The following is a 50,223-nucleotide window of genomic DNA, read 5'->3' on the forward strand; positions in this document are numbered from 1 at the left end:
CCCGCACCCGCACCAGCTGCCCCACCGGGCGCGAGGGCGTCACCCACCTGGCGGCCGAGCGCCACCCCCACCCCGAGTCCCACGCCGCTGTTGCCGCCCGCCGGATTGTTCGCGGCGTCCTCGATCGCATTGGCGGCCTGGAACTTCGTGTATTGGTCTAGATTGCCGACGACGTTCATGGACGTGCGCTTGTCCAGCACCTCTTCGACCTCGGGCGGCAACGAGATGTTCTGGATGACCAGCCGCGGCACGCTGATGCCCATGTCGGCCAGGTTCGTGGTCAGCGTGCCGGCGAGCGTCGCGGCGATGGTCTGCTGGTTCGCGGCGAGGTCGAGCATGGGCAGGTTCGAGTTGGCCAGCGCGGCACCGACCTGCCCGACGATCGTGTCGCGCAGGAAGTCCGAGACCTCCTCGGTGCGGAACTGCGGGTCGGTGCCGACGAGCTGGCGCAGCAGCTTGGCGGGATCGACGACCTGGATGGCGTACGCGCCGAAGGCCCGCAGGCGCACCACCCCGAACTCGGGGTCGCGCAGCGTCACCGGATGCTGCGTGCCCCACTTGAGATCGGTGAACAGCCGGGTGCTGACGAAGTACACCTCGGCCTTGAACGGGGAATTGAACCCGTACTTCCAACCCTTGAGGTCGGACAGGATCGGCAGGTTGCGGGTCTCCAGGGTGTACGTGCCGGGCGTGAAGACGTCGGCGAGGGTGCCTTCGTTGACGAAGACGGCGTTCTGCCCCTCGCGCACGACGAGCTGCGCGCCCATCTTGATCTCGTTGCCCTGCCGCGGGAACCGCCAGACGATCGTGTCACGGCTGTCGTCGAGGAACTCGACGATGTCGATGAACTGGCCACGGACGCGATCCATCAGCCCCATGAACGCCACTCCGTCCGCTCGGCAGCGGCGACCCGTCGGTACGCCGTGCGCAGCCTACCGGCGCCCAGCCGTCCGGGGACACGTCCAGACGGCGACGTTGCTGCAATCGCCCGGCGGTCCGGCGTCAGCGGACGATGAGCGTCGCTGTCCTGCTGGCGCCGGTGAGCAACGTCCTCGTTGGCGAGACGTATGTCCGCAAGTGCTGCGTCCCCTTCGACGCAGGCCGATAGGTGATTCGGTAGGCGCCGTTGCTACCCGAGCGCGCAGATGCGACGTTGACCCAACGCCGGCTGCGGTAGCTCTGCAGGTAGACGGTCGACGCCCGGTACGGGTTCAGCCGCCCGGTGACGGACACCGCCCGCCTGTGGGTGGCGCGCGCCGGCGCGCTGATCGTGAGTGTTTGACCGACCAGCGTCGTCACCGCCGCACTCGAGAGCGTCTCGGCGGACAGCACGGACCTGGCCTCGTACTGGGTCGCGCCGGTCGGCACGGGCACCGTGAAGTTGACCGTGCCGGCCGCGGTGGAGGTGCCGCTGCCGGCCGGCGTCCAGGCCGCAGAGCCCACGGTCCGCCGGTACAGCGTCACCGGCTTACCGGCCAGTGCGGCGGAGCCGCCGGTCGGGGCGTGGCGCAGAAGCTTGACCTGCACCAACGGTCGGGAACCGGCAAGCACGCGCGACGTAGCGCTGACGGTCGCGGCGTCGCTGGAGGTACCGCCGGTGAGCACGAACTCGGTGCGTCGGTAACTGCCCAGGCTCTGGTCAACCCAGGTGAACAGCGAGACCGCCACCTTCGCTCCCGGCGCGACCGGAATGTCGGCGAAGTAGCCGGTCTGGTTCGGGTACAGGCCGCCCCCGTCGTACTGACCGGCCTCCGTGCCGTCGTTCGGTCCGGCCGGCGGGGTCGAGCCGGTGGCGTAGCGCACGTGTGCGGCCCAATCGGGCTGCCAGACGACGCGTTCGACGCCCGGCCGGGCAATCGCGTAGACCTGATTCACTGCATCCCCACTGACCAGACCCGCCGCTGATCTGGTTGCGCTGGCCGGTGCGGAGACATTGCCGGCGTCGTCCACTGCGAAAGCGGTGAACGTCGTCGCGACAGTGGGGTCGATGGTGGCGTAGATGGTCGACGGACGGGCGTCGAAGTACCTGACCTCGTCGATGTCGTCGCAGGTGCGCGGGTCGGCGGCAACCGCGACTCCCGACGTGCGGCAGACGACCACCCGGTCGAGATCCGGGTCGGTCGGCGCGCTGACCTGCATGGACATGAGCGTGGCGCCGCCACCCAGCTTGATGGTGGGCGTGGACGGCGGGGTGGAGTCCGGCAGCGGCGTGACGTCGTAGGTCTGCGGCGCATTCGTCACGGCGTCATGCGTGCTGTCACCGGGCTCGGTCGCGACAACTTGGATCTTGAAGGTCTTGGCAGCGTTGCTCCCAGCCGCCGCCGGCCAGGTCGAGAACAGGTGACGCAGCTGCACCGTCTGAGCGGTCCCGTCGCTCGTGTAGTCCTGACGCGCGACCGGCACCGTCGCGGACCCGTCCTCCGGGAACGCCGACACGTCGATCTGCTGGTGCGCCACGGTCGGCGTGATCTTGACCGAGACGCCTGCGGGGGACGCCGTCGTCTGGACGGTGGGCGCATCGACCGGTTGCGGTGCGGCCAGGGCACCGCTTTCCGCGAGCAGGCCGAGCGGGCTCGCACCCGGTGTGACGGCAAGCTCCCGACCGTCCGGCGTGACCGTCGACGCACCGTTGATGTCGGCGGCCAGCTCCTCGACCGTCCCGTCAGTGCCCAGCAGCGCCGGGCGCGTGTTGTTCGCCAAACCGGTGATCAACCCGTCGCCCAGCTGTTGCACCTGCGTGTCCGGGCACTCAGCCGCGCACAACAGCGAGCTCGATCCGTCCGGCCGCAAGCGGGCCAGCGACCCGTATCCGAACAGATCGACAAGGACGCTGTGATCGCCTGCGACGGCAAGCGCCCCGGCCTGGGTGATGGCTGGTCGCGCGTCTCCGAAGAGGCTGATCGCCTGCGCGCCGGGTGCGATCTCCCAGATCGAGGACGAATTTCCGTCGTCGAAGAATACGGCGCCGTTCTGCGCATCGACGGCGAACGACGACCCGTACGGCAGCTGCGCATCGGTGCCGTTCACTCCCGCCGCGGCCGGGGTGTTGCCACCGCCGACAACCGTCGTGACCGTGCCCGAGGGGGAGATCGCCACAACATGTCGGGTCGGGTCCGGCACCAGTGCGTAGAGGGTCCCGTCGTCCGCGTACTGCAGTGTCGTGGCGACGATCCCGGCCGCGAGGGTGTGCAGGGTCGAGTCGGGACTCAGCCCGGTCAGGGTGCGGACGCCGTCCCGCGCGGCAAGCGCGACCTCGCCTGATGTGGACACGGCAAGCGCGTTGACCCCGGTGAGGTAGGCCTGGTCGAGCCGGGTGCCGTCTGGTGACCTGACGCCGAGCGCGTCGTTGAGAACACCGGCGTAACGGTGATAGCGCGTCGGGTCCGAACCGTCGGCCGGCCAGCTGTCGATGCTGCCCACCGCCGAGACGACGCTCGTCGTGCCGCTCTCGTCGACCTCGGCGATGCTCGAGCCCAGACACCCCTGGGTACCCGAGTTGCAGGTGTCGATCGGACCGGCGACCGTCGTCGGCGCTGATCCGTCAAGAGGTATTGCGCGCACGACTGCCTTGATCGACTCGCGCTCGACGTAGACGGTGGCGCCGTCCGCGCTCGTCGTCAGTCCGTAGATCGAGTTGTCCGCGGGTGACGAGCTCGCTGCCGGGTCGGTGAGCTCACTGATGACGCCGGACGCGTCGACGTGCCGCAGGTGACTCTGCCACCCGCCGTCGGCGAAGAAGATGTCACCGGCGGAGCTGATCGCCACCGGGCCGGCGGGCACGATCGTGGCCGCGGTCGCCGGGCCACCGTCACCCGACATCCCGCCGGTGCTGCCGTACGTGCCGGCGACGACGGACCCCGTGCTGCTCGGGTCCGCCCCGGCGGAGATGCGGTTGATGACGTGGTCCTTGACGTCAACCGCGATCACATCACCGGCTGGGGCGACCGCGAATCCACTCCACCGGAAGCCGGTGCCGAACAGTTCCGGATTGGATACCGCGAGATGCCAGCGGCCGTCGGCGTGGTCGAGGCGGTACAGGTCGTGACCGCTCGCGCAGAGGCTCGCGAAGCACGTCCAGGCGAAGACGTCGCCTGCGGTGTCCGTCCACAAGCCGTCGACATCCGGCAGCGGTACTGAGGTGGCTGCAGCGGTGGTGTCCAACGGTCCGCGCACCGAGGTCGCTCCAGAACCCGCCAGCACCGAAACCGTCTTCGTGGTGCCGTCGACCTCGCGGATCTGATGCGCGCTGGAGTCGTAGTAGGCGAGCGAGCCGTTCGGCGTGGACGTCAGCACGTGGGAGTCGACGTACGCGAGATCTGCGGAGCCGCCGGCCGCGTTCGTACGCGCGGCGACCGGTGTCATGGTCGGCGCGGTCGGCGTCGACGCTTGAGCAGCGGACGGGGCGACCACGCTGCTGACCGTCGTTGCGAGCACCAGAGCGGTGACGCACGCGATGACTGCCGAACGGGTCTTCGCCTGGCATATGCGCACGAGCATCTCTTTACGTCCGTTTTACTTGACGAGAGAGACTAACACGGTCGTTGACCGGTTCGTTGCCGTAATAGCTGACAGACACGTCGCGGTTGCTAGTGCGGGTGTTGGGCGTCCCAGGCGGCGCTGTCGACTACGACCCATGAGCGATCCGCGGGATCGATGCGGACGGGCCATCTCGCTCGCCCACTCCGGCGTGGGCCCGTCCGGATTCGCACCCCCGTCGACGTGGATCTCGGGCGGCGCAGGCTTGATCATCGGCACCTGCGGGCACGCCAGTCCTTGAGCCCATGGGGCGTAGCTTCCCACCTACCGAACGGGTGCGGCCGACGCGGTGCGGCACAGTGGTCGGTGATGAGCACGTTGACGGTTGATCCGGACGGCGCGGCCGACGCCGACGCGCAGTACGCGGCGTTTGCGGCCTGGGTGGACGGCCAGGGGATAACCCTGTACCCGGCGCAGGACGAGGCGGTCCTGGAACTCGTGACGGGTACGAACGTCGTGCTGGCCACGCCGACCGGTTCCGGCAAGTCGCTGGTGGCCGTCTCGGCGCACTACTTCGCGCTGGCCCGTGGTGTGCGCAGCGTGTACACCGCGCCGATCAAGGCGCTGGTGAGCGAGAAGTTCTTCGCGTTGTGCGCTGTCTTCGGCTCCGAGAACGTCGGCATGCTGACCGGTGACGCGACGGTCAACGGCGACGCGCCGATCCTGTGCTGCACCGCGGAGATCCTCGCCAACATCGCGCTGCGTACCGGCGCCGCGAGCGATCTCGCCGTCGTGATCATGGACGAGTTCCACTTCTATGCCGACCCGGAGCGCGGGTGGGCGTGGCAGGTGCCGTTGCTGGAGCTGACGCGTGCGCAGTTCCTGCTGATGTCCGCGACGCTCGGCGACACCCGCGAAGTGGCTGACGATCTCGCGCGGCGCACCGGCCGCCCGACCGTGACGGTCGCCGGTGCCGAACGCCCGGTGCCGCTGCACCATTACTACGCGGTGACCAGCCTGCACGAGACGATCACCGACCTGCTGGCCGGCGGGCAGGCCCCTATCTACGTCGTGCACTTCACCCAGGCGGCGGCGCTCGAGCAGGCCCAGTCGCTGACCAGCATCAACGTGGCCTCGCGCGCCGAACGTGATGTGATCGCCGAGACGATCGGCGGGTTCCGCTTCACTGCCGGCTTCGGCAAGGTGCTGTCGCGGCTGGTTCGCCACGGGATCGGCGTGCACCACGCCGGCATGCTGCCGAAGTACCGGCGGCTGGTGGAACAACTCGCGCAGGCCGGATTGCTGAAGGTGATCTGCGGCACCGACACCCTCGGCGTCGGCATCAACGTGCCGATCCGCACCGTGGTGTTCGCCGCGCTGAGCAAGTACGACGGCACCCGACAGCGCCAGCTGCAGGCACGCGAGTTCCAGCAGATCAGTGGCCGTGCCGGGCGTGCCGGTTTCGACACCGCCGGCACCGTCGTCGTGCAGGCGCCCGAACACGAGGTGGAGAACGCGCGGCTGCTCGCCCGGGCCGGGGACGACGAGAAGAAGAAGCGCCGCATCGTGCGCAAGAAACCGCCCGACGGCTTCGTGTCGTGGGGCAGGTCGACGCACGACCGCTTGCAGAACGCTGCACCGGAGGCGCTCGTCGCGCAGTTCGCGGTGACGCCCGCGATGGTGCTCAACGTGATCGCCCGACCCGGCGACGCGTTCGCGACGATGCGCAACTTGATCATGGGTAACCACAGCACGCCGAGCGCCCGGCGCGCGCAGGTGCGCGCAGCCATCCGGGCCTACCGGGCGCTGCTCGCCGCGGGCGTGATCGAACGGCTGGACACCCCGGACGAGACGGGTCGCACAGTGCGGCTCACCGCCGACCTGCCCCTGAACTTCGCGCTCAACCAGCCGTTGTCGACGTTCGCCCTCGCTGCGCTCGACCTGCTCGACCGCGATTCGGACGAGTACGCGCTCGATGTCGTGTCGGTGTTCGAGGCGACGCTCGACGACCCGCGGCAGATCCTGCGCGCGCAGGAGTTCCGTGCCCGCGGTGAGGCCGTCGCGGCGATGAAGGCCGAAGGCGTCGAATACGAGGAGCGGCTGGAACTGCTCGACGGCGTCACGTGGCCGCGACCACTCGCCGACCTGCTGCACGGCGCGTTCGCGATCTACCGGCGCAGCCACCCGTGGCTGACCGAGGATCAGCTCGCCCCGAAGTCGGTCGTGCGGGACATGTGGGAACGCGCGATGACGTTCACCGAGTACGTCGCGTTCTACGGGCTGACCCGCAGCGAGGGGTTGGTGCTGCGCTACCTGTCCGATGCGTACCGCACGCTGCGCAGCTCGGTGCCCGACGCCGCGCGCACCGAGGGCCTCGACGACCTCACCGAGTGGCTGGGAGCGCTGGTGCGTCAGGTCGACTCGAGCCTGTTGGACGAGTGGGAGCAGCTCACCGCGCCCGATCCGATGGGCGAGGCCGCAGCGCCGGTGGCGGTTCCCGTCTCGCTCACCGGCAACGTCCGCGCATTCACCGTGCTCGTCCGCAACGCATTGTTCAGGCGGGTGGAGCTCGCCGCCCTGCGCCGCTACGCCGAGCTCGGCGAGCTCGACGCCGCCGGCGGGTGGGACGCGGATCGGTGGCGTGCGGCGATCGAGGCTTACTACGCCGAGTACGACCGGCTGCCTACAGACGCCGATGCGCGCAACCCGGCGCTGCTGCACATCGAGCGCGCGGCAGGCGAGTGGTTCGTACGCCAGGTGTTCGACGATCCCGCAGGCGACCACGACTGGGGCATCCGCGCCCGCATCGGCCTCGACGCGAGCGACGAGGCCGGCGAGCCGGCCGTCACGGTCCTTGCGGTAGGCCCGTACGACCAGACGTAAGACCCGACCCCGGACGTCGACGGTGCCGCACCTCAGCAGTGGGCCTTCGCTGCATTCCAGCCGCGGTGCGACGCCGACGCGGACGAAACCGGCTGGACATGCGCGCGGCCTAGCGTGATCGCATGACGCGCGAGGAGATCACTGCCGCCATCGTCGCGGCCCGGCTGAGCAAGGGCCTGAGCTGGCAGGAGTTGGCCGACGCGATCGGCCGGCCCGTGGTCTGGGCGACGGCGGCCCTGCTGGGCCAGCACCCGTTCACGCCGGAAGAGGCCAAGACCGTCGTCGAACTGCTCGACCTGCCGGCCGAGGCGCAGCCGGTGCTTGCCGCGGTTCCGTACCGCGGCGGCCTGCCCACCGCAGTGCCGACCGATCCCACGATCTACCGGATGTACGAGGCGTTGCAGGTGTACGGCCCGGCGCTGAAGGAGCTGATCCACGAGCAGTTCGGCGACGGCATCATGAGCGCGATCAACTTCCGGCTCGACCTCGACCACACCACCCACGACGGAGCCGAGCACGTCGTGATCACCTTCGACGGCAAGTTCCTGCCGTACGCATGGCCGGCGGAGTAACGGTCCGCGCTCGACGTGACACAGACCTAGTCAGGTCGTAACACGATCGTCGTCTGACCGCCGTTGACTCGGGATCGACCCCAACGCGGAAGGAACCCGGAGACGATGCCTGGCCTCTTCGATCCGTACACGCTCAAAGGCGTCACGTTGCGCAATCGCATCGCGATGTCGCCGATGACGATGTACTCCTCGGTCGACGGCAAGATGAACGACTACCACGTGATGTATCTCGGCGCGCGCGCAGCGGGCGGCTTCGGGCTGATCTTCCCCGAGCAGGTGGCAATCCTGCCGGAGGGGCGCACCAGCCGGAAGTGTGCGGGAATCTGGGACGACGACCAGATCGAGAGCCACGCCCGCGTCACGTCGATGGTCAAGGCGCACGGGGGTGTCTCGGGCATCCAGCTCGGCCACACCGGCCGCAACGGCAGCGAGCTCACTCCGTGGGAGGGCGGCACGCAGCTCGCGCCCGACGACCCGATGGGCTGGCAGGTGGTCGGGCCGTCGGCCATCCCGTACGGCTGCGGCAAGCGCCCGTACCCCGTACATGCGCTCACCCGCGACGAGATCAAGCAGGTGCACCAGGCGTACCGCGAGGCGGCGCGCCGCTCGTACGACGCCGGGTACGAGTGGATCGAGATGCACTTCGCGCACGGGTACCTCGGTGCCAGCTTCTGGTCACCGCTGGCCAACCAGCGTGACGACGAGTACGGCGGCAGCCCGGAGAACCGGGTGCGGTTCCACCTCGAGGCGCTGGACGCGGTGCGCGAGGTGTGGCCCGAACACCTGCCGCTGACCATGCGGCTCGGCTCGGACGACTTCCACCCGGACGGCGTCACCTTCGACGAGTCGGTGTGGGCGATCGCGCAGATGAAGGAACACGGCCTGGACATGGCCGACATCAGCATGGGCGGCAACACCGACGACATGGATCCGTCGTTCTTCCCGCAGCCGTCGGCATGGGTCGATCGCGCGCGCCGGGTGAAGGACGAGGTCGGCATCCCGATGACCTGCAGCTGGAACCTCGGGGTGCCGGCCAACGCCGACGCGGCGATCCGGTCCGGCGCGATCGAGCTGGTGCTGCTCGGGCGGCCGGCGTTGGCGAACCCGCACTGGCCGGTCTGGGCGGCCCGTGAGCTCGGTGTCGACGAGCCGTTCGATCTGGTCCCCGAGCAGTGGGGCTGGTGGCTGAAGAACTTCCGCGGCCACGCGCCGAGCATCGGCTGGCCCGACGTCGCCGACGATCCCGTACCCACTCCCGCGGAAGCGCCGGACGCCGCGGCCGCGGTGGCCGTCGAGCGGTCGGTGGCCTGATCGCGTCCGCGCACTCGGGGAAGGCCCGCATGCAACGTCTCGTCGTCGTCGGCAACGGCATGGTCGGGCAACGTCTCGTCGAGACGCTGCGCGAGCGCGATCACGCTCGGCAGTGGCAGATCACCGTGCTGGGCGACGAAGCGCGGCCGGCCTACGACCGCGTCAATCTGTCGGCGTGGTTCGAGGGCTTCGACGCCGACGCGCTGAACGTCGTGGCGCAGGGCACCTACGACGACCCGTCGTGCGTGCTGCACCTGTCGCAGCGGGTGCGCGACATCGACCGCGCCGCGCAGACCGTCACCACCGAGACCGGTCGGGTGCTCGAGTACGACGCCCTGGTGCTGGCCACCGGCTCGTCGCCATTCGTTCCCGACGTGCCCGGCCGCGATCTGCCCGGCTGCTTCGCCTACCGCACCCTCGACGATCTGGACGCGATCCGGCAGGCCGCCGAACGCGCAGGTGCCGGCCGCCCGGGTCTGGTCGTCGGCGGCGGCCTGCTGGGCCTCGAGGCGGCGCGGGCGCTGTCGTCGCTGGGCATGACGCCGCACATCGTCGAGCTCAGCCCACGACTGATGCCGCAGCAGGTCGACGACGGCGGCGCCGGCTTGCTGCGGCAGCTCGTGGAAGAGCTCGACGTGACCGTGCACCTGTCCACCTCGGTCGAGCGCATCACGCAGCTCGGCGACGGGCTGCGCGTGCACCTGACCGACGGCAGCGAGTTCGACGTCGGCGTCGTGGTGTTCTCCGCCGGCGTGCGGCCCCGTGACGAGTTGGCCGCGCGGGTAGGCCTTGAGGTCGGCGAGCGGGGCGGGATCGTCGTCGACCGCGGCTGCCGTACCGGCGACGAGCACGTCTGGGCCGTCGGCGAGTGCGCCGCCGTCGACGGCGTCGCCTACGGGCTCGTCGCGCCGGGCTACACGATGGCCGAGGTGGTGGCCGACCGGTTGCTCGGCGGCGAGCACGAGTTCACCGAAGCCGACACCGCCACCAAGCTGAAGCTGCTGGGCGTCGACGTCGCGAGCTTCGGCGATGCCTTGGGCCGGACCGAGGGTGCGCTCGAGGTCACCATCAACGATCCGGTCGCGCGCACATACGCCAAGCTCGTCGTGAGCGACGACGCGCGGACGCTGCTCGGCGGTGTTCTCGTCGGCGACGCGTCGCGCTACGCCGTCCTGCGACCGTTGGTCGGCCGTGGTCTGCCGGCCGATCCGCTGTCGATGATCAGTGTGGCGGGCGGCGCGCCACCGGCGGACGCGCTGCCCGACGACGCGCAAGTCTGTACGTGCAACGGGGTGACGAAAGGCGACATCGTCGCGGCCATCACGCAGGACGGCGCAAGCGACGTGCCGGCGATCAAGGCGTGCACCCGCGCGGGCACCAGCTGCGGCTCCTGCGTTCCGCTGCTGGGCACGCTGCTCAAGGAGAACGGCGCGAACGTCGCGACCGGATTGTGCGAGCACTTCGACCGCACCCGGGCGCAGTTGTACGACGTCATCGAAGCCGAAGGCATCACGACCTTCAGCGACCTCGTCGCCCGGCACGGCACCGGCCGCGGCTGCGACGTCTGCAAACCGGTCGTCGCCTCGATCCTCAACAGCCTCGGCCGGGTCAACCACCTGCTGGACGGCGAGCAGGCGACGTTGCAGGACACCAACGACCACTTCCTCGCCAACATGCAACGCAACGGCACCTACTCGGTGGTGCCGCGTATCGCCGGCGGCGAGATCACCGCCGAGAAGCTGATCGCCATCGGCGAGGTGGCCCGCGATTTCGACCTGTACACCAAGATCACCGGTGGGCAGCGCATCGACATGTTCGGCGCCCGTGTCGAGCAGCTGCCCGACATCTGGCGCCGCCTCGTTGACGCCGGTTTCGAATCCGGGCACGCGTACGGCAAGGCCATGCGCACGGTGAAGTCGTGCGTGGGCTCGACCTGGTGCCGTTACGGCGTGCAGGATTCGGTGGCGCTGGCCGTCGAACTCGAGCTGCGCTACCGCGGGCTGCGCACGCCGCACAAGTTCAAGTCCGGCGTCTCCGGGTGCGCGCGCGAATGCGCGGAGGCGCAGAGCAAGGACTTCGGCGTCATCGCCACCGAGCAGGGGTGGAACCTCTATGTGGGCGGCAACGGCGGGTTCCGGCCGCAGCACGGGAAATTGCTCCTGCGTGACGTCGACAAGGCGACACTGATCCGCACCACCGACCGGTTCCTGATGTTCTACATCCGCACTGCGGACCGGTTGCAGCGCACCGCGCCGTGGCTCGACTCGCTGGACGGCGGCCTGGACTACCTGCGTCGCGTACTGATCGACGACGAGCTCGGCATCGGCGCCGAACTGGACGACGCGATGGCCCGGCACGTCGAGAACTACTCCGACGAGTGGGCCGACGTGCTCGCTGACCCGCAGCGGTTGTCGCGGTTCGTCACGTTCGTCAATGCACCCGATGTCGCGGACGCGGAACTGGACTTCGTGCGCGAGCGCGGCCAACGGCACCCGTCGCTGCCGGTGCTCACATGACGACCGCGGAGTTCGTCGAGGTCTGTCCGCTCGACCGGCTGCAGCCCGAACGCGGCGTGGCAGCCCTGCTGGACGGTCGGCAGGTCGCGGTGTTCCGCACCTTCGACGATGCGCTGCACGCGGTGGACAACCGCGATCCGTTCACCGGGCAGAACGTGCTCTCCCGCGGCATCGTCGGCACGAACGGCGACGCGCCTGTCGTCGCGTCGCCGTTGCTCAAGCAGTGTTTCGACCTGCGCACCGGGATGTGCGTCACCGACGACACCAAGCGGGTGACCGTGCACGACGTGCGGGTGCGCGACGGCATGGTCGAGGTGCGGCTGCAGGCGCACGCGTAGCTTCGCCGGTCGCGAGGTGGGTGGATCCGCCGATCCGCAGCTGTCCGACGCGCGTCATCCGGGCGTAACGCGCGCGGCCTAGCGTCGGCTCGTCTGCTCACCCGACACCGCATCACGGGGACCGCCATGACGCTGACCGATGCCCACCGGGACGTCGCCGAAGAGCTGCACCTGCCCGCGCATCCGCTCGAACCGCTGGCGCCGCAGGAGATCACTGCCGCGTCCGCGATCATCCGCGCGGACGCGAGGTTCGCCGAGGGGACACGCTTCGTGTTCCTCGCCCTCGACGAGCCGGCCAAGGACGTCGTGCGGGGCTTCGCATCCGGGACCGGATGGGACCGGCGCGTCGCGGCCGTGCTGCGCAACCCGGCACTGCGGGCGACCTACGAGGCCACCGTCAGCCTCACCGACGGCACCGTCGTGACGTGGCGGGAGGTCGACGGCGTGCAGCCGCCGATGACCGAAGAGGAATTCATGTCCTGCGAGCAGGTCGTGCGCGCCGACGAGCGGTGGCGCGACGCGCTGCGAAAGCGGGGCGTGCACGACTTCGACCTGGTGATGCTCGACCCGTGGGCCAGCGGTTACACCGGCCCGGCCGACGACCCGGACGGCCGGCGGCTCGCGCGGCCGCTGAGCTTCGTCCGCTCGAAGCCGGACGACAACGGCTACGCCCGCCCGGTGGAGGGTGTCATCGCGACCGTCGACCTCGACACGATGACGGTGCTCGACGTCGCCGACCACGGCGTGGTGCCGCTGCCGCCGCAGCCGGGCAACTACTACCCCGAGTTCCTTGCCGAGCCGGGCAACGTGCCGTCCTTCGATGCGCAGCGCGCACCGCTGAAGCCGATCGCGATCACGCAGCCCGACGGCCCGAGCTTCACCGTCGACGGTCATCACGTGCAGTGGGCGAACTGGCGCTTCCGGATCGGGTACAGCCCGCGGGAAGGGCTGACGCTGCACGACATCGAATACCTCGACCGCGGCACGCTGCGTCCGGTGATCTACCGCGCATCAATGTGCGAGATGTACGTGCCCTACGGCGATCCGCGGCCCACACACTGGAACAAGAACGTCTTCGACGAGGGCGAGTACGGCCTCGGCTGGCTGGCGAACTCGCTGGAGCTGGGTTGCGACTGCCTCGGCGAGATCCGCTACTTCGACGGCTGGGTCAACGACCAGGACGGCCGGCCGGTGCAGATCAAGAACGCGATCTGCATGCACGAGGAGGACGCGTCGATCGGCTGGAAGCACACCGACTTCCGGACCGGCCGGGCCGAGGTGCGCCGCAACCGCAAGCTGATCGTGTCGATGATCGCCACCGTCGGGAACTACGAGTACGGCTTCTACTGGAATCTGTACCTGGACGGCAGCATCGAGTTCGAGATCAAACTCACCGGCATCCTGTCCACCGGCGCGGTCGAGGTCGGTGAGGATCCGGTGTACGGCACCACGCTCGCGCCCGGGCTGTTCGCGCCCAACCACGAGCACTACTTCAGCGTGCGGCTGGACATGCAGGTCGACGGCCTGCGCAACAACCTGTTCGAGGTCGAATCCGTCGCCGAAGCTCCCGGTCCGGCCAATCCGTACGGCAACGCGTGGCGCACGGTGCGCACCCACCTGGACCGCGAGTCGGCGGCGCAGCGGCTGCCCGACCAGCTGCGCGGACGCGCCTGGCTGGTCAGCAGCGCGGACACCGAGACTGCGCTCGGAGGCCGCCCGGCGTACCGCATCGAACCCGGCCCGTACACCGCGCCGCTGTGGCAGGACGGTTCGCAGCAGGCGTCGCGCGGTGGCTTCGCGACCCGTCAGCTGTGGGCCACGCCGTTCGCGCCGGACGAGCGGTTCGCCGCCGGCACGTACGTCGCGCAGAACCCGGGGCCGGACGGCGTGGTGGCCTACACCGCCGGCGACCGGCCGCTCGTCGACGCCGACCTGGTGCTCTGGTACACGATCGGCGCACACCATGTCGTCCGTCCCGAGGACTGGCCGGTGATGCCAGTGACGCGCGTGGGCATGCACCTGCGACCGTTCGGCTTCTTCGACGGCAACCCGATGCTGGACCTGCCCCCGGAGGGCGGGCACTGCGCGCCTGGCACGGCGGGTGGCTGCGGACCCGGCTGCACCTGCGCGCACTGCAGTTGAGCACGCGTCAGGCCAGTGCCTCGGGGAGCACCTGACCGCCGTCCACGACGATCGTCTGGCCGGTGATGAACCCGGCCTCGCGGCTGGCCAGGAACAGGCACGCGTGCCCGATGTCCGCGACGTCGCCGAGGCGGCCGAGCGGGATGGAGCGCGTCATCGCCGCCAGGTAGTCCTCGCCCATCCCGGCCAGCCCCTCGGTGAGCACGTTGCCGGGCAGCACCGCGTTCACCGTGATGGCGTGCGGGGCGAGTTCGACGGCGGCAGCGCGCACGAAGCCCAGCTGCCCGGCCTTGCTCGCGCCGTAGTGCGCCCAGCCGGGCACGCCGGTGATGGGCCCGGTGATCGACGACGTGACGACGACCCGACCGCGCCCGCTCGCGGTCAGCGCAGGCAGGCACGCCTGCGTAGCGAAGATCGTTCCCTTGAGGTTGACGCCGAGCGTCTGCTCGAGATCCTCCGGCGACATCGCGGCCAGTGGCTGCTCCGGGAACATGCCGGCGTTGGCGCACAGCACGTCGATGCCGCCGTACGCGTCGACGGCCGCCGACGCGAGCCGCGCGCAGTCGCCGGGATTCGCGACGTCGGCCACGCAGGTGACCACCTCGGCGCCCTCGGTGCGTAATTGCCCGGCGGTCGCCTCGAGCGCGACACCGTCGCGGCCGGCGAGCACGAGCCGCGCGCCGTCCGCCGCGAACACCGCGGCGATGCCCTTGCCGATGCCTTTGCTGCCGCCGGTGACGACGACGCTGCTGCCTGCCAACGAGGTGAACATGCGTCGGTGTCTAACACGCCCGCGACGCGGTCCGCGGCTGCGTAACACAATGAAAACCAGACGGTTACGCGGCACGTCTTGTTGCACTCGCGCCCGGCTGCGAGCGTGCCGTTATGGCGATCGAAGACCTGGCCCGCACCGGCGTCGACACTGCTGCACCGGCCGAGAGCACCGGTCGCCCGCCGGCACTCAAGGCCGGTTCGATCGGGCTGATCGCAGTGCTCTTCATGGCTGTCGCCAACGCCGCGCCGATCACCGCCATGACCGGCAATGTGCCGATCGCCGTCGCGTACGGCAACGGCACATTCGCGCCGGCCGGCTTCCTCGTCGCCACCGTGGTGCTGACGCTGTTCACCGTCGGGTTCGTGCAGATGGCCAAGCACATCACGACTGCGGGCGCGTTCTTCGGCTTCATCACGCACGGCCTCGGCACCGTGTGGGGCATGGCGTCCGGCGCGATCGCCACGATGGCCTACGTCGTGTTCGAGGGCTCGCTGGTCGGCATCTTCAGCTACTTCGCCGACGACGCGATGAACCAGTGGTTCGGCGTGCACTGGAACTGGCTGATCTACGCCGCGATCTGCATCGCTGCGTGCGCCGTGTTCGGGTACTACGACATCAGCATCGCGGCCGTCGTGCTCGGCGTGTTCCTGGTGTGCGAGGTCGTGCTGCTGGCCGCGCTCGCGTTGTCCGTGCTCGTCAAGGGCGGCGGCCCGCAGGGCCTGCATCCGTCGTCGATCAACCCGGTCAAGGCGTTCACCGGGTTGTCCGGCAACACCGGCGTGAAGGTCGGCGGTGCGCCGCTCGCCGCGGGCAGCGCCGCGATCGGGCTGTTCTTCGCGTTCTGGTCCTGGGTCGGCTTCGAGACCACGGCGGTGTACGGCGAGGAATCGCGCAACCCGCGGCGCATCGTGCCGCGGGCCACGCTGATCGCGGTCGTCGGACTCGGCCTGTTCTACACGTTCGTGTCCTGGATGGTGATCTCCGGCGACGGCCTGAAGGGCTCGGTCGACAAGGCCGCGAACAACGGCATCGGCATGTTCACCGATCTCGCCGCGCAGAACCTCGGCGGGCACTGGGTCGTCAACGTCTACCTGTTCCTGATCGTGTCCGGCTCGTTCGCGTGCGCCCTCGCGTTCCACAACGCGGCGAGCCGCTACCTGTTCAGCATCGGCCGTGAGCTGCCGTCCCTGCGCCGCCTCGGCGCGACCCACCACAAGCACGGGTCGCCGCACATCGCGTCGGCGGTGCAGACGGCCGTCACCATCGTGCTGACGCTCGCGTTCTACTTCGGCACCGTCGGCGGGGACAAGGTGTTGCAGGGTGCGTACACCTACGAGTACGGGCTGCTCGCAGTCATGGGCACGATGGCGATCCTCGTCGTGCAGGCCATCTGCTCCTTCTCGGTGATCTGGTACTTCCAGGTGAAGAAGGTCCATCCCGGCAACATCGTGACGACCGGAATCATCCCCGCGATCGGCGGCCTGGGCATGATCTACGTCGTCTACCTGCTGCTCGACAATCTCGACTTCGCCGGCGGCGGCGGCGCGAAATCGCCGTTCTTCCACGCGATGCCCTACATCGTGATCGCGGTGTTCGTACTCGCCGGGGCCGGTGTGCTGGTGCTACGCAAGACGAACCCGCAGCTGTACCGGTCACTGGGCCGCACGGTCCTGGCGGACAGTCACGAGCGGTGAGCGCCGGCGTCGCGGAGGGCGCGCGCTGCCGGAACCGGTGACGAGGCACGTCGCGCCGCGATGAGGACCTATCGCGCCCGGGTCGGCGGCCACGAGTACATGTTCGCGGGGCTGGTGGATCTGCTGGCCAAGGCCGGCCCACGGCGGTCCGGCGACGAGCTGGCCGGCTGCGCCGCGGAGTCGGCGGCCGAACGCGCGGCGGCGCAGTACGCGCTGGCCGATGTCGCGCTCACCGACTTCCTCGGCGACCCCGTCGTGCCGTACGAGAGCGACGAGGTCACCCGGCTGATCCTCGACACCCATGACCGCGCCGCGTTCGCGCCCGTCGCATCGCTCACCGTGGGGGAGCTGCGCGACGAACTGCTCGACGTGGCGACCCGGCCGGACGCGGCCGACGTGCTGCGCCGCCTTGCGCCCGGGCTCACGCCCGAGATGGTTGCCGCCGTCAGCAAGCTGATGCGCAACCAGGATCTGATCGCGGTCGCCCGCCGCATCGAGGTACGCACCGCGTTCCGCGACACGATCGGCGCACCCGGCACGCTGACCACCCGGCTGCAACCCAACCACCCGACAGACGACGTGCGCGGGGTCGCGGCCGCGGTGCTGGACGGCCTGCTGCTCGGCTGCGGCGACGCCGTCATCGGGATCAACCCGGCCACCGACTCACCGCACGCAGCCGGTGAACTGCTGCGGCTGCTCGACGACATCCGCGCGCGCTACGCCATCCCGACGCAGACCTGCGTGCTCGCACACGTGACCACCACACTCGAGCTGATCCGCGCCGGCGCGCCCGTCGACCTCGTGTTCCAGTCGATCGGCGGCACCGAGGCGATCAACTCCGCGTTCGGTGTCGACCTCGCGGTGCTGACCGAGGCGCGCGACGCGGCGCTGCAGCTGCACCGGGGCACGGTCGGGCAGCATGTCATGTACTTCGAGACGGGGCAGGGCTCGGCGCTGTCCGCCGGCGCGCATGTAGGCACCGGCGGGCGGCCGGTCGACCAGCAGACCCTGGAGTGCCGCGCGTACGCGGTGGCCCGCGCGTTCGATCCGCTGCTGGTCAACACCGTCGTCGGCTTCATCGGCCCGGAATACCTGTACGACGGCAAGCAGATCGTGCGCGCCGGGCTCGAGGACCACTTCTGCGGCAAACTGCTCGGCCTGCCGATGGGCGTGGACGTCTGCTACACCAATCACGCCGAGGCCGACCAGGACGACATGGACACCCTGCTGACGCTGCTCGCGGTCGCCGGCTGCGGTTACCTGATCACCGTCCCAGGGGCGGACGACGTGATGCTCGGCTACCAGAGCATGTCCTTCCACGACGCGCTGTACGCCCGCGCCGCGCTCGGGCTGCGGCCGGCGCCCGAGTTCGAGACGTGGCTGCGCGGGCTGGGCATGATCGACGACTCGGGCGCGATCCTGCCCGCCCCGGCCTCGCCGCTGCTCGCGATCGGGCGGTGAGGTGGACGAGCCGGCATCTGCCGACGATGAGCCCGTACCGGACCACTGGGCCGCGTTACGCCGCGCCACCCGCGCCCGGATCGGGCTGGGCCGCGCCGGCAACGCGCAGCCGATGGCGGCCGAGCTCGCGTTCCGCGCCGCACACGCCGCCGCGCGCGACGCCGTGCACGAGCCCCTCGACGTCGCGCTGGTGCAGGAGCAGCTGGCCGACGCCGGCCTCGACGCAGCGGTCCAGGTGGCCAGCCGGGCGCAGGACCGCGCCGAGTATCTGCGTCGCCCGGATCTCGGCCGGCTGCTGGACGACGACGCCGACGCAACACTGGACGCGGCACCGCGCGAGCGGGAGGTCGCCGTCGTGCTCGCCGACGGGCTCTCGCCGCGCGCGGTAACCAGCCACGCCGTTGCGCTGATCGTTGAGCTGCTGCCGGCACTCGCGCCGCGCACCGCGGCCCTGGTGATCGCGACCCAGGCCAGGGTCGGGCTCGGCGACCACATCGGCGCATGGTTGGACGCGCGGGCGGTGCTGGTGCTCATCGGCGAACGCCCCGGGCTGTCGGCGAGCGACAGCCTGGGCGCATATCTGACCTACGCGCCACGGGCCGGCCGCAGTGATGCCGAACGCAACTGCGTGTCGAACATCCGGCCACCCGACGGGCTCGGCTACACGCGCGCGGCCCGGATCCTTGCCGGGCTCGTCGAGCAGGCCGACGCCGCCGGGGTCTCGGGCGTCGCGCTCAAGGACCGGTCCGCGCCGGACTCTGCACATCTCGACGCCCTGCACTAGTGGCAGGCTGGCGCTATGCGCATCGTCATTGCCGGAGGGCACGGGAAGATCGCTCTGCTGCTCGCGAAGCAGCTCGCGGACGCCGGCCATCAGCCGGTCAGCCTCATCCGCAACCCGGACCACTCGGGAGAGGTGACCGATGCCGGTGCCGAAGCGGTAGTGGCCGACCTCGAGCAGATCTCCGCGAGCGACCTCGCCGGGCACCTACGAGATGCCGACGCGGTCGTCTTCGCGGCCGGCGCCGGACCGAACAGCGGTGCCGACCGCAAGCTGACGGTCGACCGCGACGGCGCGGTGTTATTGAGCGACGCGGCGAAGCAAGCCGGCGTCAACCGCTACGTCATGGTCTCGGCGATGGGCGCGGACGGCTTCGACGCGGGCAGCGACGAGGTGTTCCAGATCTACCTGCGCGCCAAGAGCGAGGCCGATGCCGCGCTGCGCGACAGCGGACTCGACTGGACCGTCGTGCGGCCCGGCGGGCTGACCGACGATCAGCCGACCGGAAAGGTGCAGGCCGCGACCGAGACAGGCCGCGGCAGCATCCCGCGCGCCGACGTCGCCGCCGTCATCGTTGCGGTGCTGAACAAGCCGGACACGATCGACAAACAGTTCGAGCTGATCGAGGGCGACTCCGACATCGGAGCCGCCCTCGACGCCCTTACTTGATCGTGTAGTGGTACGGCAGTGAGGTGACCTCGCTGCCGGCGAACTGCCCGTTCGGCGGGACGTCGTCGGAGACGTCGTCGACGAAGAGCTGACCCTGCACCTCGGTGCCCGGGGTGCCGGTCGGGGTGATCGTCACCATGACGGTGACGCTCTGCCCCGGCGAGAGCGCGACCGGGCTGGCCGTGGTGCTCGCGTCCTGCGCCGTCAGCTCGAGGTCGCCGGTGGACGACGTGACCGTCTGGTCGAAGGTCTTCGTCGCGACCGTGGCGTTCATCGAGTACGTCGCCGCCGGCTCGCCCGCGTCGGTGTACGGACCGCACTCGCTCGGGATGCCGAACCAGATGCCGCTGGTCACCTGACCGCCGAACGGCGAGTAGGTGGACGTCGGGCTGGTACTGCACAGCGCGGACGGCCCGGCGCTCGCACTGGCGATGTCCGGGTCACCGTTGGCCGGCTGGTAGTCGAACATGATCGGCTTCGACCCCGTGGCGTCCATCCGGAGACTGGAGGTTTCCGTCGGGACGAACCAGTACGGCTCGCTGTTGGTCAGCGGCAGCTTGCCGCTGTTCGCGTCCAACGGCGCGAGCGGCAGCACCTCGGTGGTGTTGAGCCGCGGGTCGAGGAAGTACTCCTCCGGCGCCTTGCCCGTGTTGGTGATCTTCACCGGCACCTCGACGCGCTTGCCCGCGGCGAGCTTGGTGCTCTTGCTGTTCGGCAGGCCCTTCGCGGTGGCGAGGGTTTGGTCGAAGTGCAGGTCACCGGTGTACGGCTGCGAGATGAGGTCACCGGCCGTCGGCTCCGCGAAGTCGACGATCAGCGTCCACGTGCCCTGCTGCGGGTGCAGCGTGTACGCGGTCAACGCGTTGTAGCTGTTGCCGCCGAGCGCGTTCTGCCCGTAGCCGAGCGTGTCGCCGTCCGGGCTGATCAGGTACTCGGCGACCGGGTCGGACGGGTCACTCGGGAACCGGACGTTGGCCGTGATGTCGTGCACGCCCTTGCCGACCTTGAACTCGTAGAACTGCTCCTGCCCGGCGCCCGGCCGGCCGTTGCCGCCGGTCAGCGTGCCGGAGAACTTCCCGCCGTTCGTCGCCGGGTCGATCAGGCTGCGCACCGCCACCGAGACCGTGGTCGTGTAGCGCGTCGCCGCGTTCGGGCCGGAGTCGACCACGATCGAGCCGGACATGTCGCCGGGCTTGGCCGGCGCGGTCGCCCGCCCCTGAACGGTGTGGCTCTGGCCCGGCGCGAGCGTGAAGGAGCCCGATCCCGACGCGAGGGAGCCCGCGGCCTGGTACTTCTGCGTCGCCGTCCGGTAGTGCACGACACCATTCGTGCCGTTCACCGACTTCGCATCGCCGAAGATCAGCCCCGTCCAGGTACCGGCAGTCGGGTGCTGCACGTCGAACTCGCCGTAGTTGCCCACGCCCTGCGGGAACGAGTGTCCGGCGAGCCGGCCCTTCGGGTCCACCGCGGTGAACCGGATGCGCTGGTTGTTGCCCAGGGTCGGATCACCTGGGTAGGCGAGCGATACGTCGAGCCGGTCCTGGTTCGGCTTGACGGTGAAGTGGACGATCGCGTAGTTGACGGGCAGCCCCTGATAGTTCGGGGTCTGCGGGCTCGTGCCGTCCTCGAGGTCGACCGAACCGGTCTGCACGTTCGTGTCCGGGCCGAGCGTGCGGCCGGACAGCTTCACCGTCTGCGCGCGGGCGCCCTCGTTGGTGACGGTGAGCGGCAGCTTCACGGTGCTGCCCGCCTTGCCGGTGGCGTCGATCTGGTCGGTCGACAGCGCGATCGTGTCACCGGTCGGCTTGGCCGTCTTGAGCGAACGGGCCAGCTGCACGGCCCGGTAGGCGTTGACCTGGCCCGCGCCCTGCTCCGTCGCCGGTGCGCCGAGGTCCTCGGCACTGCTGGTCAAGATCTTCTTGACCTGCGCGGGCGTCGGCGTGGCGCCGCCGTGCCCGTCGCGGTAGGCCTCGATGACCAGCGCCGCGATGCCGGCGGTCAGCGGCGCAGATTCACTGGTGCCGCCGCTCTCCTCGACGTCCGAAGGCTGACCGAGGAAGTTCGTGCATCCTTCGAACTTCGCCGACGCGTCGCAGGAGGCGAAGCTGAGGTCACCCGGCGCCACGAGGTCGAGCACCCGGCCGGACTCGGTGACACCGCCGGAGCTCAGCGCGCTGATGTTGTTGTTCAGCCAGCCGGTGGTCGCGACGTCGCGGGCCAGCTCGTAGTTGGTCTGCGCGAGGAAGCGGAACGTCGTCGAACCGCCGACGGCGAGCAAGTTCGGGTCGGTGCTCGGCGAGCCGTTGGAGTTGAACGGGCCCGAGTCGCCGCTGGACACGGTGACCGTGACACCCGCGGCCACCGCGGCGTCGTCGAACTGCTTGGTGACGTCGGCGGCGGTGTCCGGCAGCGGGTTACCGCCGAAGGACTCGTTCAGCACGTTGACGTGGTCGGTCTGCACGGCGTAGTTGATCGCCTGCAGGAAGTTGGACTCAGTGGTGATGCCGTTGCTGAACACCTTCAGGCCGACGAGGTCGACGCCCGGCGCGGTGCCCTCGATGCGGATGTTGCACGCGGTCGGGTCGGGCTGGGCGCTGAAGTTCTGCACGTTGTAGACGTGGCGGCCCTGCCCGGCGATCGCGTTGGCGTCGAGGAAGGCCTCGGCGCCGTCGGTGACGGAGTTGGGGCCGTCGCCGCTGAAGTCCTGGTAGTCGGTGAACACCGACTTGCCGTCGGGCTTGATGAAGTTGACGTTGTTCGGGTCGATGCCCTCGGCGATCCACGCGACCTTGACGCCCTTGCCCGTGTAGCCGAGCGAGCGCGCGGTCTGCGCGTTGGCGGTGTCCGAGTCGGTGTGCGTGGTGTCCAGTGCCTCGGGGTCGAGCTGGACGGCGCCGTTCTTGCCGCACGCGCCGGGGATGACGTTCGGCGTCAGCGGTCCGCCGGCGGCCGGCTTGCTGGCGGCCGGCTGCGCCGGCGAGCTCAGGTGGATGGTGCTGTCCGGCACCACGCTTGCGACCGAGGGGTTGGCACGCAGCCGAGAGAGCTCACCGCTGGACACGGTGGCGGCCACTGAGTTGATCGTCTGGTAGCTCTTCACGTGCTTCGCGCGCACCTTGCCGAGCTCGGAGAGCAGCGGCTTCTGCAGCGAGCGGACGTGCGTGGCCCGCGACTTCGCCGCCGCCGAGCCGACGTGCGCGGACTTCGGCTGGTTCTTGAACACGACGATGACCTTGTGCGTGCTGTTCAGCGACAGGTCCTTGGCCGCCTTCGAGCTCAGCGGCGCGGTCAACGACGCCTTCGCGACGGGCGCGGCACTCGCCGACACCCCGGACAGCGCCGTCGCGAGGCTGAGGGCCGTGGCCCCTGCCGCGACCAGAGCGACGCTGCGTGCGTGCCCCCGTCCGAATCCGATTCGACCGTTACCACGCACGCTTCTGCTCACAGACGCACTCCCACCGGGGTTCTGGCCGAGATCACGGCCGAGCCGGACGCTACGCCCGCGGGCATACGGGGGGAAGTGGCCTGTTCGGACTTTTTGCCCGGATTCGCCGGGTCGGAGCCCAAATTGCCGGTTGGACCGTTCTGCAACGACATGTTTTCGGCACCGAGGTACAGCCGCGCAGCGCACTGATCAGCAGAGGTGGGGCTGACCGCGAAGGTCCGTTAGCGTCAGCGCGTGCATCCGATCCGGTGGCTGCGCGCGCACGACGCGGGCCTGTGGGCGCTGCGCCGCGCGGCCCGCACCGCGATCGTCATGCCGACGCTGTTCGCGTACGGCTTCGAGGTGCTGCACAACAGCACGCTGGCCACCTTCGCCGCGTTCGGGTCGTTCGCGTTGCTGCTGCTCGCCGACTTCAGCGGCAGCCTGGTCGAGCGGCTGTCGGCCGTGGCCTGGCTCGCAGGCTCCGGCGCGGTGCTGATCTGCCTGGCAACGCTCGTCTCACAGACGCCCTGGCTGGCGGCCGTCGTGATGACCGCGGTCGGTTCCCTCGTGCTGTTCGCCGGCGTGATCAGCTCGGTGCTGGCGTCGGCGTCGACCGCGCTGCTGGTCGGTTTCGTCCTGCCCGTCACGACGCCCGTGCCGATCACCCAATTGCCGGACCGGCTCGCCGGCTGGGGGCTGGCGAGCGCCGGCGCGTTGCTCGCGGTGGGTCTGCTGTGGCCGGCGCCCGCGCGCAGCCCACTGCGCGCGCCGGCAGTCGATGCCTGTCGGTTGCTCGCGACGCGCATGCGGACCGACGTCGCGTTCGTCCTCGGCGAGGACGGGTTGGACGAAGAGCAACGCAACGCAGCAGCCGCGCGTGCGCGCGACGCGACCGCCGGCCTGCGCACCGCCTTCTACGCCACACCCAACCGACCCACCGGGCTGACGACGGCGGCGCGCACGGTGGTGCGGCTCGTGGACGAGCTGGACTGGCTCGTCGGCGTCCTCGACTCGTCGGTGCCGCAGCGTCGGGGGGCGCAGGGTCTATCGGCACAGGGTCGGCACCGGGAGGTCCACGCGGTCAAGCTGGCCGTTGCCGACGTCCTCGACCTCGGTGCCGACCTGCTCGCCGACACGCGGCACGTCGACCCGGACCCGTTGGCGCGCAGCGTCGCGTCGTTGCAGGACCGGCTGCACGAGATGGAGGCGGCGGCGACGATGGCGCTGCCGACGAGGTCGGCCGACGGCGAGGCCGCGCTGCTGAGCGGGCTCGACCCGACGTTCCGGGCCCAAGAGCTGACCTTCGCTGTCACGGCGGTCGCGAACAACATCCTCGGCACGGCCGCGGCCGAGCGCCGCAACGCCTGGCAGCGGTTGCTCGGCCAGGAGCCCGACGGCGTACCCGGCGCGCTCGCCGCCGCCCGCGAACGCGCCCTCGCGCACCTCGACGTCCACTCGGTATGGCTGCACAACAGCCTGCGGGGCGGGATAGGCCTCGGGGCCGCGGTGCTCGTCGCCGACCTGTCCGCGCTGCAGCATTCGTTCTGGATCGTGCTCGGCACGCTGTCGGTGCTGCGGTCCAACGCGTTGTCGACGGGTCAGAACGTCCTGCGCGGCCTCGCCGGAACGGTGATCGGCATCGTCGCCGGCGGCCTGCTGGTGTCCGCGGTCGGTACCGACCGGGCGGTGCTGTGGATCCTCTTGCCGTTGTGCATCGTGCTGGCCGGGCTCGCGCCGGCCGCGATCTCCTTCGCCGCCGGGCAGGCGGCGTTCACGCTCGTGCTGTTCATCCTGTTCAACATCATTGCGCCGGTCGGCTACCGGCTGGGCTTCGCGCGCATCGAGGACATCGCGATCGGCTGTGCGGTGAGCGCGGTCGTCGGGGCGCTCTTCTGGCCGCGCGGCGCCAGTGCCGCGCTGCGGCGCGCGCTGGCCGAGGCGTACACCGACAGCGCGTCCTACCTGCAGCGCGCCGTCGCGTTCGGGACAGCGCGTTGCGAGGGCGCCGGGTCGGTCCTGCCGCCGCGGGCCGAGAGCCAACGTGCGGCGGCCGCGTCGCGCCGGCTCGACGACGCGTTCCGCGAGTACCTCGCCGAGCAGGGCACCAAGCGACTCGCGCTGGCCGAGGCGACCACGCTCGTGACCGGCACGATCGCGCCGCGGCTCGCGGCCGACGCCGTGCTCGAGATGTGGGACTGCAAGGACGCGCCGGTCGGCGACCGTGGGGCGGCCCGCGCGGAGCTGGAGGCGGCTGCGGCGTTGATGACCGCGTGGTACCAGGAGTTCGCCGCGGCGCTCGTCCGCGGCGGCCCGGTGCCCGACCCGCTGCCGCACGACGCCGCGGCCGACGGGCGGCTCGTCACCACGGTCGACCGCGACCTGCGCCGCGCCGACGGCTCCGGCACGCCCACCGCGATCCGGATGATCTGGACCGGCGACCACCTCGACGCGGTGCGCCGCCAGCAGGCGAGCGTCGTCACCGCCGCGCGCGCCTGAGCCGGCGGCGAGCCTAGGAACTCGCGGCGAAGGCGTCGACGCCGGTGCGCTCGGCGGACAGCGCCCACAGTCGGCGCGCCTGCTCGGGGTCTACGGCCCACTCGCGCACGCCGTGCGCGGCATCGGTCTGATCATCGGAGATGATCTCGGCGACGTTGCAGTCCTCGCAGTAGATGCCGCCGAGGTCGGCGAGCAACGGCGACGTCGCGGCCCACACCATGGTGGCGGCGCCCTGCTCCGGCGACTTCAGGCTGGGGTCGGTGACGTTGCCGTCGGCGTCGATCCACCCGCGCGCGATGAGTTCCTCGCGCGGGAGGTGTCGCTGCAGCGGTGTCATGATCCCGCCGGGGTGCACGGAGAACGCCTGGACGCCGGCCGCCCGCGCGAGGTCGTCCAGCTCGAGCGCGAACAGCGCGTTGGCCGTCTTCGCCTGCGCGTAGGCGCGCCACTTGTCGTAGCTGCGCGCCGAGTCGATGTCGTCCCAGACGATCCCGTTGCGGCGGTGGCCGGCCGAGCTGACCGCGACCACGCGCCCGCGTCCGCGCGCGATCGCCGGCCACAGCCGGTTGACCAGCGCGTAGTGGCCGAGGTGGTTGATGCCGAACTGCGACTCCCACCCCGGCCCGACCGTCGTGTAGTCGTTCGCCATGACGGCCGCGCTGTTGATCACGAGATCGATGTCGCGGCCGGAGGCGAGGAAGCGGTCGGCGAAGTCCGCGATCGAGGCCTGGTCCGCGAGCTCCAGCGTGTCGACCTCGACGTCGTCGATGTCGGCCACTGCCTCGCGCGCGACGTCCGGGCGACGCGCGGGGACGACGACGTGCGCGCCGGCGGCGGCCAACGCGCGGGTGGCCTCCAGCCCGATGCCGGAGTACCCGCCGGTCATCAGCACGAGCCGGCCGGACAGGTCGATGCCGTCGAGCACGTCGGACGCGGTGCTGGTCGCGCCGAACGGTGAGTCGATCGGCTGCTGCGCGGAGGTCTGCGAGGTCATGACCCCACGCTAGGACGCGGACTCAAGCCGGCGATCAGCGTCGCGACAGCATCGCCTTCGCTGCCTCGGCGAGCGTCGTCAGCGGGCGGCCGACCAGCCGGGCGAGATCGGTGCTGTCCGTGTCGAGCTCGCCGGCGGCGATGATCCGGTCGATGTCGACGACAAGATCGACGTAGGTCGGTGGAACGCCGCCGCTCGTGAGAATCTCGCGCAGCTCGTCGGGAGTGACCGGCCGGTACTCGACGTCCTGGCCGCTCGCCTGCGACACGGCGGCGGCCATCTCGGCGACGGTGATCTTGTCTCCGCCGAGCTCGAGGATCGCGTTCGCCTCGCCGTCGTCGACCAGTGCCGCGGCCGCGGCAGCGGCGTAGTCGGCGCGGGTGGCGGCGGTGAACGGGGTATCGCCCGCGGCGCTGACGAGTGCACCTTGCGCGATGTAGTTCTCGGCCTGGTCCAGGTAGTTCTCGAGGTACCAGCTGTTGCGCAGGATCGTGTACTGCAGGCCGGACGCGTCGATCAGTTTCTCGGTGGCGAGGTGCTCGGCTGCCAGCGTGCTCGTCGAGGTGTCTGCCTTGAGGATGCTGGTGTACGCGATGCGCTGTACGCCGGCGGTCTTCGCGGCGTCGATCACGGTCGTGTGCTGCGGGACGCGCTGACCGTTCTCGCTGCCCGAGATCAGCAGCAGCGTGTCCACATCGGCCAGGGCGGCCGGCCAGGAGTCCGCGTCGTCGTAGTCGGCTGCGCGGACCGCCACACCCCGCGTGGCGAGATCCTCGACCTTCGCGGGCGTACGGACGATCGCGACGATGTCGGAGGCCTGTACGCCGCGGTCGAGCAGCGCATTGATCGTCAGTTGGCCGAGCTTGCCGCTCGCGCCGGTGATTGCGTACATCTGCACTCCAGTTGCTCTTGGGTGGCACTAACTATTGCACAGTGCCTGTCTTGTGACCAGTGCAGTAGGATGAGCGTGTGGCTACGAAGACCGCGCGTCGCACTCGCAGCAACGTCGCGTCCGCAGACGACCTCTGCGCGGACGTCTTCGACCGCAACTGCCCGTCGCGGTCGGTGATGGAGCACGTCGTCAGCAAGTGGGGGACGCTCGCGCTGCTGGCTCTCGCCGACGGCAGTTTCCGGTTCAACGCACTGCGCCGGCGCGTTGACGGCGTCAGCGAGAAGATGTTGTCGAAGTCGCTGCAAAGACTCGAGAACGACGGGCTCGTGACCCGCGACGTCCTCAGCGCCATCCCGCCGCGCGTCGAGTACTCGCTGACCGATCTGGGCCGGCGGATCGCCGAGCAGCTCCGCACCCTCATCGACGTGGTGGAGGGCGCGACGCCCGAGGTCGTCCAAGCACGCGCTGCAAGCGCCGGTGGTTCGTCGCGCGCCTGACGACTCGCCGCCGTCAGTGAGTGGTGATCGCGAAGGTGGCGAGCGCCTCGATCAGTTGCTTGCCGTCCTGCTCCACCTGCGCGGCGCACACCAGGATGTGCTCGCCCTGCTTCCCTACGTGCGCGTGCACGGTGAGCATGCCCGGCTTGCCCGGACGCAGATACGCCAACGTCAGCTGCGTGGTAGCCGCGGCGTCGTCGTCGCCGATCATGGTGCGCACCGCGGCGCCCATCGCGACGTCGACGAGGGTGGCCATGACACCGCCGTGCACCGCGCCGGCCGGGTTGAGGTGCCGATCCTGCGCCTCGAGATTCGCCCGGGCCTCGCCGTCACCCGACGTCAGGCCAGTGATGCCGACGTCGTCCGCAAAGGGGTTCATGGCGAGGTCGTACCCCGAACGTGCCGGGGCGAGCGAGTCAGCGGCGAACCGCAGTGCGCCCGCTCACCCGCATGTAGATGAGCAAAACGATGATGGCGCCGATGACCGACCCGACGATGCCGGCCGGCTGGAAGAACCCGTCCTGCTTGTCCTTGTGGAAGATCAGGTAGCCCAGGAAGCCACCGACGAACGAGCCGATGATGCCGATGAGGATGGTCATCGGGATGCCGATGTCCTGCTTGCCCGGGACGAGCAGGCGGGCCAGCGCGCCGGCGATGAGGCCGATGACGATCAGGCTGATGATGAGACCGAGCATGAGACGTACCTTTCGTAGGGCTCCGAACCGGCAAGAGCCAAGGTGCGGGTCAATACGTAGCGCGATACCCAATGGCGCGCGGATGCTCACGCGACAGTCCTGGGGAGACTCTGTGGAGTGAGCAATGAGAGGGGCCAGGACGTAGACGCGTTCGAACGCGACGATCCGAGCCCGGACGAGATGTTCTACCAGTACCCGCGCTTCGTCACGCACATCGACGACGGCGCCATCACTGCAGTAGGCCGGCTCTACGCGGAACTCGGCGTCGACGGGTCCGACGCACGGCCCAGACGCGTGCTGGACCTGATGTCCTCCTGGGTCTCGCATCTGCAGGCCGCGCCGTCGGAGCTGGTCGTTCTCGGGATGAACGCCGCCGAGCTCGCCGCCAATCCGATGGCCACCGAGCGGGTGGTGCACGACCTCAACGCCGACACCGTGCTGCCGTTCGCCGACGCATCGTTCGACGCCGTGCTGTGCTGCGTCTCCATCGACTACCTCGTCCGGCCGGTGCAGGTGCTTGCCGAGGTCCGGCGGGTCCTGCGGCCGGGTGCCCCGGTCGTCATCACGTTCTCGAACCGGTGTTTCCCGACGAAGGCAGTGCGGGCGTGGCTGACGACCGACGATCGTGGCCGGTGCGAACTCGTCGCCGACTACCTCCGGCAGGCCGGCGGATTCGGGTCGGCTGAGATATCCCGGCGCACGCCGACCGAGCGGTACCGCGGCGATCCGCTGTTCGCGGTCGTGGCACGGCGCACCGGGACCTGAACCTTTGCCGGCGCGTCAGCTGCGGTAGCGGCGTGCGGTCTCGACGAGCCGGGCGTGCGTGTCGCCCATCGCCGGCGTGCCCGGCAGGAACTGTTTCGCGATCTTCGCCACCGACGTGTAATTGGTGTCGACCACGTTCGCGAGCGGCGCCTCGACGGCCTGCGACACGAATTGGTACGCGTCGAGCGTGTGCAGCCCGTACTCTGCGGCCAGCCACTGCACGAGGTCGGTCTGCGCGATGCGGAACGCGTCCTCGAGCGGGCGCGTCGAGCCGGTGCTGATGAGGTGTGTGTCCGACTCGAGCCGCGGCCACGGGCACGGCGTGCCCTTGATCAAGTCGACGACGAGGACGGTGTCCATCGCGCACTCGGCGGCGACGCCGCACGTCTCGCCCTCGCCCTGCCGCGCGTGGCCGTCGCCGATCGAGAGCATGGCGCCCTCGACGTTGACGCCGAGGTAGCAGGTGACACCGGCGCGCATCTCCGGCGTGTCCAGGTTGCCGCCGTGCGCATCGGGGACCAGCGCCGAGCGGACCTCGAGGTTGGCCGGCGCCACGCCGACGGTGCCGTGCATCGGCGACATCGGCAGATCGACCTGGAAGTCGCCGAAGCGCGCCTCGAAGCGGCACGTTCCACGATCGCGGTCGAGCTGCCAGATCCAGACGACCTCCGGCAACGGATCCTGCAGGGTCGCGGTCAGGTGCGTCGAGGTCAGCGCGCCGAACAGCGGCACCGTCGTCGATGCGGCCCAGTCACGCGCCGGCTGCAGCGAGACGAAGTGGACGGCGAGCGTGTCGCCCGGCTCCGCGCCCTCGACGTAGAACGGCCCGGTCTGCGGGTTCAGGTAGGGGAAGTCGCACACCTCGGAGACCAGATCGTCGACGCCGCGCACGCGTCCCGCGAAGCAGTCCTCGGTGAACAGCTCGAGAATCGTGCCGGGCGCGATGCGCGCCATCGGCGCGGCCCCGCCGAACGTCCACACGTAGTCGCTCGGCTCCGGTCGGAAGGTGTGGACGACGGGATCGCTCATGAGGTGACCGTAGCCGCCTCCGCGGTGGGCAGCGGCTCCTCGTCGAGGTGGATGCGCGCCACGTCGGCGACTCGACGCGGCGCACGGACGTAGAGCACGACGAGGTAAATGACGCCGAGCACCATCCACACCCCGACGCCGCGGATCGCGTACGACAACGGCGCGGCCAGCGGTGAGATGAACGACCAGCCGAACGGATTGACGCCGACCGCGGACAGCCAGGCGGGGACGAACGCGGCGATGCCGAGCAGCGGGATCAGCACGTGCGAGAACGGATTGAACCCGGCGCTGCGGTTGCGCAAGAAGTAGCCGATGCAGGCGGCATTGCACACGATGTAGATCGACACCAGCATGATCACCAGTGCGGTGCCGACGATCGAGAACGCAACCGTCGGGTTGTACTGGAAGCCCAGCCAGAGCGAGACGGCGATGGTGACGATGCCGGTGGCGAGGATGCCGATGTAGGGCGCGCGATGCCGGGTGCTGACGCGCGCGAAGCCGTGCGGGAACGCGCCGATGCGGCCCATCGCGAACGCGGTGCGGCTGGCGACGTTCACGCCGGCGTTGGAGTTGGCGATCGTCGAGTTGACGATGGCGGCGAACACGAACCACCAGAAGAAGCCGTACAGCGTGCGCGCCACGCCCTCCCATGACGCGGCGCCGGACGACGTGAAGGTGGCGAACTTGCCCGGGCCGAAGGCGACGTCGATCGCGTACGTGGTGAAGACGTAGAAGATCCCGACGACGAGCACTGCGCCGATCACCGCGCGGCGGATCGTGCGCCGCGGATCGCGGGCTTCTTCGGCCAACGGCGTCGCCCCTTCGAAGCCGCCGAAGGCGAGGATGGTGAACACCGACCCGCCGATGACGCCGCCCCAACCGGCGTGTGCGGACGGCGCGTACGACGTGCCGAACACCTTGATCGTGTTGGCGTGTCCGGCGTGCACGATGAGCAGCACGCCGAGCACGACGAGGACGAGCACCTCGAACAGGCCGAGGATGGTGCCGAAGACAGCGGATGCGCGCACGCCGAACAGGCCGGCCGCGACGACGATGAGAGCGCCGACGATCGTCCACGGCCACCACAGACCGGCGGGGTACGCCGACCACTCGCCGTGGATCGTCGAGGCGGTGGTGAAGCCGAGTTGCAGCAGCACGAGCGGCGGGATGAGCACACCGATCGCGACGTATGCCCAGGCGACCAGGAAACCCAGCGACTGGTGCAGCCCGCGTGCGACGTAGGTGCCGAGCGACCCGGCGGCGGGGATGTGCCGCGCCAGCTCGCCGATGCAGAACGCGCTCAGCAGGCAGGCCACGAGTGCTACCAGCACGGACAACGGCAGCGCGCCACCGGCGAACGCCGCGCCCGCGGGGATCGAGGCGGCGACCGCGGCGGCCGGTGCCATGTCCGTGACGCTCTGGAACAACACCTCGCGCAGACCGATGGCGTCGTTGTGCAGCGACCCTGCCGCGCGCCTCGTTGTCTCGGTTGCCATGGCCGGGCCCCCTTCACGCGGATACTGATCCGCACTGTAGGGATCGCGCTTCGTGCTGCCCAGTGACGCGCTGCGACACGCCGCGTGTGGCGTGGGCGCCCGTCGCAGGTTGATTGCGGCGTGTCGCCCTGCTGTGGGTGCACAGACGCTGCGCCCGGCCGTGCTGCGCCGTCGAGGATTGGTGACCGGTCTCGGTCCTAGAGGATTGCCCGCGTCCGTGCGGGCAATCCTCTAGGACCGGTGGACGGTGCAGGCAGCCGGCTGGGCACGTGCCGCGTCGCGCCGCGCGTGGCGACGCTGCGGGCGCTTCGGCGGCGTGTCGCCCCACAACGTCGCCACACAACGTCGCCACACAACGTCGCCACACGACGTCGCCACACGACGTCGCCCCGCAGCGTCGCCACACAACGGCGCCCGGCCCTGGGTTCGTCCTCGCGCTACGCCCGGAAAACGAGTCGCGAGTGTGCGTCCTGATGGGTTGCCTGCCGGTAGGCGGCGAAGCTGCCGTAGACGTGCCCGTTCCAGCCGAACTGGACGGCGTGCCCCTTCGCGACCGCGAACGCGTTGTGGTCGCTGCGGTTGGCGTCGGGACCGGTGTACGCCTGGGCGTCCGGCACGGTGCCGTAGACGACGCCGCCCGTGTTGGTCGCCGTGATCGTGTTGTGCTCGAAGACGTCGCGCGACGCGTAGTACTGCACCAGCAGTTCGGGCGAGCCGTCGTTGAGGCCGTTGTCGTCGCGCAGGTCGTTGTCGGCGAACAGGTTGTCGAAGGACTTACCGGTGTTGACTCCGCCGCAGGCGTCCGCCCCGTTGCAGTAGCCACCTGTGGTCAGGCCGACGTACAGGCTGCCGCGGATGCGGTTGTGCAGCACCCGAACGTGATCGGCCGCGCCACGCGGGTTCTCCGCCGCGACCTCGATGCCGATGTCGCTGGTGCTCACCTTGTTGTCGCGGATGTCGATGTGCGTGCCACCGTCGACGTAGATGCCGTCGGCGCAGTTGCACCACCCGTCGCCCTCCCAGTAGGCCGGGTTGCCCCGCGACTTGATGCCGGAGACGACGTTGCGGGTGATGTGTCCGTTCCGGGCTCGGTTGCGTTGCGTGTAGCGATTCTTGCCGCCCAGCGTCGGCTCGAAGCCGATAGCGTCGATGCCGATGTTGTTGTCGTCGAAGATGTGGTTACGGGCGATGTCCCAGCCGTCGACGTTGCCGTTGACGACGACCGTCTCGCTCGCACCCAGGTGCAGCCGGTCGACGGTGTTGTCGACGATGTGCAGCCCGCTGACCGCTGCGTCCGGGTCGTCGCCGTACACGGCGATGCCGTGCGCGTTGATGTCGAAGCTGCCCAGCGTTCCGTTGTCGTTGCCGAGGTCGTGGACGTGGTTGCCGGCGATGCGCACGCCGTGGTCGTGCCCGTGTACGTAGATGCCGATCGGCACGACGCCGCGCCGCTTGGTCCGATATGCCGTCACGTCGAGGCCGCGCACGGTGACGTTGCGGCTGTCGCGGATCTGCACCATCGCGCTGAAGCCCTTCGGTGCATGCAGGCCGGCGCCGGACAGCACCACATGCTCGTGCCGATAGGGCCGCAGGGTCACGTCGCGCACGTGCGCCAGCGTGATACGCCGGTGATAGGTACCGCCGCGCAGCTCGACGCTCCCTCCGCCGTGCAAGCGCGCCAGCGCCGCGTGCACGGTGCGCATCGGGTGCCCGACGGTGCCGGCCGCGTGGTCGGAGCCGTGGACCGCCACGATGACGCGATGCCGGTGTGTCGATCTGGCTGCGGCGTGCGCGGGCGCGCTCGCGGCGGCGGTTGCCAGTGCTACCGCCACGGCGGTGGCGAGGTGGACAGGACGTCGGCTGCGGAAGGACATCACTTGATCCCGGTGCTCGCGATGGACTGAACGAAGAAGCGCTGCGCGATGATGAACAACACGATCACCGGCAGCTGACTCATAAGCGTGCCGGCCATCAGCACCGGCCAGTTGACGAAGTGCGAACTCTGGAAGGTGGCCAGGCCGAGCTGGATGGTCATGACGTTCGGCGACGACGTCACGACCAGCGGCCACAGGAAGTCGTTCCACACCTGCAGGAAGGTCAGCACCGCCACCGTGCTGAGCGGCGGCCCCATAAGTGGCAACAGAATGCTGCGCAGGATCCGCGCGCGGCTCGCGCCGTCGAGCAGGGCCGCTTCCTCGAGTTCCACCGGCAGGGTCAGGAAGAATTGACGCAGTAGGTAGATGCCGAACGGCAGCACCAGGTTCGGCATCGTCAATGCGGGCAGCGTGTTCACCAGCCCCAGGTGCTTGACGATCAGCAGGGTCGGGATCATCAACACCTGGAACGGCACCATCAAGGTGGCCAGGATGAGGAAGAAGACGATGCGGTTGCCCGGGAACCGCAACCGCGCGAACGCGTAGCCCGCCATGCTGCAGAACACCAGGTTGGTGATCACGCAAGTGACCGACACGATGCTGCTGTTCACCAGCCAGCGGGCGAATGGTGACTGCGTCCACGCCTCGACAAAATTGTGCCAGTGCAAGCCGGCGGGCAGCTCCGGCGGGAAGTGCCGCGCTTCGGACAGCGTCGAGAGACTGGTGATCAGCATCCAGACCAACGGGAAGATCATCACCAAGGCGACCGGGATGAGCACCAGGTGCCAGGCCGACGGGATCGGGAACCTGCGCCGCCGACGAGGTGGCTCCACCTCGTCCGGCCCGGCCGTCGACGCGATCGCGGCGGACTCCTGCACGGTGGTCACGACCGGTCACCTGCCACCGGGTCGCGCGCGAGCCGGAGCTGGATCGCGGTGACCACGGCGATCACCACGAACAGCGCAACGGCGATCGCCGCGGCATATCCGGCGTGGAAGTACTGGAACGCTTGCTGGTACAGGTAGTAGACGACGACGGTGGTGGCGTGCAACGGGCCGCCCTTGGTCGTCGCGTACACCTCGTCGAACAGTTGCAGTGCATTGATCGTGAGCCAGACCAGCAGGAAGCCGAGCACCGGCCGCAGCAGTGGCACCTGGATCCGCCAGAAGGTGCCGGTCTTGGAGCAGCCGTCGATCTGCGCGGCCTCGATGAGGTCACGGGGGATGCCCTGCAAGCCCGCGAGCAGGATGAGGGTGCCGAACCCGACCCAGCCCCAGACCGTCATGGCGACCACGGAGTACAGGGCCTGGTTCGGTGCGGAGAAGAAGCCCAGCGTCGGCAGTCCTACCTTGCGCAACCCGGCGTTGATGAGGCCGAAGTCGGGGTCCATCAACCAGCTGAAGATCACGCCGGTGGCGATCGTCGAGGTGACGACCGGGATGAACACCGCCAGCCGGTATCCGGTGATACCGCGCACCCGCCGGTTGAGTGCGCCTGCGGCGAGCAGCGAGAGCAGCAGCGTGATCGGGACGAACAACGCCGTGTAGATCAGGGTCTGCCGCACCGCTGCCAGGAACACCGGGTCGTGCACGAGTTGCCGGTAGTTGGCCGTCCCGGCCCACACCCCGGGGGTCTGCAGGTCGTTGTGCTGAAAGGACAGGACGAACGACCACACCACCGGCGCCAGCCCGAACACGCCGATGAGCAGGACGCTCGGGCTCACCATCGCCCAGCCGGACAGCGCATCGCGCCTGCTCTTACGCCCGCCGCGGGGTTGGGGCCGGGGCCGGGCCTGCGCAGCCGGCGCGGGCCGCGGCAGGATCGTGCGGGGTCGGGCCGACTTCGCCGCCCGCGTGTCCTTCTGCCCGACGGTCACGAACCCGCGAGGGCGCCGGCGACCTGTGCGCTGCCCTGCTTGAGTGCCTGCGCGGGCGAGCGTTGCCCGAGCAGTACCGACTGCACCATCTGTCCGACGGCGGTCGAGACCTGGGCGTATGCGTGAATGTTCGGCCGGACGTGCTTGACGTTGTTCAGGTTCTGCACGAACACCTGTTCCGACGGGTACTTGGCGACGAACGTCTTGTACGCCGGCAATGTCGTCGACGACTTGCGCAACGGAAGGTCGCCCGTGGCGATCGAGAACTGCAACCCGATCTTGGCTGAGGTGAGCCAGGCGATGAACTTCCTGGCGGTCGCCGTGCGTCCGTTGGAGTGGTCGAACGACATCCACAGGTCAGGGCCCGAGATCGTCTCGTGGTTGCCGTTGTAACCGGGCAGCAGCGTGACCCCGTACTGCACGTTCTTGTTGATGGTGGCGAGGTCCCACGGACCGGTCCACAACATCGCAATCTTGTTGCTGTTGAAGAGGTTGAGGTAGTTGTCGCTGCCGTTGTCCAGGTACACCGACTTGTCGGTCACCGCCATGTCGTGCAGTTGCTGCAACGCCGCCTTGCCGGCCGGGGAATCGAAGGCCGGCTTCTTGTTGTCCTTCGTCAGCAGCTCGCCGCCGGCCTGCCAGAGCATCGCGAGGTAGCGCCACACGGTGTCCTCGCTGCCGTCGTTGACGTAGGCCCAGCCGTACTGGCGCGCGGACCGGTCGGTCAGTTGGCGGGCGGCGTTGCGGAAGTCCTGCCAGGTCCACGAAGCGTTGGGCGGCGCGACGTGCGCGTCGGCGAACAGCTTCTTGTTGTAGACCAGGCTCAGATTGTCGACGAGTGCGGGGATGCCGACGACCTTGCCGTTGACGGTGGCCGCCTCGCGCTCGGACGGATAGAAGTCGTTCCAGTCGAAGCTCGGCGCATGCACCGTGCTGGTCATGTCGACAAGCTTCGGCTGCCTGGACAGTTGGGCCGCCGACGAGCCGTACTCGTAGGCAACGTCGGGGTAGTTGCCCGCGGTGAATCCCGCGACGGTTTTCTGCAATGCGGAGTCATTGCCGCCGTTGAAGCTCAGCGTGACCTTGGACTTCGGGTTCGCGCGGTTCCACTGCTGCGCCAGCGCCTGGATCTCCTTGCCTTCGACGAGCGTGTAGCCGTGTGACACGGTGATCGCAGTGCTGCCACCGTCGCTACCGGACCCGCTGGAGCTGCAGGCCGCAGCGCTCCCGGCAAGCGCGACGACCATCAGGGCGAGGCCTGCCCGCCGGCTGCGGCTGGCTCGCCGCACCCGATCCGACGGGCGCACCCCGGAACGTGTCGCAGTCTGGAAGGTCATCTACGGCTCCTCGCCTCGGACCGGCCCGCCGGGTCGTGCGCCTCGATTCGATCAGAATCAAGCGCGAGTTCTGAGCAGAGTTGCACGAGTCTGGGGGCCGGTCAAGGCCGATTGCGCGAATTGCGCTGCAAAGCTGCTCGATTGCGTGAACGCTTATGTTTCGTGCGCGTATCGTGCGCGCTATGCGGCAGCAAGACCGGCTCGGGCGAATTCTTCAGGAGCTCAATCAGCACTCGTCGGTCGGCGTGGCCGAGCTGGCGCAGCGGCTGGCGGTGTCCGAGGCGTCGGTGCGTCGAGACCTCCGGCTGCTCGAGGAACAGAAGCTGCTCACCCGAACCCACGGCGGCGCGGTCGCGTCCGGAGTGCTCTACGAACTGCCGATGCGCTACCGCGGCGGTCATCACCACGAGGCCAAACGGGCCATCGCCCACACCGCTGTCGCGCTGATCGGTGCGGACGTCGCGTCGGTCGGTCTGAACGGGGGGTCCACCACGACCGAAGTGGCTCGCGTGCTGGCCGGCCGGCCGGGACTGCGCGTGGTGACCAATGCGCTGAACATTGCCTCCGAACTCGCCGTGCGCTCGAACATCGAACTCGTCGTCTGCGGAGGCAGCGCGCGCACCGAGTCCTACGAGCTGGTCGGGCCGCTGGCCGAGATGACGCTGTCCAACCTCAATCTCGATGTCGCCGTGATCGGCGTCGACGGCATCAGCGGGAGTGCCGGACTGACCACCCATCACGAGGTGGAGGCGCAGACGAACCGGACTCTGGTGCGAATAGCCGAGCGGATCGTCGTCGTGGCCGACGCGAGCAAGATCGGCAAACGCGGCTTTGCGCGGATCGCCGACGCCTCGGCCGTGACGGACCTGGTCACGGACGCGAGCGCCGAGCCGGGCGCGGTCCGCGAGCTCGAGAGACTGGGAGTGCGCGTGCACCTCGCCGTGGCCGAACCGGTGCTCGACGTTCAGGGCTGAAGGCGCTGACGCAGCGGCTCGGCGAGCAGCGCGCCGTGTGCCTCGACCATCGCGTCGGCGAGTGCCCAGATCGTGTCGAGCGAGACCGTTGCGGCGGTGTTGGGGTCGGCCATCAGCGCGTGTCGGACGAGCTCCGGCCGCCCTTCCACCGCCGCGCGCACGGTCAGCTCGACGACCGCCAGGAACTGCCGGTTCAGTGCGGCGCATTGGCTCGGCAGGGCCGGGACGGATCGCGGCCGCACGCCGTCGGAGCCGAGCAGGCAGGGCACCTCGATGCCCGCACCCGCCGGAAAATCAGGGCTCAGGCCGTCATTGGCCACGTTGACCTGGATGTTGCGCGGCGCGCCGGTCACCAGGCTGTGCACGACCTGCGGCGCGTACTCGGCCGCTTCCTCGTCGGGCTCGTCGTATCGCCCGGCGGCCACTCGCGGCACCAGCCGCTCGGTCTCGCGCACGTTGGCGGCGCTGATCTGCAGGTAGTCGTTGACCGGGATGCGTAGCCGCGCGATCTCCTCGTCCAGGTGCAGGTACCACGGCACGTACTCGCTCGAGTGCTCACTGGTCTCGGTCGGGTAGAAGCCGAGTCGGCGGTACATGTCGACACGCACCCGACGCCGCAGCTGATCGTCCGCGGCGATCCGTTCGTCGAGCAGCGGATAGAGATCCCGCCCGTCCTGTTCCCAACGCAGCAGCCACGCCTGGTGGTTCACCCCGAAGCTGAAGAACGTCGTCTGCTCCATCGGGACGCCGACGAGTGCGCAGAGGTCGTGCACCGTCCAGTACACCGAATGGCACAGCCCGAGCACCTTGAGTCGCGGGTGGGTGGCGGCGAGGTACTGCACATTCATGGCCATCGGGTTGGTGTAGTTCAGCAACCAGGCGTCGGGGCACACCTGCTCCATGTCCGCGGCAAGCGCATCCAGGAACCCGAAGGTGCGCAGGCCCCGGAAGATCCCGCCCACGCCGAGCGTGTCGCCGATGGTCTGCCGGACGCCGTAGCGCGCCGGCAGCTCGAGGTCGGTGACGGTGGCCGCGTGTCCGCCGATGTTCACGGTATTGATCACGAACTGGGCGTCGGTGAGCGCCGCCCGACGCTCGCGTTCGGCGGTGACCGTCACCGGGCGTCGGTAGTGGCGGCCGGCGAGTTCCGCGATGCCGCGCGCGAGCTCGAGGCGGGTCTCGTCGACGTCGTGCATCACGAGGTGCAGCTCGCCGAGGTCGGGCATCAGCAACAGGTCGCGCACGAGCTGGCGGGTGAACTCCGCCGAGCCCGCCCCGATGAAGCAGATACGTGTGATGGCGCAAGCTGACGGGTCGGACACCTCGGCAGCATGGCAGAGTCGCTGTCAATCGAGCAATATCGTGCAGAATTGCTGCTTGGTCATGGACAGAACAGGTTCGCGGGCGTCAAGATGTGCCGGTGACCCCCACCCAGCCGACGGCCGAGCAGGACCGGCGGGCAGTGCTGGTTGTCGGTGACGCGAACCCGGACCTACTGCTGCGCGGCGATGTCGTGCCGCGCTTTCGCCAGCACGAGCAACTGCTCACCGACGCGACGTTGGTGCTCGCCGGGTCGGCCGGAATCACCGCGCACGGGCTGGCGCGCCTCGGCCGCCCGGTGACGTTGCTCGCCGCGATCGGCGACGACGCCTACGGCAGCTTCGTGCGAGAGCAGCTGCAGGCGGCCGGGGTCGGTGTCGATCTGCTGCACTACGCAGCCGACCTGCCCACCGGCCTGTCGGTAATCCTCTCCCGGTCCGACGACCGGGCCATCCTGACGTTGCCGGGGGCAATACCGACGTTGACCACGGACGACGTGGCGCGTGCGCTGGCGTCGACGGCGCCCGGTCATCTGCACGTCGCGTCGCTGTTCCTGCAACCTCAACTCGTCGACGAGTGGCCCGCACTGCTCGCGCAGGCCCGGGCCGCCGGCTGGACGACCTCGTTGGACACGAACGCCGATCCCGCCGACCGCTACCGCGGCGTGGACGCGGTGTTGGAACACGTCGATCTGTTCCTGCCCAACGCGACCGAGGCGTCGGCAATCGCGGGCGTGGCCGAACCGCGCGCTGCAGCTGCGGCGTTGGCCGCCGCCGGCCCGTTGGTCGTGATGACCGATGGTGGCAACGGCGCGTTGGCCGCCGCGCCGGACGGTTCGGTGCTGGCCGTCGCAGCCGTGCCCTGCCATGTGGTCGACAGCACCGGCGCGGGTGACACCTTCGCCGCGGTGTTTCTCGACGCCTGGCTCGACGGCCGGGACATCGACACGGCCCTGCGGCGCAGCGTTTTCGCCGCGTCGCGCGTGGTGGCCGGGCTCGGTGGAACTGCCGGTCAGCCCACCGCGGCCGACATCGACGCCGCAGCGCCCGGCCCCGCGCGGCGCGCCGTGCACGCCTGAGCCCGCCCGACCACCCAGCAGAGACGACCGACGAGGACGCGATGAGCACGGACACCACCGACCTGCGGCAGTCCGCCGACGGGGCCACTGCGCCGCCGGGGCGGCCGTTCGTCGCCGCCGAGATCGACCGGCAGCCGGAGTCGTGGCGGGCCGCGGCGAAGCTGGTCGGGCGCGAAGCAGCGGTGTTGCCGCGCCCGGGCGCGCGCGTGGCGGCCATCGGCTGCGGCACGTCGTGGTTCATGGCGCAGGCCTACGCCGCGATCCGCGAGAGCGCCGGGCTGGGACTCACCGACGCGTTCGCCGCCAGCGACTTCCCGGCCGACCGCGATTACGACGTCGTTGTGGCCATTTCACGGTCGGGCACCACGACGGAGGTCATTCGGGCGATAGACGGCATCTCCTCGCCGGTGGTCGGTATCACCGCCGTCGCCGGCACTCCCGTCGTGGGCGTCGCCGACGAGGCGATCGTGCTGGACTTCGCCGACGAGCAGTCGGTGGTACAGACCGTGTTCGCCACGACTGCACTGGCATTGCTGCGCGCATCCCTCGGCGAGGACGTCGACGCGCTCGCCGAGCAGGCGTCGGCTGTCCTCGACGGCGCGAACCCGGTTCCGGCCGAGGCCGTCGACGTCGACCAGATCACCTTCCTGGGTCAGGGAGGCGCGTTCGGGATCGCTCAGGAGGCGGCGCTGAAGATGCGCGAGGCGGCGCGACTGTGGACCGAGTCGTATCCGCAGATGGAGTACCGGCACGGGCCGATCGCCGTCGCGCAGCCGGGCCGCGCCGTCTGGCTGTTCGGCGCCCCGGTGCCGGGGATCGTCGCGGACGTCGCCCGCACCGGCGCGATGCTCGTCGAGGATGACCTGGACCCGATGGTGGATCTTGTGCGGGCGCACCGGCTGGCGGTCGTGCGGGCGCGGCGTCGTGGTCTCGACCCGGACCATCCGCGTTCGCTGACCCGCTCGGTCGTGCTCGACGTCCGTGACTGATCGTGGCGCCGTGATCCGCTGTCTGTGCCCCAGCCCGTCGGTCGACGTCACCTATCAGGTCGAGCGGCTGCTGCGCGGGGCGACCACCCGTGTTCGCGCGGTGACCCGGCGAGCGGGCGGCAAGGCGGTCAACGTCGCCCGCGTCGTTCACTCGGCCGGGTCGGGCGCGCTCGTGGTAGCGGCGGTCGGGGGGCCGGCCGGTACCGAGTTCGCCGCCGACCTGGCGGCCGAAGGCATTGAGCATTCTCTCGTCCCGGCGGCTCCGACGACCAGGTGCACGGTGACCGTCGTCGAGGACGACGGGAGTGCCAGCGTGCTCACCGAGCACGCCTCGCTCGGTGCCGGGTGGCCGCGGCTCGCTGCGCTCGCCGTCGAGGCGTTGACCGCGCGAGATGTGCTCGTCGTCAGCGGCAGCATGCCGAACGACGTTGCGCCGGACGCGTTGACGGCGCTGGTCGCTGACGGTCGCGGCACGGGGAGCTCGGTCGTGGTCGATACCAGCGGGCCGCCGCTGCTGGCCGCGCTGGCGGCCGCACCCACACTGGTCGCGCCCAATCGCGACGAGCTGGCCGAGGTCACCGGCGACGGCGATCCCGAACGGGCCGCGACGGCGTTGGCGCGGCGCTTCGACACCGTCGTCGTGGCGTCGCTCGGCCCGGTCGGGGTGCTCGCCGCAACACCGGAGCGGGTCTGGACCGCCCGCCCACCCGAACAGTTGACCGGTAATCCCACCGGCGCCGGTGACGCGCTGGTCGCCGGCATCGCCCTGCACCTTGCCGGCGACGCCGTCCGCGACGATCCCGCCGGTTGGCTGCCGGCTGCATTGCGCGAGGGCGTCGCGTTGTCCGCGGCCGCGGTTCTCGTGCCGTACGCCGGAGCCGTCGATGTCGACTATGCCGCTCGCGTGCGGCCGCTGGTCGAGGTCGATCAGTTGGAGCCGGCGCGATGACGGTCACGACCACGCGGGAACTCCTCGCCGACGCGGTCGGCCACCGCAAGGCCGTCCTCGCGGTCAACGTCATCACGCTCGAGCACGCCGAGGCGATCGCAGCTGCTGCCGAGCGATGCGATGCCGCGGTGATCATGCAACTGAGCGAGAACGCGATCCGGTATCACCGGGGACGGCTATTGCCGATCGCTACCGCGATGTTCGAGACGGCCGACGCGGCACGGGTGCCGGTGGCACTGCATCTGGACCACGTCACCGATCCCGAGCTGGTGACCGCCGCGCTCGAACCGGCGACGGTGCGGCTCTTCAGTTCGATGATGTACGACGCAGGCGCGCTGCCGCACGCGCAGAACCTTTCCTGCACCCGCGACGTCGCTGCCCGCGCACACGAGCACGGGTACCTGGTCGAGGCAGAACTGGGTTACGTGGGCGGAAAGCCACACGCGCCCGCGAGCGCCCACGCGGCGGGGGTGCGCACCGACCCGGATGAGGCGGTCGAGTTCGTCACGCGCACCGGGGTGGACGCGCTCGCGGTCGCCGTCGGCAGCTCACACGCGATGACCGAACGCACCGCCCGCCTGGACGTCGATCTGATCAACGCGCTACGTGCGCGCGTGCCCGTCCCGCTCGTGCTGCACGGGTCGTCCGGGGTTGCCGCCGACGATCTTCGCTCGGCCGTGTCCGCCGGCATAGCGAAGATCAACGTCGGCACCGCGGTGAACGTGCGGATGACCGCCGCGATCCGGGCGACGCTGGGCGCGGATGGGCAGGCGGTCGATCCGCGCGGTTACCTGACTGACGCTCGCGACGCGATGACCCACTCGGTGACGGATCTGCTCGCCGCGGTGCGTTAGCGCCTCGCCTACTGTTCGCCCGTTCTCGATCGTCGGCACCGCAGTGCTGCGCACTCAGGCATGGGTGACCGGTCTCGGTCCTAGAGGATTGCCCGCGTTCGTGCGGGCAAACCTCTAGGACCGGTGGACGGTGCAGGTAGCCGGCTGGGCACGTGCCACAACGACGTCGCCACACGCCGCCGTTGGCCTCAGTAGACGGGGGAGAACGCCTGCTTCGAGATGGTGAAGCCGGTATCCGTCTCGCGGTTCAGGCAGGTGATGCCTGCCGACTCGCTGACGCAGGCGGCGTCGCCGTCGACCAGCGCCGCGCCGTAGTGCAGCACGGCGCCGCGTGCGGCCACCGGGAAGTATCCCGAGCAGTCGGTGAGCGACGGGTTGCCGTCCTCGTCGATGGTCGCGGCGATGCCGGCGTCGCAGTCCGGACCGTTCTGCGGGAAGTTGTACTTGCGGATCGCGCAGGCAGTCGTGCCGTCGCCGTACAGGTAGCACCCGACGTTCTGGCTGGGTGCGTCGAAGAACAGGGTGTCGACGTCGTCGGTGTAGTAGTCGGCGTCGTCAACGACATCGGAGTCGTCGAGCAGGGCCGACATCGATCCACGCGAATGCGGTACGTCCGGCGCCGAGGCCACCTTGGTCACGGTCCGCTTGTTCGTCGGCCGGGCCACGACCGTGACCGTCTTCTGCGGCGCCGATGTCACGGTCGCGGTGGGGGTCGGCGAGGCGGGGGACGTGGACGCGCTCGGCGACCGGGTGGGGGATTGAGCATGCCCTGCTGTTGTCGTACTGCACGCCGCTGCGGCGGTGGCAGCGAGCAGGGCGACACCGAGCATGGCGAAGCTGGTGTGGTGACGCATGCGACCCTCCCGCGGAACCGGCAGACCGGATCACGCGGCGAGCGCTGCCGATCTGTCGCCCGACGTAGTAGCAGACGGATGCCCTTGGCGACAAGGCCCCGGCATGATCAGGCGAGGTCAGTGTCGTCGGGTCGCGCAGCGACCGAACTTCCGCTGTCGCGGTCAGACCTGCGGCCCGTTGCGGTCGAGTTCGGCGACCCACGCGGCGGCACTCGCATCGGACGGTGCCCGCCAGTCGCCGCGTGGTGAGAGCGCACCGCCGGCACTCACCTTCGGCCCGTTGGGCAGCGCCGAGCGCTTGAACTGCGCGAACCCGAAGTAGCGCTGCAGGAATTCGCGCAACCAGTGCGTGATCGTCGGCAGGTCGTAGGCGTGCCGGCCGTCCGCCGGGAAGCCGACGGGCCACTCGCCGCCAGCGGCATCACGCCACGCGTGCCACGCCAGGAACGCGACCTTCGACGGCGGCAGGCCGTAACGCAGCACATGGAAGAGGAAGAAGTCGTGCAGCTCGTACGGTCCGATCCGCTCCTCGGTGCTCTGCATGGCACCGGTCTCCTCGTCGGCCGGCACCAGCTCGGGGGAGATCTCGGTGTCCAGGATCGAGGTCAGCAGCTCGTTCGTGCGCTCGTCGAACTGCCCGCTCGTCACCGTCCAGCGGATGAGGTACTGGATCAACGTCTTGGGCACGCCGGCATTGACCGCGTAGTGGCTCATCTGGTCGCCGACACCGTACGTCGACCAGCCGAGCGCGAGCTCGCTCAGATCGCCGGTGCCGACGACGAAACCCTTGCGCTGGTTGGCCAACCGGAACAGGTAGTCGGTGCGCAGGCCGGCCTGCACGTTCTCGAACGTCACGTCGTAGACGTGCTCCCCGCGGCTGAACGGGTGGTCGAGGTCGGCGAGCAGCTGACCGGCGGCGGGCCGGATGTCGATTTCCGCGGCCTCGACGCCGAGCGCCTTCATGAGTGCCCACGCATTCGCCTTCGTCGCCTCGCCGGTCGCGAAGCCGGGCATCGTGAAGCCGAGGATCGACGAACGCGGGACCTCGAGCAGGTCGCACGCCTTGGCCGCGACGATCAGTGCGTGCGTGGAGTCCAGGCCGCCGGAGACGCCGATCACCATGCGCTCGCCGGCGGAGCGGAACCGCCGGGCCAACGCGGTCACCTGGATGTTGAACGCCTCGTAACAGTCCTGATCCAGATGCGCTTGATCGTCGGGCACGAACGGGAAGCGGCGCAGCGGTCGGCGCAGGCCGACGTCGCGCAGGTGCGGACGGTGTGCGAACGCGACGCGGCGGTAGCGCCGTTCCGGCTGTCCGGCGGCGACGACGGAGTCGCTGAACGACTGCGTGCGCAGCCGCTCGAGCCGGATGCGTGCGAGGTCGACGTCGGCGACGAGCAGCTGTGGTTGCTCGGCGAAGCGGTCGGACTCGGCGATCAGCGCACCGAGCTCGTGCACCGTGCCCTGACCGTCCCACGCGAGGTCGGTGCTGCTCTCGCCCGGGCCGGCCGCGGAGTAGATGTACGCGGCCACCGCGCGCATGGACTGCGATGCCGACAAGGTCTCGCGGTCGGCGGACTTGCCGACAGTGATGTTCGACGCCGACAGGTTGGCGAGCACGGTCGCGCCGGCGAGCGCAGCGAACGACGACGGCGGCACCGTTGCCCAGAAGTCCTCGCAGATGTCCACCGCGATGACGAAGTCGTCGAGGTCGGTCGCGCCGAAGATCAGGTCGTTGCCGAACGGCACCGTCGCGCCGGCAAGGGTGATCTCCTGACCGGACGTACTCGCGCCGGAGGCGAACCAGCGCTTCTCGTAGTACTCGCGGTAGTTCGGCAGGAACGTCTTCGGGACGACGCCGAGGATCGCACCGTGGCTGATCACGACGGCGGCGTTGAACAGGCTGCCGTTGCGGCGTACCGGCGCGCCGACGAGCAGCACGGGTGCGAGCTCGCGGCTCGCGTCGCGCATCGTGGCGACGGCGTCCTCGGCCGCGTCCAGCAACGCGTCCTGCAGCAGCAGGTCGTCGATCGCGTACGACGACAGGCCGAGTTCCGGGAAGACGACGAGGTCGACGCCGTCGGCATCGGCCCGGCGCGCGAGCTCGAGCGTCGCCTGCGCGTTGCGTGCGGGATCCGCGGTGGCGACGACCGGGGTTGCCGCAGCGACCCGCACCATGCCGTGCCGGTGCAGGCTCGCGAACTCGCGATCGCTCACCCGCCGAGCGTACTGACCCGGACGATCACCGCGGCGTGGCGGCGAAACCGGTCTCGTAGGCGCGCACGACCGCCTGCACGCGGTCACGCACCCCGAGCTTCATCAGGATCCGGCCGACGTGCGTCTTCACCGTCGTCTCGGCGACGACCAGCTCGGCGGCGATCTCGGCGTTCGACAGCCCGCGCGCGACCAGCCGGAGCACGTCCAGCTCGCGTTCGGTGAAGCCGGCGAGCTCGGCCGGTGGGCCCGACGGGATCGCCGGCGCCGGTGCGAAGCTCTCCACGAGGCGACGCGTGATGGACGGCTCGATCAACGCGTCCCCGCCGGCGGCCGCGCGCACCGCGGCGATCAACCGGGTGGCCGGCGCATCTTTGAGCAGGAAACCGCTCGCGCCGGCGCGCAGTGCGCGGTAGACGTACTCGTTCAGGTCGAACGTCGTCAGCACCACGACCCGGGGAGCGTCGGGGAGCGCGACGATCCGTTCGGTGGCGGCCAATCCGTCGAGGTTCGGCATCCGGATGTCCATCAGCACGACGTCGGGTGCGTACTGCCGGACGAGCTGGATCGCCTGCAGGCCGTCGTCCGCCTCGCCCACCACATCGATATCGGTCTCGCTGTCGAGGATCGCGCGGAAGCCGGAGCGCAGCAGCTGCTGGTCGTCGGCGATCAGGACGCGGATGGGCACGCGGACATTGTGGCCGCCCCGGCAAGTCCCCGGGGTCCTTCGTGAGGAGGACATGCGCGGGTCGGGTTCAGCCTGCAGCAGGACGCGCATGACCCGCGGCCGCTCCTACGTTTTCGACCAACCGGGGGCGGTCCCCGTAGGACGAACGCGAGGGAGAGATCGATGGACAGGATCAGGGCTGCCATCCGGCCGACGGACATCGTGCTGGCGTTGTTGCTCAGCGCGCTCGGCGTGTGGCTGATGGCCGAGGACATGGGCGGGTCGAAGGACGGCACCCGGATCGACTCGACGAGCTGGCTGCTCATTCCGGTGTTCCTCGTCGCCACGCTGCCGGTTGTGTTCCGCCGGGTGAACCTGATGGCGGTCATCCTGGTCAGCGCCGCGGCCATCACCGTGCACGACATCGCCTTCGACTGGGTCGTGCGGTGCGGCGCCGGTCTGCCGCTCACCGGCGCGCTCGCCTACAGCGCCGGGCGACTGCTCGCCGACCGCCGTCAATCGGTCTTCGCGCTGGTGCTGACGATCGGTGTCCAGGCGCTCGTTCTTGTGCGAGACTCAGCCGCGGGGCTGGGCGTTCTGCCGGTCACGGCAGGGCTCGCCGTCATCGCATGGGGGGCCGGATGGTTCGTGCGTTCGCAGCTGGCCAAGCGCTCGGTGCCCGAGCAGGCGCCGGCGCCGCTGCCGGCCGCCGCGCACGTCTGAACGGCGGACATCCGATGAGTGCGCGGAACGCGGTGACCATCCGAGCGGCCGACGTCGTGCTGACCGTGGTGCTCACCGCGCTGGGTGTCGTGCTGATGGTCGAGGACGTCACGGACCGCCACGCCGACGTGCGTACCGACAGCCACTCGTGGTGGATGCTGCCGGTGTTCCTCGTGGCCGTCGTTCCCGTGCTCTGGTGGCGGCGGGGCCTGCTGATCGTGGCCGGCCTCGCCGCCACCGTCATGGGGGTGCATGTGCTTGCGTTCGGCTGGACCGTGCGCTGCGGTGCGGGTCTGCCGTTGGCGTTCGTGCTGGCCTACCTCGTCGGGATGCGCGACGAGTGGCGTCGTGGCCTCGTCGGCCTGGCCGTGGTCGAGGTGCTGACCGCGCTCGTCCTGCTGCGCGACTCGGCCGCCGGGCCGACGCTGATCCCGATCGCCGCGCTGCTCACCGCCGCTGCCTGGGCCATCGGCGGCGTGGTCCGGCAGCGCATCGGGCTGGCCGGGCAGCTGCGCGAGCGCAACGCGGAGTTGGCGCAGCTGCGCGATGCGCGCGCCGCCGTCGACGTCAGTACCGATCGTGCCCGGATGTCTGCCGAGCTCGACACCCTGCTCGATGAGCGTCTCCAGCACCTGTTGCACGCCGCGGCCACGCCCACCGACGGCGATCCGGAGAAGGCCGGTGCGTTGCTGGCGACCATCGAGGACGAGAGCCGGCGCGTTCTCGGGCAGATGCGCGAGATCGTCGGTGTGCTACGCGGTGGCGAGGTCGCGCTCGCGCCGGCGCCGTCGGTGGCGCACCTGGAGGCGCTGTTGTCGCGGCGCAGCAGTGTCGACGCGCGGCTCGCGGTGGCCGGTGATCCGCGCAGCCTGCCGGCGAGTGTCGAGCTGTCGGCCTACCGCGTCGTCGAGCACCTGCTCGGCGTTCTCGCCGACGAACCGGACGCGCGTATCGACGTCGCCATGGACTTCGCGCCGGACGCGTTGGAGATCACCGTCACCGGTCCGGTGCACCGCGGCGCCGATGTGCGGGCCGCGGTCGCCCGGGCACGGGAGCGGGTGCGCCTGCAGCACGGCACGCTCACCGTCAAGGTCGCGCGTGGCCGGGCACGGGCGCTTGCGCACCTGCCGGTCCAGCCGGTCTGACGCCATGCCTGCGCGTCGCCTGGAGCCGTGGTTGATCGCGGTCGGCGTCGTACTCGTGGTCGTGCTGCCTTCGCTCGTGCAGGACCCGCCGCGCACGGGGGGCGCGGCGCTCGGTCTTGCCTGTGTCGTCGCCGCCGGCCTGCTGCTCACGGTGTGGCGCCGCCACCCCGTGCTGACAGCGGCCGGTGGCGGCGCCCTGATCATCGCGGCGAGCTTGCTGCCCGGCGACGTCCCGGATCTGGCACTGCTGGTGTTGACGGCGCTGGCGTTCGTCGCGGGGGAGCGTTTCGGGGGCGGTGCGGCGTGGACGAGTGGCGCGGGGTTCGTTGCGTGGCTCGCCGCGCTATACCTGATCACCGGCGAGCAGGACGGCGGACTGGCGATGTTCACCGTGCCCGGCTTCGTCGCCGGGACGGCGCTGCGGTTGCGGCGCGAGACGGCCGACGAACTCGCGTTGCGCGGGCAGGAGCTGGAGGCCGAGCGCGAGCTGTTCGCGCAGCTCGCGGTACGCAACGAACGCTCGCGCATCGCCGCCGAGCTGCACGACATCATCGGCCACTCGCTCAGCGTCATGGTGGTGCAGGCCGCGGCCGGGCAGCGGCTGTTGCTGCAGGATTCGGCGGCCGCCCAGCAGGCCGGCGCCGACGTGCTCGGCGTCGTGGCCGAGTCCGCGCGGCAGGGCCGCGGTGACCTCGCGCGGCTGGTCGACCTGCTCGGTGGGCAGGCGGTCGCCGGCCCCGACCTCGCGCTGGTCGACGAGGTGGTGGCGTTGGCGGCGGGCAGCGGTCTGCAGGTCACCTGCCGCTTCGAGGGTGACCGCGACGGGGTGTCGACGGACGTCGCCGGCACGGCGTTCCGGGTGGTGCGCGAGTCGTTGACCAACGCGCTGCGCCACGCCCCCGGCGCGGCCGTGCGGGTGCTCGTCCGCGGCGCCACCCGGGTGCTCGAGGTCCGCGTCGAGAACGACGCGCCTGTGTCACTGACAGCGGGGATCGTCGGCACCGGTCACGGTCTGCACGGTTTGCGTGAACTGGTCGAGCGCGGCGGCGGCCGGTTCGCCGCGGGTGCGACGGCGACGGGCGGGTGGGTCGTCGAGGCGCAGCTGCCTGCGCAGGGTTGACTTCACGTGGACCAAACATGCTGGTAGCTTCCGGGTCGACCGTCGAACAGCGGGGGTCCGGCGTCCGGAGGGTTCCTCGTGTCGGTAGATCAAGCAGACATCTCAGCGCCGGTCGCCGAGTATCGGGCGAAGCATCGGCGCCTCGACCCGTCATCCGACGCTGCACCGATGAGCGCGCCGGAAACTCGCCCCACCCACGTGCGGCCGGACCCGGCGACCACCACGGTGACGCTGCCCGACCGTGATCTTGCCGCCGGCCCGCCCCGGGAACCGGTGCGGCGCACGGGCGAGGTGCGCCATGCCGTGCCCATGCGCACCGTCCTCGCCCGCGTGGTCGGCG

Annotated in this window: 39 protein-coding genes; 21 read left to right on the top strand and 18 right to left on the bottom strand. The window is 70.0% G+C overall.

Features of this window, described 5'->3' with window-relative positions:
- Both ACFFCN_RS08560 and ACFFCN_RS08565 read right to left on the bottom strand, forming a co-directional pair.
- Positions 1-878, bottom strand: an 878-nt coding sequence (locus ACFFCN_RS08560; RefSeq protein WP_375490724.1) for an SPFH domain-containing protein, incomplete at its 3' end; no start/stop codon positions are given.
- A gap of 124 nt (positions 879-1,002) precedes the next feature.
- Complete coding sequence (locus ACFFCN_RS08565) at positions 1,003-4,497, bottom strand: hypothetical protein (RefSeq protein ID WP_375490725.1); 3,495 nt, start codon at positions 4,495-4,497, stop codon at positions 1,003-1,005.
- 348 nt (positions 4,498-4,845) lie between these two features.
- Between ACFFCN_RS08565 and ACFFCN_RS08570 the strand changes: the two genes are divergently transcribed.
- From ACFFCN_RS08570 to ACFFCN_RS08595, 6 genes are all read left to right on the top strand, one after another.
- Positions 4,846-7,359: a DEAD/DEAH box helicase gene (locus ACFFCN_RS08570; protein WP_375490726.1), complete on the top strand. Its 2,514-nt coding sequence runs from the start codon at positions 4,846-4,848 to the stop codon at positions 7,357-7,359.
- Between the two features lie 122 nt (positions 7,360-7,481).
- Positions 7,482-7,931, top strand: a complete 450-nt coding sequence (gene cynS, locus ACFFCN_RS08575; RefSeq protein ID WP_375490727.1) for a cyanase — start codon at positions 7,482-7,484, stop codon at positions 7,929-7,931.
- A 105-nt stretch (positions 7,932-8,036) separates the two neighbouring features.
- Complete coding sequence (locus tag ACFFCN_RS08580) at positions 8,037-9,242, top strand: NADH:flavin oxidoreductase/NADH oxidase (RefSeq protein WP_375490728.1); 1,206 nt, start codon at positions 8,037-8,039, stop codon at positions 9,240-9,242.
- Positions 9,243-9,271: 29 nt separating this feature from the next.
- The gene (nirB, locus tag ACFFCN_RS08585; protein ID WP_375490729.1) at positions 9,272-11,758 is read left to right on the top strand and encodes a nitrite reductase large subunit NirB; all 2,487 of its coding nucleotides are present in this window, start codon (positions 9,272-9,274) and stop codon (positions 11,756-11,758) included.
- A complete protein-coding gene (gene nirD / locus ACFFCN_RS08590) occupies positions 11,755-12,096 on the top strand; it encodes a nitrite reductase small subunit NirD (RefSeq protein ID WP_375490730.1) in 342 nt (113 codons plus the stop codon). The genes nirB and nirD overlap by 4 nt, the downstream gene beginning before the upstream one ends.
- 126 nt (positions 12,097-12,222) lie before the next feature.
- Positions 12,223-14,238, top strand: coding sequence for a primary-amine oxidase (locus tag ACFFCN_RS08595; RefSeq protein ID WP_375490731.1), 2,016 nt, complete (start codon positions 12,223-12,225; stop codon positions 14,236-14,238).
- A 7-nt stretch (positions 14,239-14,245) separates the two neighbouring features.
- Here ACFFCN_RS08595 and fabG read toward each other — a convergent pair whose 3' ends face one another.
- A complete protein-coding gene (fabG, locus tag ACFFCN_RS08600) occupies positions 14,246-15,010 on the bottom strand; it encodes a 3-oxoacyl-ACP reductase FabG (RefSeq protein ID WP_375490732.1) in 765 nt (254 codons plus the stop codon).
- 113 nt (positions 15,011-15,123) lie between these two features.
- On the opposite strand from fabG, the gene ACFFCN_RS08605 reads away from it, so the two are divergent.
- The 4 genes from ACFFCN_RS08605 to ACFFCN_RS08620 are packed head-to-tail and all read left to right on the top strand — an operon-like array spanning position 15,124 to position 19,618.
- Positions 15,124-16,707, top strand: a complete 1,584-nt coding sequence (locus tag ACFFCN_RS08605; RefSeq protein ID WP_375490733.1) for an APC family permease — start codon at positions 15,124-15,126, stop codon at positions 16,705-16,707.
- Between the two features lie 60 nt (positions 16,708-16,767).
- On the top strand, positions 16,768-18,168 hold the full coding sequence (locus tag ACFFCN_RS08610) for an ethanolamine ammonia-lyase subunit EutB (protein ID WP_375490734.1): 1,401 nt from the start codon (positions 16,768-16,770) through the stop codon (positions 18,166-18,168).
- Between the two features lies 1 nt (position 18,169).
- Positions 18,170-18,952: an ethanolamine ammonia-lyase subunit EutC gene (gene eutC / locus ACFFCN_RS08615; RefSeq protein ID WP_375490735.1), complete on the top strand. Its 783-nt coding sequence runs from the start codon at positions 18,170-18,172 to the stop codon at positions 18,950-18,952.
- A 15-nt stretch (positions 18,953-18,967) separates the two neighbouring features.
- Positions 18,968-19,618 carry an SDR family oxidoreductase gene (locus ACFFCN_RS08620; RefSeq protein ID WP_375490736.1) on the top strand — a complete coding sequence of 217 codons (651 nt, stop codon included), beginning with the start codon at positions 18,968-18,970 and terminating at the stop codon, positions 19,616-19,618.
- Here ACFFCN_RS08620 and ACFFCN_RS08625 read toward each other — a convergent pair.
- Positions 19,611-22,946, bottom strand: coding sequence for a S8 family serine peptidase (locus ACFFCN_RS08625; protein WP_375490737.1), 3,336 nt, complete (start codon positions 22,944-22,946; stop codon positions 19,611-19,613). The genes ACFFCN_RS08620 and ACFFCN_RS08625 overlap by 8 nt on opposite strands.
- Positions 22,947-23,297: 351 nt before the next feature.
- Here ACFFCN_RS08625 and ACFFCN_RS08630 point away from each other — a divergent pair, with 351 nt between their 5' ends.
- Complete coding sequence (locus tag ACFFCN_RS08630; protein ID WP_375490738.1) at positions 23,298-25,541, top strand: FUSC family protein; 2,244 nt, start codon at positions 23,298-23,300, stop codon at positions 25,539-25,541.
- Between the two features lie 13 nt (positions 25,542-25,554).
- Here ACFFCN_RS08630 and ACFFCN_RS08635 read toward each other — a convergent pair whose 3' ends face one another.
- Together ACFFCN_RS08635 and ACFFCN_RS08640 are read right to left on the bottom strand one after the other, a co-directional pair.
- The gene (locus ACFFCN_RS08635) at positions 25,555-26,535 is read right to left on the bottom strand and encodes an SDR family NAD(P)-dependent oxidoreductase (protein ID WP_375490739.1); all 981 of its coding nucleotides are present in this window, start codon (positions 26,533-26,535) and stop codon (positions 25,555-25,557) included.
- Positions 26,536-26,569: 34 nt separating this feature from the next.
- Positions 26,570-27,427 carry an SDR family oxidoreductase gene (locus ACFFCN_RS08640; protein ID WP_375490740.1) on the bottom strand — a complete coding sequence of 286 codons (858 nt, stop codon included), beginning with the start codon at positions 27,425-27,427 and terminating at the stop codon, positions 26,570-26,572.
- 77 nt (positions 27,428-27,504) lie between these two features.
- Between ACFFCN_RS08640 and ACFFCN_RS08645 the strand changes: the two genes are divergently transcribed.
- Positions 27,505-27,924: a winged helix-turn-helix transcriptional regulator gene (locus tag ACFFCN_RS08645; protein WP_375490741.1), complete on the top strand. Its 420-nt coding sequence runs from the start codon at positions 27,505-27,507 to the stop codon at positions 27,922-27,924.
- Between the two features lie 13 nt (positions 27,925-27,937).
- Here ACFFCN_RS08645 and ACFFCN_RS08650 read toward each other — a convergent pair whose 3' ends face one another.
- Both ACFFCN_RS08650 and ACFFCN_RS08655 read right to left on the bottom strand, forming a co-directional pair.
- Entirely contained in the window at positions 27,938-28,303 is a 366-nt protein-coding gene (locus tag ACFFCN_RS08650; protein WP_375490742.1) for a PaaI family thioesterase, read from the bottom strand.
- A gap of 37 nt (positions 28,304-28,340) precedes the next feature.
- Positions 28,341-28,619: a GlsB/YeaQ/YmgE family stress response membrane protein gene (locus ACFFCN_RS08655; protein ID WP_375490743.1), complete on the bottom strand. Its 279-nt coding sequence runs from the start codon at positions 28,617-28,619 to the stop codon at positions 28,341-28,343.
- A gap of 180 nt (positions 28,620-28,799) precedes the next feature.
- Here ACFFCN_RS08655 and ACFFCN_RS08660 point away from each other — a divergent pair, with 180 nt between their 5' ends.
- The gene (locus ACFFCN_RS08660) at positions 28,800-29,384 is read left to right on the top strand and encodes a class I SAM-dependent methyltransferase (protein ID WP_375490761.1); all 585 of its coding nucleotides are present in this window, start codon (positions 28,800-28,802) and stop codon (positions 29,382-29,384) included.
- A 15-nt stretch (positions 29,385-29,399) separates the two neighbouring features.
- On the opposite strand, the gene ACFFCN_RS08665 is transcribed toward ACFFCN_RS08660, so the two are convergent.
- The 6 genes from ACFFCN_RS08665 to ACFFCN_RS08690 form a co-directional block, all read right to left on the bottom strand.
- The gene (locus tag ACFFCN_RS08665) at positions 29,400-30,413 is read right to left on the bottom strand and encodes an acetamidase/formamidase family protein (RefSeq protein ID WP_375490744.1); all 1,014 of its coding nucleotides are present in this window, start codon (positions 30,411-30,413) and stop codon (positions 29,400-29,402) included.
- Positions 30,410-31,909, bottom strand: a complete 1,500-nt coding sequence (locus ACFFCN_RS08670) for an APC family permease (RefSeq protein ID WP_375490745.1) — start codon at positions 31,907-31,909, stop codon at positions 30,410-30,412. Before ACFFCN_RS08670 ends, ACFFCN_RS08665 begins: the two co-directional genes overlap by 4 nt.
- 437 nt (positions 31,910-32,346) lie before the next feature.
- Positions 32,347-33,660 carry a hypothetical protein gene (locus ACFFCN_RS08675; protein ID WP_375490746.1) on the bottom strand — a complete coding sequence of 438 codons (1,314 nt, stop codon included), beginning with the start codon at positions 33,658-33,660 and terminating at the stop codon, positions 32,347-32,349.
- A 122-nt stretch (positions 33,661-33,782) separates the two neighbouring features.
- Positions 33,783-34,670 carry a carbohydrate ABC transporter permease gene (locus tag ACFFCN_RS08680; protein ID WP_375490747.1) on the bottom strand — a complete coding sequence of 296 codons (888 nt, stop codon included), beginning with the start codon at positions 34,668-34,670 and terminating at the stop codon, positions 33,783-33,785.
- A complete protein-coding gene (locus ACFFCN_RS08685) occupies positions 34,667-35,659 on the bottom strand; it encodes a carbohydrate ABC transporter permease (protein WP_375490748.1) in 993 nt (330 codons plus the stop codon). Before ACFFCN_RS08685 ends, ACFFCN_RS08680 begins: the two co-directional genes overlap by 4 nt.
- The gene (locus ACFFCN_RS08690) at positions 35,656-36,996 is read right to left on the bottom strand and encodes an ABC transporter substrate-binding protein (protein WP_375490749.1); all 1,341 of its coding nucleotides are present in this window, start codon (positions 36,994-36,996) and stop codon (positions 35,656-35,658) included. Before ACFFCN_RS08690 ends, ACFFCN_RS08685 begins: the two co-directional genes overlap by 4 nt.
- A 182-nt stretch (positions 36,997-37,178) precedes the next feature.
- On the opposite strand from ACFFCN_RS08690, the gene ACFFCN_RS08695 reads away from it, so the two are divergent.
- Positions 37,179-37,970: a DeoR/GlpR family DNA-binding transcription regulator gene (locus ACFFCN_RS08695; protein WP_375490750.1), complete on the top strand. Its 792-nt coding sequence runs from the start codon at positions 37,179-37,181 to the stop codon at positions 37,968-37,970.
- Here the strand turns inward: ACFFCN_RS08695 and melA are convergent.
- A complete protein-coding gene (melA, locus tag ACFFCN_RS08700; protein WP_375490762.1) occupies positions 37,961-39,268 on the bottom strand; it encodes an alpha-galactosidase in 1,308 nt (435 codons plus the stop codon). The genes ACFFCN_RS08695 and melA overlap by 10 nt on opposite strands.
- Before the next feature lie 122 nt (positions 39,269-39,390).
- Here melA and ACFFCN_RS08705 point away from each other — a divergent pair, with 122 nt between their 5' ends.
- From ACFFCN_RS08705 to ACFFCN_RS08720, 4 genes are read left to right on the top strand one after another with little or no spacing between them, the layout of a single operon-like run.
- Entirely contained in the window at positions 39,391-40,368 is a 978-nt protein-coding gene (locus ACFFCN_RS08705) for a carbohydrate kinase family protein (protein WP_375490751.1), read from the top strand.
- A 41-nt stretch (positions 40,369-40,409) separates the two neighbouring features.
- Positions 40,410-41,357 carry an SIS domain-containing protein gene (locus ACFFCN_RS08710; RefSeq protein ID WP_375490752.1) on the top strand — a complete coding sequence of 316 codons (948 nt, stop codon included), beginning with the start codon at positions 40,410-40,412 and terminating at the stop codon, positions 41,355-41,357.
- A gap of 10 nt (positions 41,358-41,367) precedes the next feature.
- Positions 41,368-42,306: a 1-phosphofructokinase family hexose kinase gene (locus ACFFCN_RS08715; protein WP_375490753.1), complete on the top strand. Its 939-nt coding sequence runs from the start codon at positions 41,368-41,370 to the stop codon at positions 42,304-42,306.
- Positions 42,303-43,160 carry a class II fructose-bisphosphate aldolase gene (locus ACFFCN_RS08720; protein ID WP_375490754.1) on the top strand — a complete coding sequence of 286 codons (858 nt, stop codon included), beginning with the start codon at positions 42,303-42,305 and terminating at the stop codon, positions 43,158-43,160. Before ACFFCN_RS08715 ends, ACFFCN_RS08720 begins: the two co-directional genes overlap by 4 nt.
- A 188-nt stretch (positions 43,161-43,348) precedes the next feature.
- Here ACFFCN_RS08720 and ACFFCN_RS08725 read toward each other — a convergent pair whose 3' ends face one another.
- The 3 genes from ACFFCN_RS08725 to ACFFCN_RS08735 form a co-directional block, all read right to left on the bottom strand.
- Complete coding sequence (locus tag ACFFCN_RS08725; protein ID WP_375490755.1) at positions 43,349-44,014, bottom strand: hypothetical protein; 666 nt, start codon at positions 44,012-44,014, stop codon at positions 43,349-43,351.
- Positions 44,015-44,176: 162 nt separating this feature from the next.
- Entirely contained in the window at positions 44,177-46,231 is a 2,055-nt protein-coding gene (locus ACFFCN_RS08730; protein WP_375490756.1) for an NAD(+) synthase, read from the bottom strand.
- A 25-nt stretch (positions 46,232-46,256) separates the two neighbouring features.
- Entirely contained in the window at positions 46,257-46,916 is a 660-nt protein-coding gene (locus ACFFCN_RS08735; protein ID WP_375490757.1) for a response regulator, read from the bottom strand.
- A 162-nt stretch (positions 46,917-47,078) separates the two neighbouring features.
- On the opposite strand from ACFFCN_RS08735, the gene ACFFCN_RS08740 reads away from it, so the two are divergent.
- Genes ACFFCN_RS08740 through ACFFCN_RS08750 form a run of 3 tightly spaced genes read left to right on the top strand, consistent with a single transcriptional unit; the run spans position 47,079 to position 49,883 of the window.
- Positions 47,079-47,618, top strand: a complete 540-nt coding sequence (locus ACFFCN_RS08740; RefSeq protein WP_375490758.1) for a hypothetical protein — start codon at positions 47,079-47,081, stop codon at positions 47,616-47,618.
- A gap of 14 nt (positions 47,619-47,632) precedes the next feature.
- Entirely contained in the window at positions 47,633-48,763 is a 1,131-nt protein-coding gene (locus tag ACFFCN_RS08745; RefSeq protein WP_375490759.1) for a hypothetical protein, read from the top strand.
- Between the two features lie 4 nt (positions 48,764-48,767).
- The gene (locus tag ACFFCN_RS08750; RefSeq protein WP_375490760.1) at positions 48,768-49,883 is read left to right on the top strand and encodes a sensor histidine kinase; all 1,116 of its coding nucleotides are present in this window, start codon (positions 48,768-48,770) and stop codon (positions 49,881-49,883) included.
- Positions 49,884-50,223: the final 340 nt, after the last annotated feature.

Origin of the sequence: uncultured Jatrophihabitans sp., from assembly GCF_964246335.1 — a bacterium.
Classification (GTDB): domain Bacteria; phylum Actinomycetota; class Actinomycetes; order Mycobacteriales; family Jatrophihabitantaceae; genus Jatrophihabitans.

Coding starts and splice junctions, on each gene's coding strand:
- ACFFCN_RS08565 (WP_375490725.1), bottom strand. CDS start 4,497: ATGCTCGTGCGCATATGCCAGGCGAAGACCCGTTCGGCAGTCATCGCG.
- ACFFCN_RS08570 (WP_375490726.1), top strand. CDS start 4,846: ATGAGCACGTTGACGGTTGATCCGGACGGCGCGGCCGACGCCGACGCG.
- cynS (WP_375490727.1), top strand. CDS start 7,482: ATGACGCGCGAGGAGATCACTGCCGCCATCGTCGCGGCCCGGCTGAGC.
- ACFFCN_RS08580 (WP_375490728.1), top strand. CDS start 8,037: ATGCCTGGCCTCTTCGATCCGTACACGCTCAAAGGCGTCACGTTGCGC.
- nirB (WP_375490729.1), top strand. CDS start 9,272: ATGCAACGTCTCGTCGTCGTCGGCAACGGCATGGTCGGGCAACGTCTC.
- nirD (WP_375490730.1), top strand. CDS start 11,755: ATGACGACCGCGGAGTTCGTCGAGGTCTGTCCGCTCGACCGGCTGCAG.
- ACFFCN_RS08595 (WP_375490731.1), top strand. CDS start 12,223: ATGACGCTGACCGATGCCCACCGGGACGTCGCCGAAGAGCTGCACCTG.
- fabG (WP_375490732.1), bottom strand. CDS start 15,010: ATGTTCACCTCGTTGGCAGGCAGCAGCGTCGTCGTCACCGGCGGCAGC.
- ACFFCN_RS08605 (WP_375490733.1), top strand. CDS start 15,124: ATGGCGATCGAAGACCTGGCCCGCACCGGCGTCGACACTGCTGCACCG.
- ACFFCN_RS08610 (WP_375490734.1), top strand. CDS start 16,768: ATGAGGACCTATCGCGCCCGGGTCGGCGGCCACGAGTACATGTTCGCG.
- ACFFCN_RS08620 (WP_375490736.1), top strand. CDS start 18,968: ATGCGCATCGTCATTGCCGGAGGGCACGGGAAGATCGCTCTGCTGCTC.
- ACFFCN_RS08635 (WP_375490739.1), bottom strand. CDS start 26,535: ATGACCTCGCAGACCTCCGCGCAGCAGCCGATCGACTCACCGTTCGGC.
- ACFFCN_RS08640 (WP_375490740.1), bottom strand. CDS start 27,427: ATGTACGCAATCACCGGCGCGAGCGGCAAGCTCGGCCAACTGACGATC.
- ACFFCN_RS08650 (WP_375490742.1), bottom strand. CDS start 28,303: ATGAACCCCTTTGCGGACGACGTCGGCATCACTGGCCTGACGTCGGGT.
- ACFFCN_RS08655 (WP_375490743.1), bottom strand. CDS start 28,619: ATGCTCGGTCTCATCATCAGCCTGATCGTCATCGGCCTCATCGCCGGC.
- ACFFCN_RS08660 (WP_375490761.1), top strand. CDS start 28,800: ATGTTCTACCAGTACCCGCGCTTCGTCACGCACATCGACGACGGCGCC.
- ACFFCN_RS08665 (WP_375490744.1), bottom strand. CDS start 30,413: ATGAGCGATCCCGTCGTCCACACCTTCCGACCGGAGCCGAGCGACTAC.
- ACFFCN_RS08670 (WP_375490745.1), bottom strand. CDS start 31,909: ATGGCAACCGAGACAACGAGGCGCGCGGCAGGGTCGCTGCACAACGAC.
- ACFFCN_RS08690 (WP_375490749.1), bottom strand. CDS start 36,996: ATGACCTTCCAGACTGCGACACGTTCCGGGGTGCGCCCGTCGGATCGG.
- ACFFCN_RS08695 (WP_375490750.1), top strand. CDS start 37,179: ATGCGGCAGCAAGACCGGCTCGGGCGAATTCTTCAGGAGCTCAATCAG.
- ACFFCN_RS08710 (WP_375490752.1), top strand. CDS start 40,410: ATGAGCACGGACACCACCGACCTGCGGCAGTCCGCCGACGGGGCCACT.
- ACFFCN_RS08720 (WP_375490754.1), top strand. CDS start 42,303: ATGACGGTCACGACCACGCGGGAACTCCTCGCCGACGCGGTCGGCCAC.
- ACFFCN_RS08725 (WP_375490755.1), bottom strand. CDS start 44,014: ATGCGTCACCACACCAGCTTCGCCATGCTCGGTGTCGCCCTGCTCGCT.
- ACFFCN_RS08740 (WP_375490758.1), top strand. CDS start 47,079: ATGGACAGGATCAGGGCTGCCATCCGGCCGACGGACATCGTGCTGGCG.
- ACFFCN_RS08745 (WP_375490759.1), top strand. CDS start 47,633: ATGAGTGCGCGGAACGCGGTGACCATCCGAGCGGCCGACGTCGTGCTG.
- ACFFCN_RS08750 (WP_375490760.1), top strand. CDS start 48,768: ATGCCTGCGCGTCGCCTGGAGCCGTGGTTGATCGCGGTCGGCGTCGTA.